50 protein-coding genes and 1 tRNA gene (2 of these 51 cut by a window edge) are annotated in these 57,671 nt (G+C 49.3%); 20 read left to right on the top strand and 31 right to left on the bottom strand.

The genetic code is table 11. From position 1 onward, the window contains the following. The 7 genes from RBH92_RS13090 to RBH92_RS13060 form a co-directional block, all read left to right on the top strand. Positions 1–813: the 3' portion of a sigma-54-dependent transcriptional regulator gene (locus RBH92_RS13090; protein ID WP_307932447.1), read on the top strand. The gene continues 450 nt to the left of window position 1, outside the view; the window shows 813 of its 1,263 coding nt (coding positions 451–1,263); its start codon lies beyond the left edge, outside the window; it ends in the stop codon at positions 811–813. Positions 814–949: 136 nt separating this feature from the next. Further along, complete coding sequence (gene tkt, locus RBH92_RS13085) at positions 950–2,965, top strand: transketolase (RefSeq protein ID WP_307932446.1); 2,016 nt, start codon at positions 950–952, stop codon at positions 2,963–2,965. An 81-nt stretch (positions 2,966–3,046) separates the two neighbouring features. Continuing rightward, a complete protein-coding gene (gene gap / locus RBH92_RS13080) occupies positions 3,047–4,045 on the top strand; it encodes a type I glyceraldehyde-3-phosphate dehydrogenase (protein ID WP_307932445.1) in 999 nt (332 codons plus the stop codon). Positions 4,046–4,177: 132 nt separating this feature from the next. Next, positions 4,178–5,356 (top strand): phosphoglycerate kinase, encoded by a 1,179-nt coding sequence (locus tag RBH92_RS13075; RefSeq protein WP_307932444.1) that lies wholly within the window; start codon positions 4,178–4,180, stop codon positions 5,354–5,356. A gap of 14 nt (positions 5,357–5,370) precedes the next feature. After that, positions 5,371–6,822, top strand: a complete 1,452-nt coding sequence (gene pyk, locus RBH92_RS13070; protein WP_307932443.1) for a pyruvate kinase — start codon at positions 5,371–5,373, stop codon at positions 6,820–6,822. A 127-nt stretch (positions 6,823–6,949) separates the two neighbouring features. Beyond that, positions 6,950–8,014: a class II fructose-bisphosphate aldolase gene (gene fba / locus RBH92_RS13065; RefSeq protein ID WP_292924935.1), complete on the top strand. Its 1,065-nt coding sequence runs from the start codon at positions 6,950–6,952 to the stop codon at positions 8,012–8,014. Positions 8,015–8,203: 189 nt separating this feature from the next. Further along, positions 8,204–9,127: a putative phage abortive infection protein gene (locus RBH92_RS13060; protein WP_307932442.1), complete on the top strand. Its 924-nt coding sequence runs from the start codon at positions 8,204–8,206 to the stop codon at positions 9,125–9,127. Between the two features lie 34 nt (positions 9,128–9,161). Here the strand turns inward: RBH92_RS13060 and RBH92_RS13055 are convergent, their stop codons facing one another. The 3 genes from RBH92_RS13055 to RBH92_RS13045 all read right to left on the bottom strand — a co-directional run bounded on the left by RBH92_RS13055 (position 9,162) and on the right by RBH92_RS13045 (position 11,631). Then, a complete protein-coding gene (locus RBH92_RS13055; RefSeq protein WP_307932441.1) occupies positions 9,162–9,440 on the bottom strand; it encodes an oxidative damage protection protein in 279 nt (92 codons plus the stop codon). Positions 9,441–9,517: 77 nt separating this feature from the next. Continuing rightward, positions 9,518–10,885, bottom strand: a complete 1,368-nt coding sequence (gene argA / locus RBH92_RS13050) for an amino-acid N-acetyltransferase (RefSeq protein WP_307932440.1) — start codon at positions 10,883–10,885, stop codon at positions 9,518–9,520. Beyond that, complete coding sequence (locus RBH92_RS13045) at positions 10,885–11,631, bottom strand: 16S rRNA (uracil(1498)-N(3))-methyltransferase (RefSeq protein WP_307932439.1); 747 nt, start codon at positions 11,629–11,631, stop codon at positions 10,885–10,887. The genes argA and RBH92_RS13045 overlap by 1 nt, the downstream gene beginning before the upstream one ends. Before the next feature lie 158 nt (positions 11,632–11,789). On the opposite strand from RBH92_RS13045, the gene RBH92_RS13040 reads away from it, so the two are divergent. From RBH92_RS13040 to RBH92_RS12995, 10 genes are all read left to right on the top strand, one after another. Then, complete coding sequence (locus tag RBH92_RS13040) at positions 11,790–12,347, top strand: thioredoxin family protein (protein ID WP_307932438.1); 558 nt, start codon at positions 11,790–11,792, stop codon at positions 12,345–12,347. Between the two features lie 2 nt (positions 12,348–12,349). Then, a complete protein-coding gene (locus tag RBH92_RS13035) occupies positions 12,350–13,138 on the top strand; it encodes an inositol monophosphatase family protein (RefSeq protein WP_307932437.1) in 789 nt (262 codons plus the stop codon). A gap of 9 nt (positions 13,139–13,147) precedes the next feature. Then, positions 13,148–14,599: a Trk system potassium transporter TrkA gene (gene trkA / locus RBH92_RS13030; protein ID WP_307932436.1), complete on the top strand. Its 1,452-nt coding sequence runs from the start codon at positions 13,148–13,150 to the stop codon at positions 14,597–14,599. 11 nt (positions 14,600–14,610) lie between these two features. Further along, a complete protein-coding gene (locus tag RBH92_RS13025; protein WP_307932435.1) occupies positions 14,611–16,068 on the top strand; it encodes a TrkH family potassium uptake protein in 1,458 nt (485 codons plus the stop codon). Positions 16,069–16,219: 151 nt separating this feature from the next. Then, complete coding sequence (locus RBH92_RS13020; RefSeq protein ID WP_307932434.1) at positions 16,220–16,615, top strand: response regulator; 396 nt, start codon at positions 16,220–16,222, stop codon at positions 16,613–16,615. 301 nt (positions 16,616–16,916) lie between these two features. Next, positions 16,917–17,726, top strand: coding sequence for a methane monooxygenase/ammonia monooxygenase subunit C (locus tag RBH92_RS13015; RefSeq protein ID WP_307932433.1), 810 nt, complete (start codon positions 16,917–16,919; stop codon positions 17,724–17,726). A gap of 164 nt (positions 17,727–17,890) precedes the next feature. Further along, positions 17,891–18,715, top strand: coding sequence for a methane monooxygenase/ammonia monooxygenase subunit A (locus RBH92_RS13010; RefSeq protein ID WP_307932432.1), 825 nt, complete (start codon positions 17,891–17,893; stop codon positions 18,713–18,715). Continuing rightward, the gene (locus tag RBH92_RS13005) at positions 18,715–19,977 is read left to right on the top strand and encodes a methane monooxygenase/ammonia monooxygenase subunit B (RefSeq protein WP_307932431.1); all 1,263 of its coding nucleotides are present in this window, start codon (positions 18,715–18,717) and stop codon (positions 19,975–19,977) included. The genes RBH92_RS13010 and RBH92_RS13005 overlap by 1 nt, the downstream gene beginning before the upstream one ends. Positions 19,978–20,185: 208 nt before the next feature. Further along, the gene (locus tag RBH92_RS13000) at positions 20,186–20,803 is read left to right on the top strand and encodes a hypothetical protein (RefSeq protein WP_307932430.1); all 618 of its coding nucleotides are present in this window, start codon (positions 20,186–20,188) and stop codon (positions 20,801–20,803) included. Between the two features lie 53 nt (positions 20,804–20,856). After that, a complete protein-coding gene (locus RBH92_RS12995) occupies positions 20,857–21,384 on the top strand; it encodes a hypothetical protein (RefSeq protein WP_374049961.1) in 528 nt (175 codons plus the stop codon). 71 nt (positions 21,385–21,455) lie between these two features. Here the strand turns inward: RBH92_RS12995 and RBH92_RS12990 are convergent, their stop codons facing one another. The 6 genes from RBH92_RS12990 to queA form a co-directional block, all read right to left on the bottom strand. Next, on the bottom strand, positions 21,456–22,058 hold the full coding sequence (locus tag RBH92_RS12990) for a DedA family protein (protein ID WP_307932428.1): 603 nt from the start codon (positions 22,056–22,058) through the stop codon (positions 21,456–21,458). 75 nt (positions 22,059–22,133) lie between these two features. Next, positions 22,134–23,072 carry a protein translocase subunit SecF gene (secF, locus tag RBH92_RS12985; RefSeq protein WP_307932427.1) on the bottom strand — a complete coding sequence of 313 codons (939 nt, stop codon included), beginning with the start codon at positions 23,070–23,072 and terminating at the stop codon, positions 22,134–22,136. 21 nt (positions 23,073–23,093) lie between these two features. Beyond that, positions 23,094–25,151: a protein translocase subunit SecD gene (gene secD / locus RBH92_RS12980; RefSeq protein ID WP_307932426.1), complete on the bottom strand. Its 2,058-nt coding sequence runs from the start codon at positions 25,149–25,151 to the stop codon at positions 23,094–23,096. 81 nt (positions 25,152–25,232) lie between these two features. After that, the gene (gene yajC, locus RBH92_RS12975; protein ID WP_307932425.1) at positions 25,233–25,670 is read right to left on the bottom strand and encodes a preprotein translocase subunit YajC; all 438 of its coding nucleotides are present in this window, start codon (positions 25,668–25,670) and stop codon (positions 25,233–25,235) included. A 43-nt stretch (positions 25,671–25,713) separates the two neighbouring features. Then, positions 25,714–26,799: a tRNA guanosine(34) transglycosylase Tgt gene (tgt, locus tag RBH92_RS12970; protein WP_307932424.1), complete on the bottom strand. Its 1,086-nt coding sequence runs from the start codon at positions 26,797–26,799 to the stop codon at positions 25,714–25,716. Then, positions 26,796–27,830 (bottom strand): tRNA preQ1(34) S-adenosylmethionine ribosyltransferase-isomerase QueA, encoded by a 1,035-nt coding sequence (queA, locus tag RBH92_RS12965; protein ID WP_307932423.1) that lies wholly within the window; start codon positions 27,828–27,830, stop codon positions 26,796–26,798. The genes tgt and queA overlap by 4 nt, the downstream gene beginning before the upstream one ends. Before the next feature lie 112 nt (positions 27,831–27,942). Here queA and RBH92_RS12960 point away from each other — a divergent pair. Further along, a tRNA-Leu gene (locus tag RBH92_RS12960) sits at positions 27,943–28,029 on the top strand. Between the two features lie 500 nt (positions 28,030–28,529). Here the strand turns inward: RBH92_RS12960 and RBH92_RS12955 are convergent. Beyond that, positions 28,530–29,720: a PEP-CTERM sorting domain-containing protein gene (locus RBH92_RS12955; RefSeq protein WP_307932422.1), complete on the bottom strand. Its 1,191-nt coding sequence runs from the start codon at positions 29,718–29,720 to the stop codon at positions 28,530–28,532. A gap of 622 nt (positions 29,721–30,342) precedes the next feature. Between RBH92_RS12955 and RBH92_RS12950 the strand changes: the two genes are divergently transcribed. After that, complete coding sequence (locus tag RBH92_RS12950) at positions 30,343–30,486, top strand: hypothetical protein (RefSeq protein ID WP_307932421.1); 144 nt, start codon at positions 30,343–30,345, stop codon at positions 30,484–30,486. 40 nt (positions 30,487–30,526) lie between these two features. Here RBH92_RS12950 and RBH92_RS12945 read toward each other — a convergent pair whose 3' ends face one another. The 9 genes from RBH92_RS12945 to sbcB form a co-directional block, all read right to left on the bottom strand. Continuing rightward, positions 30,527–31,033: a hypothetical protein gene (locus RBH92_RS12945; RefSeq protein ID WP_307932420.1), complete on the bottom strand. Its 507-nt coding sequence runs from the start codon at positions 31,031–31,033 to the stop codon at positions 30,527–30,529. A gap of 233 nt (positions 31,034–31,266) precedes the next feature. Next, on the bottom strand, positions 31,267–35,832 hold the full coding sequence (locus tag RBH92_RS12940) for an Hpt domain-containing protein (protein ID WP_307932419.1): 4,566 nt from the start codon (positions 35,830–35,832) through the stop codon (positions 31,267–31,269). A gap of 39 nt (positions 35,833–35,871) precedes the next feature. Next, complete coding sequence (locus RBH92_RS12935; RefSeq protein ID WP_307932418.1) at positions 35,872–37,980, bottom strand: methyl-accepting chemotaxis protein; 2,109 nt, start codon at positions 37,978–37,980, stop codon at positions 35,872–35,874. A 274-nt stretch (positions 37,981–38,254) separates the two neighbouring features. Beyond that, complete coding sequence (locus RBH92_RS12930; protein ID WP_307932417.1) at positions 38,255–39,412, bottom strand: PEP-CTERM sorting domain-containing protein; 1,158 nt, start codon at positions 39,410–39,412, stop codon at positions 38,255–38,257. Between the two features lie 77 nt (positions 39,413–39,489). Further along, entirely contained in the window at positions 39,490–39,729 is a 240-nt protein-coding gene (locus RBH92_RS12925) for an FxDxF family PEP-CTERM protein (protein WP_307932416.1), read from the bottom strand. Further along, the gene (locus tag RBH92_RS12920) at positions 39,693–40,286 is read right to left on the bottom strand and encodes a hypothetical protein (protein ID WP_307932415.1); all 594 of its coding nucleotides are present in this window, start codon (positions 40,284–40,286) and stop codon (positions 39,693–39,695) included. The genes RBH92_RS12925 and RBH92_RS12920 overlap by 37 nt, the downstream gene beginning before the upstream one ends. A gap of 360 nt (positions 40,287–40,646) precedes the next feature. Next, positions 40,647–41,531, bottom strand: coding sequence for an XrtB/PEP-CTERM-associated transcriptional regulator EpsA (gene epsA, locus RBH92_RS12915; protein WP_307932414.1), 885 nt, complete (start codon positions 41,529–41,531; stop codon positions 40,647–40,649). A gap of 266 nt (positions 41,532–41,797) precedes the next feature. Further along, positions 41,798–43,309: a threonine ammonia-lyase, biosynthetic gene (ilvA, locus tag RBH92_RS12910; RefSeq protein ID WP_307932413.1), complete on the bottom strand. Its 1,512-nt coding sequence runs from the start codon at positions 43,307–43,309 to the stop codon at positions 41,798–41,800. 144 nt (positions 43,310–43,453) lie between these two features. Then, positions 43,454–44,887: an exodeoxyribonuclease I gene (sbcB, locus tag RBH92_RS12905; protein ID WP_307932412.1), complete on the bottom strand. Its 1,434-nt coding sequence runs from the start codon at positions 44,885–44,887 to the stop codon at positions 43,454–43,456. Positions 44,888–45,003: 116 nt separating this feature from the next. Here sbcB and RBH92_RS12900 point away from each other — a divergent pair, with 116 nt between their 5' ends. Continuing rightward, positions 45,004–45,396: a RidA family protein gene (locus tag RBH92_RS12900; protein ID WP_307932411.1), complete on the top strand. Its 393-nt coding sequence runs from the start codon at positions 45,004–45,006 to the stop codon at positions 45,394–45,396. 78 nt (positions 45,397–45,474) lie between these two features. Here RBH92_RS12900 and RBH92_RS12895 read toward each other — a convergent pair whose 3' ends face one another. The 12 genes from RBH92_RS12895 to RBH92_RS12840 form a co-directional block, all read right to left on the bottom strand. Continuing rightward, positions 45,475–46,032, bottom strand: a complete 558-nt coding sequence (locus tag RBH92_RS12895; protein WP_307932410.1) for an FxDxF family PEP-CTERM protein — start codon at positions 46,030–46,032, stop codon at positions 45,475–45,477. Between the two features lie 329 nt (positions 46,033–46,361). Next, complete coding sequence (locus tag RBH92_RS12890; RefSeq protein WP_307932409.1) at positions 46,362–46,946, bottom strand: PEP-CTERM sorting domain-containing protein; 585 nt, start codon at positions 46,944–46,946, stop codon at positions 46,362–46,364. 452 nt (positions 46,947–47,398) lie between these two features. Then, positions 47,399–49,267, bottom strand: coding sequence for a hypothetical protein (locus tag RBH92_RS12885; RefSeq protein WP_307932408.1), 1,869 nt, complete (start codon positions 49,265–49,267; stop codon positions 47,399–47,401). Positions 49,268–49,782: 515 nt separating this feature from the next. Beyond that, on the bottom strand, positions 49,783–50,484 hold the full coding sequence (locus RBH92_RS12880; protein WP_307932407.1) for a type II secretion system protein: 702 nt from the start codon (positions 50,482–50,484) through the stop codon (positions 49,783–49,785). Positions 50,485–50,525: 41 nt separating this feature from the next. Further along, positions 50,526–50,915: a type II secretion system protein gene (locus RBH92_RS12875; protein WP_307932406.1), complete on the bottom strand. Its 390-nt coding sequence runs from the start codon at positions 50,913–50,915 to the stop codon at positions 50,526–50,528. Continuing rightward, positions 50,915–51,424, bottom strand: coding sequence for a type II secretion system protein (locus tag RBH92_RS12870; RefSeq protein WP_307932405.1), 510 nt, complete (start codon positions 51,422–51,424; stop codon positions 50,915–50,917). Before RBH92_RS12870 ends, RBH92_RS12875 begins: the two co-directional genes overlap by 1 nt. Before the next feature lie 5 nt (positions 51,425–51,429). Continuing rightward, entirely contained in the window at positions 51,430–53,721 is a 2,292-nt protein-coding gene (locus RBH92_RS12865) for a secretin and TonB N-terminal domain-containing protein (protein ID WP_307932404.1), read from the bottom strand. Beyond that, positions 53,718–54,284, bottom strand: coding sequence for a hypothetical protein (locus RBH92_RS12860; RefSeq protein ID WP_307932403.1), 567 nt, complete (start codon positions 54,282–54,284; stop codon positions 53,718–53,720). The genes RBH92_RS12865 and RBH92_RS12860 overlap by 4 nt, the downstream gene beginning before the upstream one ends. Before the next feature lie 4 nt (positions 54,285–54,288). Continuing rightward, positions 54,289–54,894 (bottom strand): hypothetical protein, encoded by a 606-nt coding sequence (locus RBH92_RS12855; RefSeq protein WP_307932402.1) that lies wholly within the window; start codon positions 54,892–54,894, stop codon positions 54,289–54,291. Continuing rightward, the gene (locus RBH92_RS12850) at positions 54,876–55,424 is read right to left on the bottom strand and encodes a PilN domain-containing protein (RefSeq protein ID WP_307932401.1); all 549 of its coding nucleotides are present in this window, start codon (positions 55,422–55,424) and stop codon (positions 54,876–54,878) included. Before RBH92_RS12850 ends, RBH92_RS12855 begins: the two co-directional genes overlap by 19 nt. Continuing rightward, the gene (locus tag RBH92_RS12845) at positions 55,412–56,245 is read right to left on the bottom strand and encodes a hypothetical protein (RefSeq protein ID WP_307932400.1); all 834 of its coding nucleotides are present in this window, start codon (positions 56,243–56,245) and stop codon (positions 55,412–55,414) included. The genes RBH92_RS12850 and RBH92_RS12845 overlap by 13 nt, the downstream gene beginning before the upstream one ends. After that, positions 56,226–57,671, bottom strand: partial view of a GspE/PulE family protein gene (locus RBH92_RS12840; RefSeq protein WP_307932399.1) — the 3' portion only. The gene runs 240 nt beyond the window's last position; only the last 1,446 of its 1,686 coding nucleotides appear in the window; the start codon falls outside the window, past its right edge; its stop codon occupies positions 56,226–56,228. Before RBH92_RS12840 ends, RBH92_RS12845 begins: the two co-directional genes overlap by 20 nt.

Here is a 57,671-nt window from a genome sequence, read left to right as displayed (position 1 = left end):
GAGCAAGTTGCCAATTTGAAAACGCCGGTGCTGCTCATGGGCGAACCCGGCGTGGGAGCCGAGATATGCGCCCGGTTTTTGCACCGACCGAATACGCCATGGGTGGAGCCTGAAAACCTGACATCGCTGGCGGAATCGCCGCTGGATTTACTGGAGCTGGCAAGAGGCGGTTTACTCTTTCTGAAAGATGTCGGCGAAATCAGTAAGCTGGCGCAAAAAGGCCTGTTGTTACTGCTGAGTAAACTTGAGAAGTATAACGTGCGGCTCATTTGCGCAACGTCCCAGCCGCTGGCGGAATTGACCGCGCAAGGTACTTATCATCCCAAGTTATACGAAGTTTTGAGCAGCTTAAGCATCGGTATTCCCGCATTGAGAGCGCATCGCGAGGATATTCCGGAATTGGCCGGTCAAATTTTATCGCGTTTCGCGGAATCGGGTGAGGCGCCCTCCGCGCTGCAGTTTAGTACTGCAGCGCTCAACTGTCTGCGGAATTATGATTGGCCGGGCAATCTGACGCAGCTGACGGGCGTAGTGCATTCGTTAGCGCTGACATGTTCTGGTGATGAGATCTCGGCGGAAGCGGTACAACAAGCGATGGTTTTTCCGGAGTCTTCTTCCACATCGGTTGCGCCCGAAATTCCCTTGGATTTATCACTGCGAGAAGCCCGTGATTTGTTTGAGAAAACTTATTTTGAAAGATTGATTGACCAAGAAAATGGCAATATGACGCGCGTTGCCGAACGTGCCGGGCTGGAAAGAACCCATCTTTACCGGAAAATTAAATTGCTGGGTATCAAATTGCGCGGTAATTGATTCCATCAAGGAATGAGCTTGTTACGCAAATTGCTTTTAAGTGTAATTTGCTTTCCCATGGTTGTGATCTCCCGCTTCTTAAGCGATAATACGCGCTTTTATATCGTTTTTTGAAAATATTAGGGAGTTAGCATCGATGGGGACATTTAAGGATTTTGACGCGCCGGTATTTAGAAACTTAACCAGTGCGATTCGCGCATTGGCGATGGATGCCGTGCAAAAAGCCAATTCCGGTCACCCCGGTATGCCGATGGGTATGGCTGAAATTGCTGAGGTGCTGTGGATTCATCACCTGCGTCATAATCCTGGCAATCCGCAGTGGGCTGATCGCGATCGTTTCATTCTATCGAACGGGCATGGTTCCATGCTGATTTATGCATTACTGCATTTGACCGGCTACGATCTGCCGATGGAAGAAATCAAGAAGTTCCGGCAATTTCATTCTAAAACGCCCGGACACCCGGAATATGGCTATACCCCTGGGGTAGAGACAACCACCGGTCCTCTCGGTCAAGGAATTACCAATGCAGTGGGCATGGCGCTGGCGGAAAAAGTGCTGGCTGCCGAATTTAACCGGCCTGGATACAATATTGTTGATCACTATACTTATGTGTTCCTGGGTGACGGTTGCATGATGGAAGGGGTTTCTCACGAAGCCTGTTCGCTTGCGGGAACATTGGGTCTAGGCAAGTTGATCTGTTTTTACGACGATAATGGCATTTCCATTGACGGCCATGTAGAAGGCTGGTTTACCGATGATACGCCGAAGCGCTTCGAGTCTTACGGATGGCATGTGGTGCCCGATGTTAATGGTCATGATCCGGTAGCGATCGAAGCAGCGATTGAAGCCGCTAAGAAAGTCAACGACAAACCGACGATGATTTGCTGCAAGACAGTCATCGGCATGGGATCGCCGAACATGGCCAATACCCACTCCGTTCACGGCGCGGCTCTGGGCGATGCGGAAATCGCTGCGGCGCGTCCGCATATCGGCTGGCATCATCCGCCTTTTGAAATTCCCCAAGAAGTCTACAGTGCGTGGGATGCCAGAGCGAAAGGGCAAAAGCTGGAAACCGAATGGAATGAGAAATTTGCAGAGTATGCCGGGAAATATCCGGTAGAAGCAGCGGAATTCAATCGCCGCATGGCTGGCGAGCTGCCGGCTAACTGGCAGAGTCATGTCGAAAGTGTCGTTAACCAGATCGACGCCAAAGCAGAAACCATTGCCAGCCGGAAAGCTTCACAAAATGCGATTGAAGCACTTGCGCCGGTATTGCCTGAATTGATCGGCGGTTCCGCCGATCTTGCGGGCTCGAATCTGACATTGTGGTCGGGTTCCAAAGGAATTGGTAAAAATAACGGCGGCAACTATGTGTACTACGGTGTGCGCGAATTCGGCATGAGTGCCATGATGAACGGATTGTCACTGCATGGTGGCTTGATTCCTTACGGCGCGACCTTTCTGATGTTCTCGGAATATGCCCGCAACGCATTGCGTATGGCGGCATTGATGAAGATTCGCAATATTTTTGTCTTTACGCACGATTCCATCGGTTTGGGTGAAGACGGCCCAACGCACCAACCGGTCGAACAAACGGCGACGTTGCGTTACATTCCCAATATGGATGTATGGCGTCCTTGCGATACCGTGGAATCCACGGTTTCGTGGGCGCGCGCGATTGAGCGTAAAAACGGCCCTTCAACCTTGATATTCAGCCGCCAGAACTTACCGTTCCAAAAACGCGATGCGGCAACCGTCAAGCTGATCGATAAGGGCGGTTACGTATTGTCGGAAGCAAGTAACGGCAAGCCGCAAGCGGTATTGATCGCAACCGGCTCCGAAGTCGGTTTGGCGATGAATGCGCAAAAGGCATTGGCTGATGAAGGCGTTTTTGTGCGCGTGGTATCAATGCCGTGTACTAATGTATTCGATCGCCAGGAATCATCGTATAAAGAGAGTGTTTTGCCAAAAGGCGTCAAGCGTGTTGCCATCGAAGCGGGGGTAACCGATTTTTGGCGTAAATACGTCGGCTTGGACGGCGCAGTAGTGGGTATCGATACATTCGGTGAATCGGCGCCGGCGGATGTGCTGTTTAAACATTTTGGTTTCACTGTCGAGAATGTCGTCAAAACGGTTAAGAGCATTCTCTAAATCAATAACATTTTAAGCACAATGGCTCGTTTGACTTGATCTGAGCTGTGGTGCGCAGGTTTTTTATTTAAGGAGCATAGAATGACAATAAAAGTGGGTATCAATGGGTTTGGTCGTATCGGGCGTATGGTTTTCCGCTCGGCAGTACAAAATTTTCCGGACATTGAAATCGTTGCGATCAACGATTTGCTGGAACCGGATTATCTGGCGTATATGTTGAAGCACGATTCGGTGCATGGCCGTTTTAGCGGTGATGTGTCGATCGACGGTAACACGCTGGTGGTCAATGGCAAAAGAATCCGTCTGACAGCCATCAAAGACCCGGCGGAATTGAAGTGGAATGAAGTGGGTGCGGAGGTCGTGATCGAATCGACCGGCTTGTTCCTGACCAAAGAGACTTGTGAAAAGCATCTAGCTGCCGGGGCGAAGAAAGTCATTATGTCGGCACCATCGAAAGATGATACGCCGATGTTTGTTTATGGTGTCAATGATAAATCGTACAAAGGCGAAGCGATTATTTCGAATGCTTCCTGTACCACCAATTGCTTGGCGCCGATTGCCAAAGTGTTGAACGATAAATGGGGCATCAAACGTGGCCTGATGACCACCGTCCATGCAGCGACCGCTACACAAAAAACCGTGGATGGTCCGTCCAATAAAGATTGGCGCGGCGGCCGCGGTATTCTGGAAAATATTATTCCTTCATCGACCGGGGCGGCTAAAGCAGTGGGTGTGGTAATCCCTGAACTGAACAAAAAACTGACCGGTATGGCTTTCCGTGTACCGACATCGGATGTTTCGGTCGTCGATTTGACGTGCGAACTGGAAAAAGAAGCGACCTACGACGAAATTTGTAAAGCGATGAAAGACGCATCGGAAGGTTCTATGAAAGGCGTATTGGGTTATACCGATCAAAAAGTGGTATCGACCGATTTTCGCGGTGAAAGCTGCACGTCGATTTTCGACGCCGAAGCAGGGATGGCATTGGATAAAAGCTTTGTCAAAGTTGTCGCTTGGTATGACAACGAATGGGGCTATTCCACCAAAGTGCTGGAAATGGTTCGTACCGTTGCTAAGTAATTTCGTACCGATAGTGGTGTTATCGTGGTTTGTATCCTGATTGCGCACCGCTTTGAATTTTAATTCATTAAAACATAAAGGATAGCGTTTGCTATCCTTTATACTTTCTCAAAGACAATTCTGGAGTTTGCCGTGTCTGTTATTAAACTAGTTGATCTTGATCTGAAAGGTAAACGCGTATTTATACGCGCCGATCTGAATGTGCCTGTCAAAGATGGCAAAGTAACCTCGGATGCCCGTATTACCGCCTCTATGGCAACGATTAACCATTGTCTCGGGCAAGGCGCTAAAGTGATGGTGACCTCGCACTTGGGGCGGCCCGAAGAAGGCGTGTGGACTGAGGAAAATTCTCTGAAACCGGTTGCCGATAATATTGCTGATCGCCTCGGAAAACCCGTTCGTTTGATTAAGGATTGGGTGGACGGCGGTTTCGATTTGGCTGCCGGAGAATTGGTAGTGTTGGAAAACTGCCGTTTCAACAAGGGCGAGAAGAAAAACGTTGAAGAAACCTCGCAGAAATACGCAAAATTATGCGATGTTTTTGTGATGGATGCATTCGGCACTGCGCACCGCGCGGAAGCTTCGACACATGGCATCGCGAAATATGCGCCGGCTGCTTGCGCAGGCATATTGCTGACCGAAGAGTTGGATGCGTTGACTAAAGCGTTGTTGAGTCCAGCACGGCCAATGGTGGCGATTGTCGGCGGCTCAAAAGTTTCCACCAAACTGACGGTGCTTGAATCGTTATCCGAAAAAGTCGATCAACTGGTGGTTGGCGGCGGTATCGCCAATACCTTCCTGAAGGCGACCGGCAAAAATGTCGGTAAATCGTTGTGCGAAGATGATCTGGTGCCGACCGCCAAAGCGTTGATGGAGAAAATGGCGAAACGCAATGCCTCGATCCCGGTTGCGGTCGATGTTGTCGTCGGCAAAAAATTCGATGCGAACGAACCGGCAGTATTGAAAGACGCGGGTAATGTGGCGGATGACGATATGATTTTCGATATCGGCCCGAAAAGCGCGCAAGAATTGGTGGATATCATCATGAAAGCAGGAACGGTGGTATGGAATGGTCCTGTGGGTGTGTTTGAATTCGATCAATTTGGCGCCGGCACCGAAAAAATAGCCAGAGCTATCGCGGAAACCAAGGCTTTTACGCTAGCTGGCGGCGGTGATACCATCGCGGCGATTCAAAAGTATGATATCTACGACAAAGTTTCTTATATTTCAACCGCAGGCGGCGCTTTTCTGGAATTTCTGGAAGGCAAGAAATTGCCCGCAGTCGAGATATTAGAAATGCGTGCTAAATAATCGTCAGGAAGAACATGATCCGAAGAACGAAAATCGTTGCGACGCTGGGGCCTGCTTGCAGCAATCCTAAAATACTGGAGCGCATGATCCGAGCCGGTGTCGATGTTGTTCGGATCAACTTCTCCCATGGTACCCGGGAACAGCATATAGAATTTGCCGAAATGACACGTTCGATAGCGCGAGCTGCTGGCGTTACAGTGGGTGTATTAGCCGATTTGCAAGGGCCGAAAATCCGGGTCGGCAAGTTTGAACACGGTAAGATCCGCCTGGAAGTGGGCGATCAATTCATTCTGGATGCCACTTGCGAGTTAGGGAATCAAGAAAGAGTCGGTCTCGATTATAAGGAACTGCCGAACGATCTGGAGACCGGCGCCACGCTGATGTTGGATGATGGCCGTATCGTGCTGGGTGTTTCGCACGTGAAAGGTCATCAAGTATTTTGCGTGGTCGAACAAGGCGGAATCTTGTCCAATAATAAAGGTATTAATCGCAAGGGCGGCGGATTGGGCGCACCTGCGTTGACCAGTAAAGACTTCGAAGATATCAAGACCGCCGCCGAATTTGGCGCGGATTATCTGGCGGTGTCGTTCGTACGCTCAGGCGACGATATCCGGCAAGCGCGCTCGTTACTGCTGGAAGCGGGCGGAAAAGGCATGGTTATGGCCAAGATTGAACGTTCGGAAGCGATCTTGGCGCTTGATGATATCCTCGATGCCTCCGATGCGATCATGGTCGCGCGCGGTGATTTGGCGGTGGAAGTGGGAGATGCGGCGGTTCCCGCGCTGCAGAAGCGTATGATCCGCTCGGCGCGGGCAAATAATAAAACCGTCATTACGGCAACGCAAATGATGGAATCCATGATCACCAATCCGATCCCTACCCGTGCGGAAGTGTCCGACGTGGCCAACGCGGTGCTGGATGGCACCGACGCGGTGATGCTGTCGGCAGAATCCGCCGCTGGCGAATATCCGGTTGAAGCGGTTGAAGCGATGGCCAGAGTGTGTCTGGAAGCGGAAAAGGAATACCTGGTGAACGTCGACCGGCGTATGCAAAACATCAATCCGGCTTCGATTGAAGAAGCGATCGCCAGAGCGACCATGTATACCGCTGGCGGCTTGCATGTGCGCGCCATCGCGGCGTTAACGCAGAGTGGCGTGACGGCATTGCTGATGTCGCGCAGAAGTTCCAAAGTACCGATTTTTGCGCTCAGTCCGAATGAAGAAACCCGCCGGCGTGTTACCCTTTTCCGTGGTGTTTATCCGGTGGAATTCGGCGCGGGATTGAATGATTCCGAAGAGATTCTGAATTTAGCCGAACAGGAGTTGCTCAGCCGAGGTGTGGTGCGTAACGGCGATGTCATGGTGATGACCATCGGCGAACCGGTGGGTAAAACCGGCGGCACCAATACGATGAAAATTATCAAAGTCGGTGAATGGAAAACAAGACAAGGTATTGATTCATTGTAAGTTATAAGATTGTCTGGAATCCGAGCCGACGCGCGAGGAATCAAGAATCAAGCAGCAATCATCAAGAATAATCGCTTATACTTATGCAACATAGAATTTTATTAAGATATTTTATAAGGAGATCTAAATGGCACTCGTATCACTCAGACAACTACTAGACCACGCGGCGGAAAACGGCTACGGCTTGCCGGCTTTCAACGTCAACAATCTGGAACAGATTCAAGCGATCATGCAAGCTGCGGATGAATGCAACAGTCCGGTCATCATGCAAGGTTCCGCAGGTGCCAGAAAATATGCCGGTGAAGCGTTTTTGCGTCATTTGATCGCAGCAGCGGTTGAAGCGTATCCGCATATACCGATCGTGATGCACCAGGATCACGGCGCATCGCCTTCCGTATGCGTGAATGCAATCCGCAGCGGTTTCTCGAGTGTCATGATGGACGGTTCCCTGCAAGCCGACGCTAAAACCCCTTCGACCTACGAATACAACGTGAATGTTACGGCGGATGTTGTGAACATTGCGCATTCGGTTGGCGTTTCGGTAGAAGGCGAGCTGGGTTGCCTGGGTTCTCTGGAATCCGGCATGGGCGAAGCCGAGGATGGCCACGGCGCGGAAGGCGTGTTATCGCATGATCAACTGCTGACCGATCCGGAAGAAGCCGCCGATTTCGTGCGTAAAACCGGCGTCGATGCTTTGGCGATCGCGATCGGCACTTCGCACGGCGCGTATAAATTCACCCGTAAACCCACCGGCGATATTCTGGCGATCCAACGCATCAAGGAAATCCACGCACGTATTCCCAACACCCATCTGGTGATGCACGGCTCCAGCTCGGTACCGCAAGAATGGCTGGAAATCATCCGTAAATTTGGCGGCGACATCAAAGAAACCTATGGTGTCCCAGTTGAGGAAATCCAAGAAGGCATCAAATATGGTGTACGCAAAGTCAACATCGACACCGACATCCGTCTGGCGATGACCGGCGCGATCCGCCGCAGCCTGGAAACCGACAAAAGCAACTTCGATCCGCGCAAATTCCTGAAAGAAGCCACCGCTGCCGCCAAAGAAATTTGCAAAGCGCGTTTCGAGGCCTTCGGCTGCGCCGGCCAAGCCAGCAAAATCAAAGCGATTTCATTGGAAGATATGGCGAACCGCTATGCCAAAGGCGAATTGAACGCGGTTATTAAGTAAGTTAAAGCAAGCAGTATTCAATATAAGCATATGAGATTGTGCGGCTTGCACAATCTCATATGCTCCAAAGAAGTGGTTTTCTAGCAAGTATCCATAAGTTTTGTATCCAATCGATAGCACAATGCTGATGTTTCCTATTCCATAGGAAATCAGTAAATTGTATCGCTTAAAATGCACAGGAGAGTTTAAGTGACGTGGATTCGCGAGCATATTTCCGAAATAATCGTTCTAATAGGCGGATTTGTTGTTATGAATCTGATCTTTATAGCTGAGGTATTTCGCGCATCGGACACTGTTGATCCAGAAGGGGCAAGTCAACTAGGAAATTTCGTAGGTGGCTACGTGGGGACGCTCTTTGCACTTGCGAGTTTTATGCTACTTCTTAGAAATTTAAAGAATCAACAGAAATCTTCGGAAATTCTGATGTTTGAAACTAAGTATTTCGAGTTATTGCGATTGCATCGAGATAATGTTGCTGAACTTGAAGTTGAAGGAATATCTGGTCGGAAACTGTTTGTAGTGCTTATCAGAGAGTTTAGGCTAATCCTCGAGATTGTTATCGAAATAGCGCGTGAGTGTAGTCAGAATCTTAATAAAAAGGAGTTATTGCATATCACATATTATTGTCTTTACTATGGTACAGGTCCGAATTCTTCGAGAATCTTAAAGCTATCACTGGCAGAGTTTGACTCGAAATTCATAGGAAGATTGGAAGACGAACTAAATGATCAAGAAAAAAAGAAAATGGTTAAATGTGAAAAAAATTTTCCCTATATACCTTTTGAAGGTCATCAATCTCGTCTAGGGCATTATTATCGCCATCTTTATCAAGCTGTGAAGTATGTGGATCAGCAAGAAATACTGACATTCGATAAAAAATATGAATTTGTAAAGACTATTAGAGCTCAGCTATCTAATCATGAGCAAGCACTTCTTTTGCTGAATAGCATTTCACCAATGGGCAATAGATGGTGGAGTGACGACTACATGCGCAAATATGAAATTGTAAAGAATATTCCTCCAGAGTTCTTCGATTGTAAAAAAGAAATAGATATGTCAGATTATTTTGAGCCGGGATACTTCGAATGGGAAGATGTTAAATCTGGAACATGATTTTTGGAAGTAATCTATTGATACATTTTAGAAATCAGGATTTGTTCTCAGGGGGCACATACCCCGCCGCCTGTTCCGCACCTTCCCCAAAAAAATGCGCTTCCATTTGCTCTGCAAGGTATTTTCGCGCCTTCGGGTCGGATAGGTTCAGACGATTTTCGTTGACCAGCATGGTTTGATGTTTGATCCACTGATTCCAGGCTTCTTTCGATACGTTTTCAAAAATCCGTTTGCCGAGTTCGCCGGGGTAGGTTTGAAAGTCCAGCCCTTCGGCTTCGCGGCCCAATTTGATGCATTTCACCATTCTTGTCATTGCGGGTTCGTCCTTGGAAAAAACGGGCATTATGAAACGTTCGTTTCGTTGCGTAAACCGTTTGCGTGAATTTTTTGCTAATCGCCGAGGTGTTTGATGAGTACTTTCGAGCGGCGCTGATAATTGTACAAATTCTGCTTGGTTTTCGGCAGCTCCGCTGTCGTAGCCGCGTTGAAGCCGTGTTCGATGAACCAATGGGTGGCATGGGTGGTGAGCACGAACAGTTTGTGGATGCCTTGCGCAATCGTTTTGTTTTCGATGTGTTTAAGCAAACGCTCGCCGTGACCCTGGTTGCGGTAATCCGGGTGAATCGCCAGACAGGCGAGTTCACAGGCGCGTTCTTCGGGGAATGGGTACAGTGCTGCGCAGCCGAAAATAATGCCGTCGTGCTCGAAAACGGTAAAACGGTTGATTTCAATTTCCAGCAGTTCACGGCCGCGCCTGACCAGAATGCCTTCGGTTTCGAGCGGTTCGATCAATTGCAAGATGCCGCCGACGTCTTCGATTTTTGCTTTTCTGAGGGCCTGCAACGATTCTTGCGTGATCATGGTGCCGATGCCATGATGGGTGAACAGCTCTTGTAAGATAGCGCCATCGCAATGGCGGCTGACCAAATGCGCGCGGGTGACGCCCATTTCGCAAGCTTTGGTTGCTGATTGTAATGCTGGCAATAAGGTATCCGGTACTCGAGGTGTGGGAGTTGGAATTTTATGTTCCAGCAATAATTTGCTTTCGGCAATTGTCAGTTCGCGCGGCAATTTTCCTGCTTTATTTTCAGCGGACGCAGTGCAATCGACGGTATCCAGCAGCAGAATCAGTTTTTCGGCACGAAGCGCGATGGCGGTTTCAGTCGCGACATTTTCCATCGTCAAGTTAAAGATTTCACCCGTCGGGGAGTAGCCGAGCGGTGAAATCAGCACTACGTCGCCTTGTTCCAGACGGGAATGAATGGCTGGCGCGTTGATCTTGCGCACTTTGCCGGTATGCATCAGGTCGACACCTTGAATGATGCCGTACGGACAGGCTGTGACAAAGTTGCCGCTGGTGACGCGAATGGCGGCATTGGCCATCGGCGAATTCGGCAATCCCATCGATAGCAGCGCGGCAATTTCGTGCTGTACGCGCCCGACTGATTCCTTGACGCACTGTAGCGCGGCGGGATCGGTGACGCGCATGCCCATGACCGTTTGGGTTTCCAGTTGCGATTCGTCCAGGCGCAATTGAATCTGCGGCCGTGCGCCGTGCACGAGCACAAGCCGCACGCCGAGGCTGGCGAGCAGGTTGATGTCATGAATGAAGTTGACGAATTTGGCATCGGTGATCATTTCACCGCTAAAACCGATGACAAAGACCTTGCCGCGAAAGGTATGGATGTAAGGTGCTACGGAACGGAACCAGGCGACAAATTCCGCGGTTGTATCCGGCTTATTATTGACGGCCGTCATCAGTAATCTCCCCAAAGCGCTTGCATCGCCGCAATTGCGGCGAGCGCGGCGCTTTCCGTGCGCAAAATGCGGCTGCCAAGATGCATTGGCGCGAAGCCCGAATGCTCAATCGCGAGTTCTTCTTCCTCGGTGAATCCGCCTTCGGGACCTATAACAAGAGCCACTTTAGCATCGGCTGCCGGTTCGGGTAAATCTTTCAGGCTTTGTGCCGCCGTGGTGGATAACATGATAAGAATATCTTGCGTGGTGCGATGCATTTTTTTCCGGCTCAGCCATTCCGGCAGAGTGATCAGTGGATATATTTGCGGCACTTGATTTCTGCCACATTGTTCGCATGCTGAAATGACGATCTTTTGCCAGTGCTGCAGCCGCTTTCCGGAACGCTCATCCGATAGATGCACAATACTGCGGGCGGTGGATACCGGCTGGATCGAAGATACGCCGAGTTCCACCGATTTTTGTATGATCCAATCCATTTTTTCATTGACGCAGATGGCTTGGGCCAGCTCGATATGCAAGGGCGATTCACGGTTGGTGTCTTGATAGCTGCCGACCAATACCGTGATGCTATCTTTGCGGATGGAATCGATCCGCGCGCAAAACTCGCCGCCGTGACCATTGAATAACGTGACCAGGTCACCATCTCTAAGACGTAATACCCGTGCGGCGTGATGCTTGTTTTCAGCCGATAGGGCAATCATCTGTCCGACGGTGATTTCTTCAGGATGGTAGAAACGAGCGTGCATGATTAATGTCGTTGCCTGGGAGCGGCGATTTCAACAAATAGAGTCATGATAATATAGCATGTTATGCACCCGGCATTGACTTGGTAACATCAATGATTCCGTCATGCATCAAGCCGGGAATAATTTTTCAAATAATTTTTAATCGATGGAGTAAGTATATGGCAAGTTTAGAAACACCAGTCTGTGATTTCGGTTGGAAGGCGGTCGATTTTGATTTGCCGGGTGTCGATGGCAAACGCTATGACCTGGCTTCGGCTAAAGGGGAAAACGGGCTCCTGGTTATGTTCATTTGCAATCACTGTCCGTATGTCAAAGCGGTGCAGGATCGCATTATCCGCGATGTCAATGAATTGAAGCAGCACGGCATCAATGCCATTGCCATCATGTCCAACGATCCGGCGGATTATCCGGAAGACTCGTTTGAGAACATGGCGCTTGTCGCGAAGCAGTTGAATTATCCGTTTCCGTATGTGTGGGATGAAACACAGGAAATCGCGAAGCAATACGGCGCGGTCTGCACGCCGGATTTTTTTGGATTCAATGGCAAGCTGGAATTGCAATATCGCGGGCGTCTCGATGCATCGCGTAAAGAAGCTGCCCCAGCCGATGTGCGCCGGGATTTGTTCGAAGCGATGCTGCAAGTTGCGAAGACCGGCCGCGGCCCGGCCGAACAAATTCCCAGTATCGGTTGCTCAATTAAGTGGCGTTCGGAGTAACTGTGCTAGAAAAAGTCATTGCGACAGTCAGAAACGTCGCTCAGGAAGTGATCATGCCGCGCTATTTGCGCGTAGGCCGGCAAACCAAATCGGATGGCAGTTTTTATACCGAAGCGGACGTGGCGGCACAAAATGCGCTATTGGATCAACTGCAGAAAATCCGTCCAGCGGCGGCCATGGGCGAGGAAATGACCGAAGCGGAACAACAGGCCGAGTGGATCAAAGGGGAATCGGGTTTGTGGAGTGTCGATCCGATCGATGGCACCTCCAATTTTTATAACGGTTTGCCTTACTTTGCCACTTCCGTGGCATACATGGAGCAAGGGCGGAGCGTACTCGGCGTGATCTATAATCCCGTAACGGATGAAATGTTTTATGCGACCAAAGGGAATGGCGCATTTTTAAATGGTATCGCATTACCTCTGAAGAAGCATGCGCCGCCAATGTCGAGTGCAATGGCGAATGTGGATTTGAAGCGGCTGGACCGGAGCTTTGCTGCCAGAGTGGCCGCTGATCCACCGTTTGCGTCGCAGCGGAATTTTGGTGCTTGCGCATTGGAGTTGTGTTATACCGCTGCTGGCTATTTTGATTTGTACCTGCATGGCGGGCAGAAGCCGTGGGATTACGCCGCCGGTTCTCTGATTCTGGCGGAAGCGGGCGGCAACTTGTGCGGCTTTGAGCACGATGATTATTGGACCAGCCCGGCATGGCATCGCTCGGTAATTGCTGCATTAGATCCCGTATTATTTGCGCAATGGCGGGATTGGGTGCGGGAAAATCGCAATAAATAGGTACCTGAATTGAAAATTATTATTTTAGGTGCCGGTCAAGTCGGCACATCCGTGGCTGAGAATCTGGTCAGCGAAGCCAACGATATCACCATGGTGGATGTCGATCCCAAGCGCTTGGCGCTCTTGCAAGATCGTCTGGATTTGCGGACGGTCACCGGCAATGCTTCGCATCCTTCGGTGCTGGTTAGCGCGGGCGCGCATGACGCAGATATGATATTGGCAGTCACCGAACACGATGAAACCAATTTGGTGGCTTGTAAACTCGCCGCTACGCTATTTAATACCCCTACGAAGATCGCCCGCATCCGCTCGACCGAATATCTGGAACATCCGGAAATTTTTTCGACCGAGAATTTTTGTGTGGATTTTGCGATTTGCCCTGAACAGATCCTTACGGAATATATTGAAAAGCTGATCGAGTTTCCGGAAGCGCTGCAGGTGCTCGATTTCGCATTGGGAGAAGTGAGCCTGGTGGCGGTTCGGGCGCTGCAGGGAGGGTTGCTGGTCGGTCAACAGCTACAGGAATTACGCAAACATGTTCCGAATGTCGATACCCGGGTTGCGGCAATTTTCCGCAAAGATCGCCCGATTATCCCTGAGGGGAATACCGTCATCGAAGCGGAAGACGAAGTATTTTTTATTGCGGCGACAGAAGATATTCGCGCGGTCATGCGGGAATTGCGCAAGATGGATAAACCGGTCAAGCATGTGATGATTGCCGGGGGAGGTAAAATCGGCAGACGGCTTGGCGGTACGCTAGAGAAAGATTATCAGGTCAGAATCATCGAACGCAATTATCAAGCCTGCGAGCGATTGGCCGGCGAACTGAGCAATGCGCTGGTGCTGCATGGGGATTCTACCGACGAAACCTTGCTGGAAGATGAGAACATCGCCGAGATGGATATGTTTTGCGCACTGACGAATGATGATGAGAATAACATTATGTCAGCGCTGCTGGCGAAACGCATGGGGGCGCATAAGGTTATCGCACTCATCAATCGCGGTGCTTATGTCGATCTGGTGCAAAGCAGCGGGATTGATATTGCGATTTCACCGGCGCAGGTAACGATCGGTTCTTTACTGGCTTACGTCCGGCATGGTGATGTCGCCGCCGTGCATAGTTTGCGGCGCGGTGCGGCGGAAGCTTTGGAGTTGGTGGCGCATGGCGATGCGAAATCGTCCAATGTGGTCGGGCGCAGGATCGATGAGATCAAATTGCCTAAAGGCGCGACGATCGGCGCTATCGTTCGCGGTTTAGCCAAATCGGATGGATTGTTCGGTGAGAATCTGAGCAATGAATCAGGCCGGGCGGCAAATGCCTCAGGCGGTGCGATCAAGGTTGTTATTGCGCACCACGATACAGTTATTGAGTCGGGAGATCATGTGATTTTGTTTGTGGTCAACCGCAAGATGATCCGGGAAGTGGAGAAGCTGTTTCAGGTTAATGTCGGCTTTCTGTAGAGAAATAGTCCATGTATCGATTGCTTGTGGCTGTTAACGTACTTGGCAAAATGGTGCTGGTATTCGGATTAACGATGCTGGTTCCGCTTTGCCTGGCGCTATGGGGGGATGACGGCGCAGGATTTGTTTTCAAACAATCGATTTTAATTACGCTCGGATGCGGTTTGATGATGTGGTTGTTTACGCGTCCATTTAAACGTGAATTGCAAACCCGGGACGGTTTTTTGCTGGTAGTGCTGGTGTGGTCAGTGCTGCCGGCTTTTGCCATGCTGCCGCTACTTTTGTACTTGCCTCAGCTCAGTATCAGTATGGCTTATTTCGAGGCGGTTTCAGGCTTGACCGCAAGCGGCGGTACTGTTTTGTCCGGATTGGACACGTTGCCGCCATCGATCAATTTATGGCGCGGCGAGATTGTCTGGCTTGGCGGCATGGGGTTAATCGTATTGGCAGTCGCAATTCTGCCATTACTGGGGGTTGGTGGCCGGCAGCTGTTAAATGCCGAGATTCCGGGCCCGATGAAAGAGAATAAGCTGACCCCGCGTATTGCCGAGACGGCTAAGGGCCTATGGTCCATCTATGCCTGTTTGACTTTGATTTGCATCGTTGCTTATAAATGGGCCGGCATGGAATGGTTTGATGCCGTGATGCATGCCTTTACAACGCTGGGCTTGGGAGGATTCTCATCGCACGATGCCAGCTATGGCTACTGGGATTCTCCATTGATTGAAGCGGTTGCGATTTTTTTTATGTTGATTGCCGGAATCAATTTTGCAACGCATTTCCTGGCATGGCGAGCGAAAAGTTTAATTTCTTATCGCCATGACTCCGAAGTTGGCTGGTACATCCTGATTATCTTGATCAGTTGCTGTGGACTGGCTTTTTATCTGTGGTTAGCCGGGGTTTATCCGGAACCCCTGACGGCATTACGTTATGCGGCTTTCAATATTGTTTCGGTGGCGACAACGACCGGTTATAGCAATACCGATTATAGCCTCTGGCCAATATTTATTCCGCTATGGATGTTGTTTTTGTCGAGTTTCTGCACTTCATCCGGATCGACCGGGGGCGGCATCAAAATGATACGGGCGCGAATCTTGTACCAGCAAGTGTATCGAGAAATTATTACGATTATGCATCCAAACGCTGTTATTCCGGCAAAATTGGGCCGGAGCTTGCTGGCAAATCGAGTGATTCTTGCGGTATTGGTATTTTTGTTTGTGTATGCCACCAGCATCGTTGTAATGACACTATTACTGACGTTAAGTGGGTTGGATGTAATTACTGCCTTTTCCGCTGCGGTTGCTTGTCTCAATAATCTGGGTCCGGGTCTAGGTGGCATTGGACCAGCGGCGACTTATGCCTCATTAACCGATTTTCAAATCTGGATATGCAGTTTTGCCATGCTGTTAGGCAGATTGGAATTTTTTACGGTGCTGGCAATTTTTATCCCGGCATTTTGGAGAAAATAAAGTTTATGCCGGCGCTCGAGTAACGTGTCTGCTGCTTTGCGGATCGGGATGCTCATGCGAAAGAAGAGTTATTTCAAAGATCAATCTGAGAGGTGGCGAAGAAAGAGTTATTTATTCTTGAAAAATTTAATATTAGTAATAAGGAGCTTGAGTGGACAATACCGATGTCTTAAAAGGCATTAAGGTTATGGTAATTGACGATAGTAATACAGTTCGGAAAAGCGCCGAGCTTTTTTTGCGTCCTCTGGGATGTGATGTCATTTTGGCTGAAGACGGTTTTGTAGCGATGTCAAAAATTGTAGATAACCAACCCGATATTATTTTTGTTGATATAACAATGCCGAGATTGGATGGGTACCAAGCCTGCATGTTAATTAAGAAGAATCCAAATTATCAATCAATTCCGGTTATTATGCTCTCCAGTAAAGATGGCTTATTTGATAAGGCTCGGGGAAGGCTGGCTGGTTCCGATGGATATCTGACTAAACCATTTACTGCGGAGGGTTTATTAAGCATAATACGTACCCATACTTTGCGGCAAAATTAATCGCGCAGCCTCGGGTTCATACAAACTATCAGAATCAACCTCGGGAATGTGTAATTAATTTTTGTTTTCAAAGTATAAGCAGGCATTAGATTAAAGAAATCCTTGATGATGAGGGGGTAATTTTATGACAAATGACTTGACTTTGGACCCCAAGGTCGACTAGCCTGAGAGGCGTAGCTAAATTAGAGGGGAAGTAGAGTTTAATTTAGCTGCCGAAATTTTAAGCAGTACTAATTAATTAGTATTAGAAGCAGTAGAAGAAAAGAGAAGTAGTTTTGATTAACAGATAGGAGGTAGAAAGATGGCAACAACGTATGGCACAACGAGTAGCGCGTCGAGCGCGAGCTATGACATGTCGCTGTGGTACGACTCGAAGTACTACAAACTGGGCATGGGCACCATGCTGCTGGTAGCGATATTCTGGATCTGGTACCAAAGGACATTTGCGTATTCACACGGAATGGACTCGATGGAACCGGAATTTGACAAAGTATGGATGGGACTGTGGCGGGTACACATGACCCTGATGCCTTTGTTTGCATTGGTAACCTGGGGCTGGATACTGAAGACCCGTGACACCAAAGAGCAATTGGACAACCTGGACACCAAATTGGAAATCAAACGTTATTTCTACTGGATGATGTGGCTGGGTGTTTACTTGTTTGGTGTTTACTGGGGCGGCAGCTTCTTCACCGAACAAGATGCAAGCTGGCACCAAGTAATTATTCGTGACACCAGCTTCACGCCAAGTCACGTGGTAGTGTTCTACGGCTCATTCCCGATGTACATCGTATGTGGTGTAGCATCCTACCTGTACGCGATGACCCGTCTGCCACTGTACAGCCGCGGCACATCATTCCCGCTGGTAATGGCGATTGCAGGCCCATTGATGATTCTGCCGAACGTTGGTTTGAACGAATGGGGTCATGCATTCTGGTTCATGGAAGAACTGTTTAGCGCGCCATTGCACTGGGGCTTTGTAATTCTGGGCTGGGCAGGCTTGTTCTCGGGCGGTATTGCAGCACAAATCGTCACCCGTTACTCAAACCTGACTGACGTAACCTGGAACGGTGCAAGCCGCGAAATTCTGAACAACAGAATTGTTCCTTAATTTCTGAGTAAGAATGTCACACCTGCAAGCCAGGTGTGACAGAAGAAATTAAGTAACGAAGAGAAAAGATGAAAACGGGCTAAGGCAGGCGATGTAAAAGGAAGTAAAGGGAATCGTCGAGTTTTCATATTTAATATCACACGAAATGAAGAAGGGAGGGTCTAGTGAGTAGAACAGACGAAATTTTAGCAGCGGCAAAGATGCCGCCAGAAGCGATCAGGATGTCCAGATATATCGACGCGGTATATTTTCCGATCCTGTGCATCTTGTTGGTAGGAACATTCCACATGCACTTCATGCTGTTGGCAGGTGACTGGGATTTCTGGCTTGACTGGAAAGACCGTCAATGGTGGCCGGTAGTAACACCGATCGTAGGCGTTATGTATTGCGCGGCACTGCAATATTACCTGTGGGTAAACTACCGTTTATCCTACGGTGCGACACTGTGTATCGTATGCCTGTTAGTCGGAGAATGGCTGACCCGTTACTGGGGATTCTACTGGTGGTCACACTACCCGTTGAATTTTGTACTGCCATCAACGATGATACCTGGCGCATTGATGCTGGATACCATATTGCTGCTGACCGGTAACTGGCTGATCACGGCACTGTTGGGTGGTGGATTCTGGGGATTATTCTTCTATCCTGGCAACTGGCCGATTTTTGGACCGACCCACTTACCGCTGGTAGTAGAAGGCGTACTGTTATCAGTAGCTGACTACACAGGCTTCTTATATGTACGTACCGGTACACCGGAATATGTACGCCTGATTGAACAAGGCTCACTGCGTACCTTTGGTGGTCACACCACGGTTATTGCGGCATTCTTCTCAGCGTTTGTATCGATGTTGATGTACTGCGTATGGTGGTACTTTGGCAAGATCTACTGCACCGCATTCTTCTATGTTAAAGGAGAAAGAGGACGCATCTCTATGAAGAACGACGTAACCGCATTTGGTGAAAAAGGCTTTGCACAGGGGATTAGATAATGAATATAAGAAGCATATTTAAGCTGGGCGTATTAGGCCTGTATGGAGCGGCAATAGGAGCGGCCTCACTGGCACTGACACTGACAGTAGATGTTCAGACAGCGGCGGCGCACGGTGAACGTTCGCAAGAACCGTTCCTTCGTATGCGTACGATTCAATGGTACGACCTGAAATGGCAACCGAAAGTCACCAAAGTGAACGACATTGCAACGATTACCGGTAAATTTCACTTGGCGGAAGACTGGCCACGTGCGGTAGGCAAGCCGGAACGCGCATTCTTCAACGTAGGTAGCCCGAGCCCGGTGTTTGTACGTTTAAGCACCAAATTGAATGGCGAACCGACGTTTATTTCTGGACCGTTGCAAATTGGCCGTGACTATGAATTTGAAGTCAGACTGAAAGCAAGGATTCCAGGACGCCATCACATGCATGCGATGGTAAACGTCAAAGAAGCGGGCCCGATCGCAGGACCGGCATCGTGGATGAACATCTCAGGCAACTGGGATGACTTCACCAACCCGGTAACCACTTTGACAGGCAAAACCATTGATCTGGAGACATTTAACTTCAGTAATGGCGTGTTCTGGCACTTGGTATGGTTAGGCTTAGGCTGCTTCTGGATTGGCTACTATGTAGCACGTCCGATGTTCCTGCCGCGTAGCCGTGTACTATTAGCATACGGTGATGAACTGCTGCTGGATCCAATGGATCGCAAAGTAGGCATGGCAGTAGCGATCCTGACCTGTGCACTAGTATGGGGCGGCTATCGTTATACCGAAAGCGTCCATCCATACACAGTACCGATTCAAGCGGGTGAATCGAAAGTAGAACCGATGCCGATTGCACCGAATCCGGTTGCGATCAAGGTAACGCATGCTAACTACGACGTACCTGGACGTGCTCTGCGTGTAACGATGGAAATCACCAACAACGGTGACTCGGCAGTTAACATTGGCGAGTTCACGACAGCGGGTGTCCGTTTTGTAAACGACTTGGGACGCAAATATCTGGATCCTGACTATCCACGCGAACTGGTAGCGACTGGTTTGACGATGGAAGATGAAAGAGGGATTGAACCAGGAGAAACCCGGGAAGTTAAGATGGAAGCCAAAGACGCGTTGTGGGAAGTACAACGTTTGATGGCGCTGTTGGGTGACCCGGAAAGCCGCTTTGGTGGTTTGTTGATGACATGGGATGACGAAGGCAATCGTTATATTAACAGTATTGCTGGCGCAGTAATTCCAGTCTTTACCAAGCTATAAGATAGAGCGAGTCTGAACACCGGTACACCACTGTCGCAAGACAGCCGGTGTACCGGTTTTTTTATATGGGTAGAGAACAAAGAAAATTTAAGGTGCAACAAAGAATGCGGACAAAAGAACTGGCAAAAATAGAGGCACTAACGCGAAAGGAGGATTTGTCGTGGTCAGACAAATAGCACGAGCAGGGATTGCGGCCTTTATGCTTGTTATGACACTTTACACAAGCACAGCCGGCGCCCATGGCAAGGTAGCCATGGAAGATGACAGTTGTATGCGCCGGATAGGCGAAAACATGATCCACCTGAGTATCTATCAACCCCAGGTTGATGAAGAAGGGCACTACTGCACGGATATACCCAAAATGGGAAGCACGATCCTAGTGATAGACTTAGTGGATCCTGCACTGAGAGAGATGCCGATCGGGATGAAGATAATCAGAGGCGATCGGACGGAAGGAGAAACCGTCACGGATCTGCGTCCGGCGGTATATCAGGATGGAGTTATCAGCACGCAAAAAGCGCTGGAACAAGGAAAATATCTCATACAAGTGACTGCCGAAGGCGTGCCGCCCCTGCACTATGAATATCATCTGCGCGTTGAGATGATTAATTATGCGGATGCATTTAGAGCGTCGGTAGGGCCACTGGTCGGTCTATTGCTGACCGCCATACTTGGGTATAAACTCATCCGGTCAAGACGATTCAGGGAATGGATGGCATCACGCAGCTCGAAAGGAACTGAAAAAGTCGATGGCGGAGCAAAATCATCGGCAGTCGACGAAGAAAAGACATCAATCAACAAACAAACTAAAGACGGGGAATCCTAGCGATGTTAGTAGAAAGAAGTGGAACAATAAAACAATTGGTAATAGCGGGAATCATGGCGGTCAGCGTCATGTTCACGACACAAGTGCAAGCGCACGGAGGGTTAGCGCTGGCGGAAGATATGTGTGTATTGACGGTAGGCCCCTACCGGATGCACTTTACCGGCTATCAGCCATTATCGCAAGAAGAAGAATTTTGTGAAGACATACCGGAAGTAGGGAAAACGGTCATAGCGTTGGATTACATACAAGAAGAGCTGCGTCCGTTACTAACGGAAGTGCGGATAATCCGGGATACGGGATCAGAAGCGAATCTCGACGAGATCACGGTCTTTCATTTACCGCCGAAGGTATATCCGACAGCATCCATAACGATTGATCATACCTTCCCGGAAAAAGGCAAGTTTGTAGGATTGGTAACGGTATCGGGCGGGCCGCAAGAGTATGTATCGCGGTTTCCGTTTTCAGTGGGAGAAGGACGGCCGACACCGAAAATAGCCATCATTGCGCCGATCGTGCTGGTGGTTGCCGGTGTAGCTTTCTTGATGATGCGCAAACGTAAATCCGACGGCGCCGCTGCGTAAATAACTTAGACGCCAGCAATGGAAACACAGTAAGCAGTAAAAAGTCGGAAACTGTGTTTCCATAGCATTCATCAGTGGCTATTGCGCCGCTGATAAAACCAGTAAAGCGTGATACCGATTGCACAGCTGAGAACTAACGCAATAATGATGTCTCGTAAATATTCCTTGATCAGCGTTTCATTCTCACCAATGAAATAGCCTAATAAGGAAAGAATGATCACCCAAATACCTGCTCCCAGACTGGTATAGAAACAAAAGACCGGCAAGTTCATTCTGGCCAAGCCAGCCGGAATTGAAATGTATTGACGAATCATGGGTATCAAGCGTCCCGTGAATGTCGATATATGTCCGTGCCGAGCAAAAAAGCTCTCCATTTTTAATAAGTGATGCTCCTTGAACATTACGTATTTGCCATACTCAAGGAGCAAAGGCCGTCCCAACCGGATTGCTAGATAATAATTAATCAAGGCGCCAAACAAACTACCTAAGATTCCGCAGCCAATCACGGCGAGCATGTTCATTTCACCTTTCGAGGCTAAGTAGCCAGCCGGTATCATAATCACTTCACTGGGAAAAGGAATAAAACTGGATTCAATCAACATCAGGATAAAAATTCCTAAGTATCCTAAGCTGCTGATTGTGCCGACAATCCATGTGATGATATCGGTAATCAAGTCTGTCGAGTCTCCTGAGCGTTATTGATCGAACTCCGAATTGCTAACTTGTTTTGAAAAAAACAGAAGTAGTTATTAAACCACTGCACCATCGTTTTCAAGCGGTTTCTTTTCCGGTTTCAGCAAGTCCTCGCGTTTTACACCAAGTAACACCAGTATGGAACTGCCCACCATTATTGAAGAATAAATGCCAAATAAAATGCCAATTGTCAGAGCAAGCGCGAAATAATAGAGAACTTCACCCCCAAACAATAACATTGCGATGACCACCATTTGTGTGCTGCCATGCGTAATGATCGTACGTGACATCGTTAGTGTAATCGCATTATCAATGACTTGTACGAGGTTTGATTTACGCTGTTTTCTGAAATTTTCACGGATACGATCGAAAATAACAACAGATTCATTCACGGAATACCCCAGAATTGCCAAGACAGCCGCCAATACCGTAAGGGAGAACTCCCACTGAAAAAATGCAAAGAAGCCCACAATAATCACGACATCATGTAAGTTAGCGATAATTCCCGCTACACCGAATTTCCATTCGAATCGCATAGCCAGATAGGCAACAATTCCCAATGAAACGAACAAAAGCGCAAGTGCGCCATTTTCGAGTAATTCCTGGCCGACTTGCGGGCCGACAAACTCAACACGCCGCATTTCAACGGTGCTATCCGCTTGTTTAAGCGCAGCCAGAACCGTTTCCGACAACTGCGCACTTGATAGTTCGGCCCGAATCGGCAGGCGTATCAGGACATCGCGGGAAGTACCGAAATTTTGCACACTGGCATCCGGCATTTCAAGCTCCGCAAGCACACTTCTGATTCTTGGGAGATCGGCGGTTTGGGTATAGCCAACTTCAAGAACAGTGCCACCGGTAAAATCGACGCCGAGATTCAGCCCCTTCGTGGAAATAAAAAAAACAGAAAGAATAAATGTTGTGATTGAAATGACAGCCCCTGTTTTCCTCCAACTCATGAAAGGGATATCGCGATTAAACCTAAATAATTCCATTGTGATTTCCTTAAATTCCGATTAACTACGACTTGGTTTGTTGCCTTCCGCAGATTTTCGCTTGCTTTTAGTTTTAGCTGCGGGTTTTTCACCGGATTGAACTACAGCATCGCCGACTTGATTTGATTCACTGGAGGTTACAGGAGCCTGGCCAGCATCTGGCTTTTCTGAAACATCGGCTGAATCTGCAGCTTTTGCCTTATCATTGCTATTTACATCCGGAGCAATGGTCTTCTGGTTCGCTTGATTGTCAGGTATCCAGATTTTTCCAATTGGAACATAATCCAGTTTGCGTTTGCCACCGTACATCAAATTGACCATGCCGCGAGATACAAAAATTGCTGTAAATACAGAGGTCAGAATGCCTAAGCAGAGCACCACCGCGAATCCTTTGACAGGACCGGAACCGAATGCAAACAAAGCGATCCCCGCGATCAGCGTGGTGATGTTGGAGTCAAGAATCGTACCGAAAGCGCGCTCATAACCGGCATGAATGGCAAGTTGCGGCGATAATCCTCCGCGTAATTCATCGCGGATCCGTTCATTGATCAGCACATTCGCATCGATCGCCATGCCGACCGTCAATGCCAGCGCAGCCATGCCCGGAAGTGTTAATGTGGCCTGCATAATGGATAATAAGCCGACCAGCAGCAATAAATTTAAACCGAGCGCAAGTACCGAAATCACGCCGAAAGCCGTGTAGTAAACGGCAATGAAGATCGCTACAGCCAAGAAACCGTAAAGCGTAGAGTTGAATCCCCGCGCGATATTATCCGCTCCCAGGCTTGGACCAACCGTGCGCTCTTCGATAATATCCATCGGTGCTGCAAGCGCGCCGGCACGTAACAGTAATGCGACATCCCGGGCTTCCATGCTGGTCATGCGGCCGCTGATTTGCACGCGTCCGCCGCCGATTTCCTCGCGGATGACCGGTGCCGTGACAACTTCGGCATGATTCTTTTCAATCAAAAGGATCGCCATTCTTCTGCCGACATTATCGCGCGTCAACTGTTTGAAAATACGCGAGCCATTGTTGTCCAGGCTGATATGTACGGCGGGTTGATTATCTTTATCAAACCCAGGTTGTGCATCCGTAATGCGTTCACCCGTCAGCAATACTTGTTTTTTTACGAGTATCGGAATACCGCCGCGTTCCTCGTAGAGCTCGGTGCCGAAAGGCACTCTTCCGCGGATCGCTGAATCCAGATCTTGCTCATCGTCGACCATGCGAACTTCCAGCGTGGCTGTTCGTCCGAGAATCTCCTTGGCTTTAGCGGTATCTTGCACACCTGGTAATTGAACAATGACCCGATCTGAGCCGGCTTTCTGGATAATCGGCTCCGCAACGCCCAATTCGTTTACCCGGTTACGTAATGTCGTGATATTTTGTATCACGGTTGCATCTTGCATGCGAAGTTGTGCATCCGGTTTGATCGCTGCCACTAAATGATAACGGTTACCGGCATCTTCATAGCTAAACCCGAGATCGGTAAAACTGTTTTTGAGTTCGGCTTCGGCTTGGCTGCGCGTTTCAGCATCACGAAACTTGATAATCAGCTTTTTAGCCTGTTTTTCCAATCCGGCGTAGGTAATTTTCTTTTCGCGCAGCGTGCCGCGGATATCCGCGCTGTAGCGATCAAGCGACTTGTCCAGCGCGCCTTCCATATCCACTGCCAGCATGAAATGGACACCGCCGCGAAGATCGAGTCCCAAGTACATGGGGAGCGCGCCCAGGCTTGTCAGCCACTGTGGAGAATTCGGCAATAAATTCAGAGCGATAATGTAATCATTGCCAAGTGCTGTTTCGAGTAAGTCTTTAGCTTTGATTTGCGTATCGGTATCTACAAAGCGTACTTTGACGCTGCCTTCTTCCAGATAAACGCCAGTTGTTTCGAGATTGGCTTGTTTGATCGCGTCTTCTACGCGTTGCATCAACGCCGTATCGGTACTAACGCTAACCCGTAACGGTGAAATTTGAACGGCTGGCGATTCGCCATAAAAATTCGGCAGCGTATAAAGCAGGCCTAGCAGGAGTGAAACCGCAATAATCAGATATTGCCATAGTGCGTAGCGGTTCATGGGTATCAGTCAAAAAATTGAAAAGTAAATTGGTTATGAAGACGGAAACTTAACGATCTTGCAGTTTCTCTCAGATCCGCGTTATTTTTTTTCAGCATCGGAATCTTTGCTTTCCTCGGTATCCGCAGCTGACTCGGTTTTACTGGTATCCGCTTTTGCAGCTTTGGTTTTGGATGATTTGCCCTTAGGCTCAATGCTTCTAAGCGTGCCTTTGGGTAATAGGGTTTGTACCGAAGATTTTAAAACGGTAATTTCGATAGCCGGCGCGATTTCGATAATCACATAGGATTCGCTGACATTGAGAATTTGCCCCAGAATTCCGCCATTGGTAATCACTTCATCGCCTCTTTGCAGCGCTTCCACCATTTGCTTATGTTCTTTCGCCCGTTTTGCTTGGGGACGGATCAACAAGAAGTAAAACAGAACCAATATACCGACCATCGGTAATAATGCCACCCAGCCGGCTTCATTCTGTGTTGTCGAAGCAGCTTGCGCAAATGCGTCACTAATCAGCATCATAATCTCCTTATACCAAAAGCCCACATTTTAGCATGATGACCGCTTATGCCAGGAATTCTTGTGCATATTCTTCAAATTGTTTGTTTTCGATTGCCGCTCGTATCTCCGCCATCAACTGCTGATAATAGAATAAATTGTGAATGGTATTTAAGTGCGCGCCGAGCATTTCGTTAATGCGCTGCAAATGATGCAAATAAGACCGGCTGAAATGCCGGCAGGTATAACAACCGCATTGGTCATCGGGTGGTGATGTATCCAACCGGTATTGGCTATTGCGTAATTTGAGAATGCCTTGGCGCGTGTAGAGCCAGCCATTGCGGGCATTTCGCGTCGGCAACACGCAATCGAACATATCAATTCCTTGCGCCACCGCATGCACGATATCTTGCGGTGTGCCAACGCCCATTAAATACCGTGGCTTTTCGACAGGCAGCAGCGGCGCAGTATGCTTCAGGATGCGCTGCATATCGGTCTTGGGTTCTCCGACCGATAATCCGCCGATGGCATAGCCGTCAAATCCGATATCCACCAAACCGGCGAGCGAGCGATCGCGAAGCTGTTCGTGCATGCCGCCTTGCACAATACCGAATAGCGCGTTGGAATTACCGCTGTGCGCTTGCTTCGAACGCTCAGCCCAGCGCAGACTGAGTTCCATGGATAAGCGCGTGGTTGTCTCATCTGCCGGGTAAGGCGTGCATTCATCGAAGATCATCACAATGTCGGAATTGAGCGTGCGCTGAATCCGCATGGATTCCTCCGGGGACAAAAAGCAACGATCGCCATTCACCGGTGATTGAAAATGCACGCCTTGCTCGGTGATTTTGCGCAGATCGCCCAGGCTGAATACCTGAAAGCCGCCGGAATCGGTCAGAATCGGTCCCTGCCATCCCATGAAACCGTGCAAGCCTTGATGCGCTTCGATAACTTCAAGTCCCGGGCGCAGCCACAAATGAAACGTGTTGCCCAGAATGATCTGCGCGTGGATGGTTTGCAGCGCGGCTGGCGACATGCCTTTAACTGCGCCATAGGTGCCAACCGGCATGAAAACCGGTGTTTCCACAGTGCCGTGGGCGAGTGTCAGCGTACCGCGGCGCGCGCCATGATCGGTGGTGTGCAATTGGAAAATCATAGTTCTCTCTCGATGAGCATCGCGTCTCCATAACTGAAAAACCGATACTGTTCTTTTATTGCGTGTTGATAAGCATCTCGAATATTGTCGATACCGGCAAAAGCGGATACCAGCATCAACAACGTAGAGCGCGGCAAGTGAAAATTGGTGAGCAACCGTTCCACGACTTGAAAGCGATAACCCGGCGTAATAAAAATCCGTGTTTCACCGTGCCCAGCGGCCAAATGCCCCTGATGCGCCGATGCGCAAGCTTCGAGCGCGCGCAGCGACGTGGTGCCGACCGCCAGAACCCGGCCGCCGGCAAACTGAGCTTTTTGAATCGCATCCACCGTGGCTTGCGGAATATGATAAGACTCGCTGTGCATGCTGTGATCGGCGATGTGCGCGACCCGCACCGGCTGAAACGTGCCCGCGCCGACATGCAAAGTCACATAAGCAATCGTGACGCCCAGCGACCGCAAATGATCCATCATGTTTTGATCAAAGTGTAACCCGGCAGTCGGTGCCGCGACAGCTCCGGCGTTCCGGGCGTAAACGGTTTGGTAGCGTGCCTCATCGGAATCGGTTGCGGGCCGGTTGATATACGGAGGCAGCGGTAACTGGCCGTAGCATTGCAGTAATTCCGCCACCGGCAGCGCATGTTCAAACCGCAAAGTATAGAATTCCTCCTCGCGCGCAATCACGGTGACCGGAATCGCGTCCGCTAGCCACAACCGGGAATCCGGCTTGGGAGCATGACTGGCGCGAATTACTGCCAGCACATGACGATCATCCAAAATCCGCTCCACCAGCACTTCCACTTTTCCGCCGCTTTCTTTTTTTCCAAACAGGCGTGCTTTAATGACTTTGGTATCGTTAAATACCATCACATCACCAGCACGCAAGTAATTGGATAAGCTCGAAAATAAAGTATCTTGCCAGCAATGCTGGCGGCTATCCAGATACAGCAACCGGCTGCTGTTACGCTGTCCGGCGGGGAATTGTGCGATCAACTCCGCAGGCAGGTAAAAATCGAAATCCTCAGTTTTCATACTGCCTATTATACCGGCTGCGCCGGGTTTTCCACCGGTGCGGCTTGCTGTAGTTCGGGATTTCAGTGATAATTGCGCCTTCTGTTGATTCAATCAGACAGTTCAACCGCAGGCCGAGATGGCGGAATTGGTAGACGCACGGGACTCAAAATCCCGCGATGGTGACATCATGGGGGTTCGATTCCCCCTCTCGGCACCAACAGCAGTTTCAGAAATATTCAGTAGTAGTTCTTACACACCGCACAAATATAATGAGTGAACCGGGCACGGCTAGTGACTGGAAATTTGTCTTGCTTGACGATGCCGCTAACGATTCCGGATAAAAATCGCATGCCGGCAAAAGTTCCCTTTATGAACTCAGTTATCGCATTATTTCACATAAGATTTTCTTCATTATCCACAAAAACTGTGGATAACTTTGTGAATAAACTGTTTTTTTAATCGATAACCTGCCTAAATTGTAAGGGTTTTTCCTAGATTGATTAAATATTTAACATATAAATTATGTGTTAATAGTCAAATAGTTATTTATTTTATTTCGATCCGGTTATATATTTTGAAAGGGACATGTGTCATTTTCTTGAATTGTGGATGATTCAAAAAGTCAAGGAAAAATCGAAACGGTTACCGGACGAAAAGAGATGAAAAAATGGGAACAAACAAAAACCCGCACCAAGGCGGGTTTTTCAGAATTCAGATTCAAATCAGGTTGCGTTTCTTGCGTCGCTGAGCCATAAAACCCAGCAAACCTAAACCGGCCAGCAGCATGGCGTAGGTTTGAGGTTCTGGAACGGGAAACGGTGAAAGTAAAAAGACTTGAAAGTTGCCATCTAGCTTTCCAGTTCCAACGATTTGGCCGTGGTCATTGATGGCAGTCACTCTTAAATTAGTCCATCCTGCGTTAAGGACAGCCGGAAGCAGCGACAAATCAAGCATTTCACCATCACTGTATAAGAAAGCGTGATAGCTGCCATCGGCGATGGTTGAAGTTCCGATGATTTGGCCGGATTCGTTGATGTCGGATGCTCTTGACCAAGTACCACCTAAAGTTCCTAAATCAGTAATGCCAACCCCGTTAGGGCCGGTAACGAAGGCATGATATTCAGTATTGCCGGGTAGGTAAGAACTGCCCACTACCTGGCCGGAATTGTTGATTCCTTCAACAAGGGAGCCGACTCCACCTAAATCTTCAATAATGTTAATTCCAACTCCGTTTGGACCAGTGATGAAACTGTATTCATCATTTGTAAAAATATCAACATCATATACAGAGCCTATTACTTGACCACTATCATTGATTGCCATTGTGCCGAGATGTCTTGGGACATCCAATTTAACCATTCCAGATCCGTTAGGTCCTGTTATAAAAATCTCTGCATTATGTGCTGCATAGGTCCCTTCACCATCGTATCCAATTATTTGTCCCGATTCATTAATATCAGCTGCCATATTCATTTCCACATACACATCAGCATAACTATGAATAAAACCTTTTAATGCACCTAAATCAGTCATTCCAACGCCATTGGGACCCGTAATGAATGAGTGTGTCAGGAAATTGTTAAGGTTTGAATACCCTGTAACTTGGCCCGAATCATTAATGCCAGTGGCAACACTATACTGGCCGCCCAACGTTCCAAGCGCAGTCATTCCAATCCCATTGGGGCCGGTAATGAAAGCCTGTCTTTCGCCATAGGTGCCACCAGAAAAAAAAGAATAACCGACTACTTGTCCAGAATTGTTGATATCTTCAGGATAACTGGTTCCTCCTCCCAAAGTCCCTAGTCCATGTATTGACCATTCAGCACTTGCATTTGCTGATATCAGAATCGTTGTTACTAAAGTAAAACCAGTGAGATATTGTTTAAATTTTGAAGAATTTTGATTCATTCTTTTCTCCCATGATAAGGATTCAGTTTGTGCGGCTGCTTCGATTTGTTTGAGGAATTATTAAACTGATTAGTCTTGCAGTTCATACAGATTAACAGGATACATACTAAATATAGGTAAAGTAACCCACCGTCTATAAGAATCTTCCTGTTCTATAGTCGTGTTTTTCCTATATTTTCTGAATTTTCAATTAATAAAATCCTGTAACAAGTGGATTTCTACCGGAAAAACATCAAACATTGATTGAAGATAAGGCATCTTTAATGCAGCCGTGTTTGGATAGAGCGAGTTCTTTTATTGATTTCTAGGTATGAGGTACATTTCCGTTCATAAGCTAGAAATGCAAAAACAGAACACGCATAAATTCGTGGTCAGCAAGAAAATGTGATAACTCAGTTATCACATTATTTCACATAAGATTTTTTTCATTATCCACAAAATCTGTGGATAACATTGTGAATAAGCTTTTTATTTGATCGATAACTCAGCGAAATTGTAAGGGTTTTTCTTAGGTTGATTAATTATTTAACATCATAATTATGTGCTAAATATCAGTTTCTTAAGAAATATTTCCAGTTTTTGCTTGAGAGCTCAAAAAGGACATTTATCATGCTCTGACATTGTGGATTATTTTATTTGTCAAGCGGAATTTCTTGGAACTGCCAGGAGTGATGATGCGGCGCAAGCGGATTGCGGTGGAGCGATGCCGGGCAAGGAGGCAGTCAAGGAATGGCAGCTTCGAGCTGCCATTGAGACTGCTGTTTGACGAAAAATGCCGGTTAAGTTTGTGCCGGCATTTAAGACAATTAATCGTCGTGTCTGCGGCCTTTGCCGGGCTTATAAGAATCAAATTCGAAATTCATCGAACTGCCGCGTTGCTTCAGGATAACGGAAATCAGATTAGCGCCGTATTGGAGACAAGGGATCAGTAACCGGTCATCTTCAACCGTGGCGTAGCATGCGCTGAGATCAACGGTGCTGACGATCGGGCAGCTCGTGACATCGACCAATTTAACATCGGTTACCAAGCTGGCATCATTATAAGTCGTCACAACCGCAGTACCGTTTTTGATCAGGATATCGGTTGCGATGGTATTGATGCCCAATTCGAGCAGATTTTGGCCGGCATTGGCTAAACAGGCGTTTAGCTGGCCATTGTTGAGATTCCTGACGACTATTTGAGAACCATCGACGCTGTTATCGATGATAAAAATGCTATTGCCATCGACAGCAACCGATTCTGCCAGTAGTGTTTGCGCGCCTGATAGACCTAACGACGCGGCTAATGCGATTGATAAAAAATGTTTTTTCATAAAATAAATTCCTTGCGTTGATATGAATCGGTTTATGAACCATCATGCAAACTCCGGTTGCTTTGATGGCTGGGATTTTGACAGGAGATTTTAAAGGTTCTTGAGAAACCGGTGTGAGTTAATTTTTCCGGTGGATGCAGCATAGAACGCCCTATCAATCATATGCTGCGTCAATATTTTTTGTGATCGCCTTGTTTTGTTTGCAGCTCTGAATTTTAGAGATGTCCTTAAGATCATCGTGAGACAAAGTCCGCTAAGTGGCCGAGCAATTCCTCTTCCTTGTAAGGCTTGCCGAGGAAGACGTTAACTCCTAAGTCTTTAGCGATTTTTTGATGCTTTTCCGCAGTGCGCGACGAAATGATGATGACCGGAATGGCGGCTGTTCGAGGATTATTCCGGGTATTCTTGATGAGTTCAAAGCCGTTCATTTTAGGCATTTCCAGATCGATCAGCATGACATCCGGGATGCTTTCTTTCAGGATGCTGACAGCTTCCGTGCCATTCTTGGCGATCAAGACATCGCAGCCTTCGCGTTCCAGCAAACGGCAGGTTACTTTCCGGACTGTCAGGGAGTCGTCTACAACCAGCACCGTGGGTGTTTTGACCGGATTCTTATGCGCAACGGCTGAGAATTCCGGAATCGGCGTGCTGAAAACTTGCTGCACATCGTTTCGTTGCATCAGCTTCACCGGGTTCAGCACCAGAATGACTTCACCGTCCGCGGTAATGGTGGCGCCTTCGACGCCGGGCGCTTGCGCAAGCTGATCGCCGATGCTCTTGGCGACAATTTCGCAATCGCCGGCCAGTTCATCGACTTGGATCGCCAGGTGTTGCGTGCCGCTATGCAGAAACAATACCGGGCCGGATTGACTGACGGCAGGACTGGCGCTGGGTTCGCCCAGCAGATGCGCCAGGTGCGCGAACTGGTATTTCTTGCCATTGAATTCGATCGAATGACTCTGATAGAGTCTGTTCAAAGTTTCCGGATCGAATTCGCGATAATGCTCGACGATGAAGGCCGGAATGGCATAGTTTTGTTTACCGCTTCTGACCATAAAGGTTTGCGTGACTGACAACGACAGCGGTAAGTGGATGGTGAAAGTTGTGCCTTGACCGGGAGAGGAATTGACGCTGATCCGTCCGCCGAGCAGCGAAATCTCATTTTTGACAACGTCCAGACCGATGCCGCGGCCGGCAATATCGCTGATCGTATCGGTGGTTGAAAGTCCCTGTTTAAAAATCAGCGAGATGATTTTGTCTTCATCGAGGGCTTCATCGGGTTGAATTAACCCAAGCCGTTGCGCTTCGGCGCGGATACGCGGTAAATCAAGGCCGCGGCCATCGTCGCTGACGGTGATGACGACTTCGTTGCTTTCCTGATGCAGTTGAATCGACACCTGTCCGGCTTCCGGTTTTCCGGCTTGTATCCGCTCCGCCGGCGCTTCGATACCGTGCGCGATGGCGTTGCGCAGCATGTGTTCCAGCGGCGGGTTGATTTTCTCCAGGATATTGCGGTCAATCTCCACATCCAGGCCTTGGATATCCAATTGCGCTTTCTTATCCATGTCGTCCGCGACTTGCCGGGCGATCCGATAGTACCGTTCGGCGTAATTACTGAACGGGATCGTGCGGATCTGCAACAGCGATTGCTGTAACTGACGATTGACCGCCGCTTGTTGCGCGACCGCTTCTTCGGCGATGGTATGGTTGGTCCGCAAGCTTTTTTGCGCGGTAATAATGTCGTCGACGCTTTCAGCCATCATTCGCGTCAATTCCTGGAAACGGGTGAAACGATCGAATTCGAGCGGATCAAACGAAGATGGTTCGCTGTCCTGCTGTTGCGCAAGATGCGTTTGCATCTGTGTTTCCGCCTGAATCTCGACTTCGCGCAATTGATCGTGCAACCGGTGGGTGCTCTCAGCCAGATCTTGCAGTGATTGTTTGAAGTTGTTCAATTGCGCTTCGATTTTTGAGCGCAAAATGCTGGCTTCGCCGGAGTCATTAACCAGCCGGTCAATGAGTCCGGAATTGATGCGCACGATGGTTTTGGCATGCAACGCCTCGGTTTTCCCGGCAGGCGGTTGCACGGGTCCGGAAATCACTACCGGCGCCGGTTGCTGAGCGGCGGTCATGGCATTCGTGCCGCGGCTCTGGAGTTGTTCGATCAGATCGCAGATCGCGTCAAATTCGTTTTCTAACTGATCTAACGCGGCATCCGCAATATCGCGTTCGCGGAAAGCCGATTCGACATGGCTTTCCATGGCGTGGAGCAATTCACCAAGATGCAGAGCGCCAGCCATGCGGGCGCTGCCTTTCAGGGTATGCAACAATCGCAGCATGGCCCGGTGGATATCCTCGTCTTGCGGTAACATGCGCCAAGCGCGCAGCTTGCCGCCGATTTGAGGAATCAGCTCATGCGTTTCTTCAAGGAATGTTTGAATCAATTCCGGATTGAGCGAATCGACAGCCAGCGGCGGTGTTTCGACAGCGGCTGGAACCGGCGATGCCGATGCTTGCGACGTTTCCGGATGAGCCTCAATTGCATCGCTAACGTAAGTTTGAGCGGCTGCGGCGCGGGAATCCGGCGTTCGGGTTTCCGTCTGCGATGGCTGCGGTGTTGTCAACTCAGTTAACAGTGCTTGCGCTTCGAGCAATAACGCGCCGGCATCAACCTCGGCGGCACTCTGCTGGCGCAGGTTACGGCACCAGCCGGAATAGGCCTGATGCGCATCGCCGATGAAATCAATGAATCGCTGAGGAGCCGGTTTTTTTGCATGCAGCCAGTCATTCAATACCTGTTCCACTTTCCAGGCGGCGTCGCTCATTGCTTCGAGCTGGACCATGCGGCCACTGCCTTTGAGCGTATGAAATCCGCGCCGCAAATTGCGCAATGCATCGGCATCGGTTGCGTTGACACGGCACTGTTGCAGCGCATCGGCGATTTCAGCCAGCACTTCCTCCGCTTCTTCGAGGAAAATTTCGAGTAACTCCGGATCACGCCGCGTTTCTGGCGGCTGAACCGTTGCCGGTTGCGTTTCCGCGGTATTGACGGGGGCGTCTGCCATGGTTTTCGCGGGTGGCATTGAACCGGTCAGCACCGGTTTGATGCGGAATAATGCCAGCGCTTCCTCGATGATTTGACCGCTGTCGGGTTGACCGCTTTTGCTCGCTTCGATAAAAAAGCTGAGACTGCTTAAACCATCGACCAGCAAAATTTGCTCGGCTTCGATGATTTGATATTGCGGGCTAAGCAACTTATTGACCAAACTCTGGCAGTGGTTCAATAAGGTATTGGCGCGTTCCAGATTGAGCATGATCAGCGCGCCGGATATTTGCTTGAAGAATTCAGGCAGCAAGGACAATTCCGAGCGCTTGGACGGTTCGAAAAAGAATTTATCCAGAATGCTTTCGATTTGATTCAGATTCGCCAGAATTTCTTGCGCGACCTGGGTTTGAATATCGGTTTCCTGAGTTTTGCTGGCGATCGTATTGAATGTCGGCGCCGCAGGTAACTCGTGGATGCCGATATCGCCGGCGGTGATTCCGATCAGACGTGACGTCAGCACGTCTACCTGACGCGGCAAGTCGGGCGACAATTTGTCGAAATCGTCGATGATGCTCTCGATCAGCAGCAGCGCGGTGGCCATTTCCATCGCCAATTCTTCGTTCATATCCTGCGGTTGCGCGTGCAGATAAGCGACAGTATTGCCGATGGCGTCGATCAATTTGACCAATGGCGCGCAGTTTGTTTGCTTGGCTTGGTGCCCCAGCCAGTCGATATATTCCAGCAGCGGCGGTAAGCTGCTTTCTTGTCCGGCGCAGAATTCACGCCAGATATCGTTGGTTTGCATCAGCGTGCTGCGCAGCCTTTCGAGAATCGGATTTAAAGTTTCCGTTTCTTCAAAAGTCCGCGCGCTATCGCCATTTTGGCCGGGCCAGGTATAGCATTGCTTGATGTCGCTGGCACGCTGTCCGGCCGATTCGCTTTGGGAGATGAAATACAACAATTCACGCAACAACACGGGAGTATCGCTAATCGTGTCTGCCGCCAAATGGCGGATCGTCTGTTCGATTTTGCCGCACAAGCGGCGCACCGGTAAATCGATCCGGCTGGCTTCGAGCGGCATCAAGCTTTCCAGAAAACCGCCGGCAACCCACCAAAATGAACGCTGCTCGGCTGTTCCCGGAAATTCTTCGATGGCACCAACGGCGGCAATCATTTGCTGCAAACCGTTTTGATTGGAGGGGCCGCGCAGCCATTTCAGCAAACCTGCCTGAAAATCAGCCGCCAATTTTTTAGCCAGAACCCTGGCGGCCGTAGCGTCTAACTGCGCTGCTTCGGGCTTTAAAGCCGGATTTCCAGTTAGTCTTGGAAAAAATAAATCGCTTCCGGGCGCATTTTGATAACCGTAAACCTGCATTAATTCACGGTAGACCGGAAACAGCCGCAAGGCATTTTCTTCGGCGCCGTCGATCAGCTCGTTCAGATAGAATAACAATGCCTTGGTGGCTTGTTTCAACGCATCGAAAATTGCCGGACTGGGTTCGATTTTCTTGAAAATAAGCGCATCGACCAGTTGTTCCATTTTCTCGGTGACGACGGCGGTGCTTGTTAAATTCAGCATTTCCAGTAACCCGTCCAACTGATGGATATAGTTGCGGCAATCCTTGATGAATTTATCGTTCTCGGGATGTTTGCTATACACGTCCAGATTCTGATCCATCAAAGCGAAGACTTGATAGATCCCATCCTTGATGCCGATGATTGAAGCAATATTCAGTTTCGGTTGAGCACTCATTATTCAGTACCGTCAATTCTTGTTGAGATCACAATAGCATCACACCTTAAAGTTGGAGACCGACGCTTTCAGCTCGGATGCGAAGCCGGTTATTTGCTTGATGGATCCGGTGGTTTTCAAGGTTCCTTCGGTGTTTTGCCGGGTAATATGAAGAATTTCTTCCATGTTGGCAACCACCTTGTGCGCAGCCCGTGTTTGCGTGCTGGTGACCTCAAAAATGCTGGTCACGAGTTGCGCGAGTTGCGTTGAGACCTTCTCGATTTCTTCCAGAGCACGGCCGGCAGCGTCGGAACGTTTTGTGCCTTTGGCCACGCCCAGCGTACTTCTCTCCATCGCGGTAATGGCATCTTGAGTATCGCCCTGAATCGTGGCGATCAGTTCGCTGATTTGCTTGCTGGCTTCCGCGGATCGTTCGGCCAGGCGCTGGACTTCTTGCGCGATGACGGTGAATCCTTGCCCGGCTTCACCCGCAGCGGTTGCCTGCAACGCGGCGTTCAATGCCAGCACATTGGTCTGATCAGTGATATCGGTGATTAGTGCAACGATTTCGCCAATCTCCTGCGAACTTTCGCCTAAGCGTTTGATACGTTTGGAGGTATCCTGAATATAACTGCGGATTTCATTCATGCCGGCGATCGATTCGCGCACGGCCAAAGTTCCCTTTTCCGCGGCAGCCAAAGACTGTTTGGCGACTTTGGCGGATTCCGTCGCCATGTCCGAGATCTCGCCGATTGAGTCGGTCATGCCTAAAACCGCGATGGTGGTTTGCTCGATTTTAGCCGTTTGTTGCTGTGCTGCCGCCAATAGCCCTGAAGAAACCTGCTGCGCCTGGCCGGATGATTTCACCACCAGCCTGCTGGCCTGGTTGACTTGTTCCACCAGCGTGTGCAGTTCTTCAATCGTGCAATTGATGGCATCCGCGATAGCGCCGGTTGTCGGGTTGGTGATATCGGTGCGGACGGTCAGATCGCCGTCTGCGATTTTTTTCATATCGTCGAGCAGTTTTACCATGGCTTTTTGTGTTTTCGCCACTTCATTTCTGCTCGAGAGATCTTGGTGCTGCGCATTGCGGCGCATGGCGCGGATAAAAAAGATCAATGCCAGACCGATGCATGCGGCCAAGAGCAGCATCAGCCAGTTGAACAGTGACGCCGAGCGCGTCACTTGCGCGCGTATATCGTTTTCCAGCGCGGTTGTCGTGTCCAGCATGCTATCGCTATGGCTGGAAATTTCGCCGATTGCAGACTGAATCGATACCGCTGCCGGGATTTCTTGCTGGATGATACGCAAATGATCGTCAAATTTACGCAGCGATGCATACAAATGCGACAACAGATCCTGGATCGCTTCATCTTTGCTGGAAGCAGCGCCTAAGCCGTTAGCGCCCAGGCTTAACACTTGCATGAGCGCTGAAATCTGCGCTTGATCCCGGTTCAATTGCGTCGACAGTTCCGTCACTGTCAATTCGACCGGCAGCATCGCTTTCACATTCCTGGCGACGTCACGCGCATGCATCCGGATGGCTTCGATCGCCCGGATTTCTTGCGGCATATTGCCGATTTGCAACAAGCGGCTGATGATTTCTTCAGTACGCCGGCGTAACTGGCTGTTGGTGATTTGTATTGCTTTGGTGCTGTGATGGAGTTTCAGCAGCGATTCTTTCCGGTTCAGGATCGCTTGTATTCTTTGATCATCCTGTTGCCAGTTTTTCAGAAATGCATCTAAACCCGGCGATAATGGATCGTCTGCAGCGGCAATCACATTGCCGTTCCGGGATACGCCGCCTGCGATCAGCAAGTTGACAACCTGATTGAATTGCTGCTGCTGGTCTTGCAGTTGCGAAAAAGCGGAGTCGTTGCCTGTCAGCACCTGCTGCGCGGTTTTGACCAGTTGTAAATGCTGAACTTTTAGTTGCGAAACGAGCTCGGGTTGGGCACCGGAATGTCGGGCTTGCTGCAAGCCGATAATAAGCGTGACGATCAACAGTAAAGTCAGAATAATCACAGAGCCGCCCAGCATCCAATAATGATTGAGCGGCAAAAGCTGCTTTGGAATGTATTTTTTCGTAGGGATGGTAATCGCAGGTAGTTTTTTGCTGATCGCCACCAATCCGGTTGTGAGCCCAAATTTAGAAAAATTGCTTTCCATCGCTTCCTCCAGTGTACCGCTTGTCTTGCTTAATTCAGATTGCTAATCAATGACATTCGACGCCCGTTTTTACCGGGTACGACGATAGCTTAACTGTTGGAAGGGATGATTAAAGACAGGATAAGACCGGTAAAACAAGGTCTTTTTGGATCAGGGTGTGTGGCTTGGCTCAATCCCGATGAGGAGAAACAGTGACGATGGATGGAACGTTGTTTTGAACTGTGGAACGGATAACTATCCGCTCCACAGTTCAGGAAGATTAACAGCAATTTTGTCAGGTCAGTTTGCGTCGATACATAGTGCCTAATAACAGTAATCCGGCCAACAACATGGCGTAGGTTTCCGGTTCCGGTACCGGGGATAGCAAGAAAGCGTGGCCGTCGTTGATTCCCAAGAGTGGATTGATGACGGTGCCCACAATCGCGCCATGATCGTTAATACCGGCCGCTTCTTTCAACACCCAACCGGCGCTGACCAATGCTGGATCGAGAAAGCTGTTTAAGTCGATCAGCGTCGTACCGTCCCACAGTGTTGCATGCTGAGAACCATCGGCCAATTCACTCCAGCCGACAACGTGCCCCGAGATGTTAAGCGCCAGCGCTTGGCTGTTGGTGCCACCCAAAGTGCCCAAGTCAATCATCGTGGAACCATCCCAGAATGTCGCATGCTGTTCGAGATCGCCTGGGAGATAACTCCAGCCGGCAATTTGCCCGGCTTGGTTGATCGCCAATGCATTGCTGTCGATGCCGCCCAATGTGCCCAGATCGGTGACTGTGCCGCTGTTGATGTCCCAGAGCGTTGCATGGCTTTCGGTATCACCGCTGGTGAAGCTATTTCCCACGGCGAATCCGGCATTGTTGATCCCAAGGGCTTCACCGGTTTGTCCACCGAGCGTGTCCAGTACCGTAGGTGTCGTACTGTTATCCCAGAGCAATGGCTTGTAGGAGTTCGCATCAGCGGCCACCGCGGCGCCGACGATTTGCCCGAGATCGTTGATGCTTTGCCCCACGCTCCAGAAGTCATCTTTACGCCCTGCTAAATCTTCCAGATCGGTCCGGACGCCACTGGCATCCCAGGTCGAAGCAAAAAACCAGAAACCCCGGTCAGCAAAAGCACCGGCAATCTCTCCCGAAGCGTTGATACTCCAGCCGCGGCTGTCCATGCCATAGGTGGTGTTGGTTGTCATGGTGGTGCCATGCCAGATCGTCAGGATTTCCCCATCGTCCCGGGTCGGGGTTCCGCGGCTGTTGCCGCCAGTGATTTGTCCGGCATTATTGATAGCCAGAGCAAATGACCAAGATCCGCCTGCGGTGCCGAGATCATGGAAGGCATAACTGGTCGCGTTGGCCTGGCTGGCAGCCAGAAATAGGATACCCACTGCCGCTAAACCGGCCAGCTTCACGTTTAAATATTGAATAGTCTTAGATTTCATATCGTTCTCTGTATAAAATTAGAGCGGATGGTGTCATCTGTTTTTACGTTAAGTGAAAAGGAAAAAGCGGGAGTGGTTTAACCGTTAACCGCGTTAGCCATTTTTCTCCGGCGAGTCATCGCGCCAACCAAACCCAAGCCTGCAAGCAGCATGGCGTAGGTTTCCGGTTCGGGAACCGCAGAAATGACCGTGATGGTGCCGCTGACCCCATAGTCCCTTAGGGCTACGAGTTGATTGGCATAATTACTTCCACCGACGAAAGCGGTGTAATCGCCCGCTGCTAGATGAAAACTTTGCGTGACCCTATTGTCCAGCAAGTTATCCCCCCGGGAATGACCCCTGTGCCATAGTCCTGAACGCCATCGTAAGCATGGCCGATGTAGGTGAAAAAGCTCGGTGAGAGTTCATGAAGCGGCGCTTCGTTAGTGACCCGCCAGTCGGTCAATGCTCTAAATGAACCCTCAGTGAAGGCGCCGCCGCTATCGATGTTACGCAGCGTGGTAGAACTATCCGAGAAGTCGTGATCCGGACCGCCAGGGGTCGTGAACGGATCGTGCACATGGCCCCCGTGGAGCGAAAATCCGGGGGTCAGTCCATTGCGCCCGCCAAAGGCGACTGCTTGCTGGAATGAAAGCTGAACTTCTGCGGCATTGGTCAATGTGAATTGATAAGCGACCACTCTATGCGTATCGCCCCAATCGCCATCGGTACCGTCGATCCAGCCGTAATTACCCCGGACACTGGCCGTGAGCGTTGCCGTTGCACCCGATGTTCCATCAAATGTGCCTAGAATCTTCGGGAAGAAGTGGGCCATGGCGGGTGCCGAGGCGATCCCCGTTCCCAGGATCAATACCGTCAATACGTTCTTAATCAATTGTTTCATTGTTATTTCCCTTTGTTTGTTGTTGATTGGAATTAAATCTTTTTTCTTGACAGAAAATCAGAATGGCAGATCCACTCGCGGCATAGCATGCGCGAGGCGCCCGGAACCGGACAATAGTCCGATGTGACTATTGACGATTGAGTGATTTTGGATAATCCCTTGATATTAGGTATTTTTGAATGATGATCTGCGACGGTTCGGTGCAAAGCAATACAACACAAAGCGACGTGCGGCTTACATAAAATATCCGCTCAAACCTTGGAATGAAGCGAAGAACTGTGTTTTGGATTCAAAGAATTACCGGGCGTTGTACCGGATTTTCTGGTGTGAAAGTTTTCAAGATGTATGGTTTTAAGTCTCATTCAGAATGAGCGGCATTGTTTTGGATACTGTGCGATAGGGATTAGTTGATTGACCTGATGTTCCTTCTAGCAGTAACTGGGAGCGAAGTCGGGTTTGATCTTTGATTGCTGTCATCTGTCCGATTTTTGCGATTGCTTGCATGCGGTTAAACACATCGAGTTTTTTAAAGATGTTTTGCAAGTGATTTTTCACGGTGGAGATACTGATTCCGAGAATGTCAGCGATTTCAGAGTTGGTTTTTCCGAATCTCACCCAATCGAGAATTTCAGCTTCACGTTTGCTCAGTCCGGATGGATTGCAGTTGTGCGGTGATTCAAAGCGAGTCAACGATAAGTCCTGCGCATGCAACATCGGCATGACCCGGCGCAAGGCGTTGTCAAGATACGGCAAAAATTCTTCCAGAAAGATCAACTCGGCATCATCGAAATAACGCTGCGAATGGAACATTAGATAGAGGCAGTCTTGATTCGTGCGCTTATCCCTGAAACCATGTATCAACAATGATCGCATGCCTTGAAAAATTTTGCAGACAGTCGGCGGTAGTCGCTCACTCTGAGCGCTGGTTTGCGATCTGTCCAACTGCTGCCGGGTGGGTGCGCCGCCGGAAGTGAGCCATAAGCCGTAAAGCTCGCGTTGCAGCGATAAAAGCGTTTCTGCTGTCAGAAAACCGGTTCTGATTCCGGGTAAGACAGAGATCACATCGTACTCGGCTTGATTTGCATTCGGACCGATCCAAAGAGCCAGCATGATGTGATGCGGTAAAAAGCACTGGACATCGCCCTGCAGCCATTTGAGCAGGTCGTAATGGCTACGTACCGCGAATCCTTCCTGAATGATCCGGAAGTAAAGTCCTAAACTTCCATTAAGTGCCAAGGGTAATAACTCAAAGAAAAGTAAGTTGGGAACGATTCAACACCCAGACAAACTGGAACCATTGTTCGCTACGTTACCGGCAATTTGTAGCGCTGGTGCAAGTTGTGCCGGTTCGATCTTGTATCAATTATTGTGCGGGTTTACAAGGAGCGTCAATGCGGCAAATTGTCACGGGTATCTTGAGGCACTGGATGATTTCGGATGATAAAACCGCCGAAATGGCGGTTCCGTTGGCGATGTATCAATTACAGTTTGGCGGGATGTCGTTACCCAAGAAACAATTTGTACGCGGGATTCTTGGTTTCATCCCAGTAGCGGTAGCCCAACTGGTTGAGAAAGGCTTTGAAGTCGTTTTTCTCTTCCGGAGGAACCTGAATACCGATCAGGACGCGACCATAATCGGCGCCGTGGTTGCGGTAGTGGAACAGGCTGATGTTCCAGTTGTGGCTCATGTTGTTGAGGAAATTCATCAACGCGCCGGGGCGGTCGGGAAATTCAAAACGGTAAACAATTTCATTTTTGACCGCGTGCGTCCGTCCGCCGACCAAGTGGCGCACATGCAATTTGGCCATTTCGTTGTTGCTCATGTCCTCGGTGGCCAAGCCGCTGTGTTTGAGTTCCTTGATTAATTGCTGTGTTTCTTCCTGATTGCGCACCGATACGCCGACAAAGACATGCGCCACTTTCGGATCGGAATAGCGGTAATTGAATTCGGTGATGCTTTTGGCGCCGAGCAGATTGCAGAATTTCTTGAAACTGCCGGGTTGCTCCGGAATGGTCACGGAGATCACTGCTTCGCGTTGCTCGCCGATTTCGGCGCGTTCGGATATATGGCGCAGCCGGTCGAAATTCATGTTGGCGCCGGAAGCGATTCCCACCAGAGTTTTATGTTGAATTTTTTCACGCGCGACGTAGGCTTTAATACCGGCGATCGACAGCGCGCCGGACGGTTCCAGAATGGTGCGGGTGTCTTCGAACACATCCTTGATCGCCGCGCAAATCGCGTCGGTATCGACCAGCATTACCTCGTCGACCAATTCGCGGCACAAGCGGAACGTTTCCTTGCCGACATGCCGCACTGCCACACCGTCGGCGAACAAACCGACTTGCGCCAGTTTGATACGGCGGCCGCTTTGCAGCGAGCGGTACATGGCGTCGGCATCGACCGGCTCAACGCCGATAATTTTGATTTTCGGATACAACCGCTTGACATACGCCGCAATTCCGGCAATCAATCCGCCGCCGCCGATCGGCACGAAGATCGCATGAATCGGGCCGGTATGCTGCCGCAAAATTTCCATGCCGATGGTTCCTTGCCCGGCGATGACGTCCGGATCATCGTACGGATGCACGAACGTCACTTGTTCTTCCTTGGCCAGTTGAATCGCATGCTCGTAGGCATCGTTATACGAATCGCCGTGCAACGCAACCGTAGCGCCATGTCCCATGACCGCCTGCACCTTGATTTGCGGGGTAGTTACCGGCATCACAATGGTGGCGGAGCAATCCAGTTTTTTCGCGGCCAACGCCACGCCTTGCGCGTGGTTACCCGCCGACGCGGCGATGATGCCGCGATTGCGCACGGCAGGCGGTAACTTGATCATCTTGTTATACGCACCGCGCAACTTGAATGAAAACACCTGCTGCAAGTCTTCCCGTTTCAACAATACCTGATTGTGGATGCGCCCGGACAAATTGGCGACGAGTTCCAGCGGACTCTCGATCGCGACATCGTAAACCTGCGCGGTCAAAATTCTTTCAAGGTAATTGTTTTTCATGATGGAAAGCGGGTACAGCCAGGCAAAAGCCAGTTTGGATCTAAAAAACAGAATTTTATCATGATCATGGATGGCATGCGTTTTGTTATGGCTATCTGGATTAACGGTTTTGCTGATAACGGAATACCTGTCAATAGAAGAAACTCATGCGTTTAGCAGGTTTTTGCTCCAAGTTTCCAATTCATTGAGGATTGTTATTGCATTCTCATCGGTTTTATAGCGGTCACGCAATTGCGTAATTTGCGTGATGTATGCATTCGTCATCAGATTTCCATCATTGTTTGCTTGCATCAACTGCTGCAAGCGGAAGCGTTCCCATCGTTCACTTTCTTCCGGCGTCAAAGTTTCCGGCCAGTTACGCGCGCGGTAGCGAAATAACAGTTCAGGCAATCGCCGGTCGTGAAAATCGAAACGCATGCTGGCCAGTTGCTGCGGCGTGGCGTGGCGTATCTGCGTAAGCAGATAGGCATCGGCATTGTCAAAAAAACCGTCGTATAACGCCACGTCGACATCGCCGCACGGTTCGAAAGATTGGCTGGTATAGGCCGCGGCAACGCGTTGAAAGAAACCGGGGTGATTGCACAGTGTTTGCCAGTGGCGGTAGCACCGGTCCTTATCCAAGGCGATGCGCTCGGCGGCCTCATCATCGAGCGTATTGCGCGGCGCCAGTGCCGGGCATTTGTTGATTTTTACTGATTTGACCGGCAGCCGCTGCATGCCTTCCGGCAATTCATCGCTGCGGGTAAATAGCAATTGCGTCAGTTCCTCCGTGCTCAACGGCAAAAACATATCCGGATCGTGGCGCAGGTCGTAAACCAGCACGCTGTTGTTGTTGCCCGGTTCGGCGATGAGCGGCATGACCAGCGATGTACAGCCAACTTTGGCTGGATACATGCGCGTGGTGTGCAACACCGGATTACGTGTGGTGAGATCAAGTTGCGCCGCCGCCTTGCGCTTGTCGCGAAGTTGCAGTAACCAATCGTATAAGCGCGGCTGTTGCGTGCGCAGCAAGCGCGCCAAGGCGATGGTGGCGCGTACGTCGGACAGGGCATCATGCGCGGATTCATGAACAATACCGTTGGCGGCGACCAGATCTTCCAGTTTGAAACTCGGTTGCCCGTCTTCATGTTGCGGCCAGATGATCCCGGCGGGACGCAATGCATATGTCATGCGCACCAGATCGATGATGTCCCAGCGTGAATTGCCTTGCTGCCACTCGCGCGCATACGGATCGAAGAAATTGCGGTAGAGTGTGAAGCGCGTGACTTCATCGTCGAAGCGCAGCGAATTGTAACCAACGCCGCAGGTGCCGGGCTGGGAAAGCGCGGCATGAATGCGTGCGATAAACTCGGGTTCCGGCAATCCTTGCGCATCGGCGAGCTGCGGGGTGATACCGGTGAGCAGGCATGCTTCCGGGTGTGGCAGATAATCGCGCGGCGGTTTGCAATAAATTACCAGCGGCTCGCCGATCTCGTTCAGCGCTTCATCGGTGCGCACGCCGGCAAATTGCGACGGCCGGTCGCGCCTGGGATCAGCGCCGAACGTTTCATAGTCATGCCAATAAAAAGTAAAGGTCATTGCGATTGCCGGGTTTGGCCGTATGGCTGGGAAAACATGCTTTTTATCACTTCTGTGCTTCGCATTATAGTAGTATCTTGACCAATAATTTTTAACCCGAATAAGGAAAATACAGTATGGCACGAAAACTCATCAGTTCAGGTTCGACCTTCGAAAAGGAAATCGGTTATTCGCGCGCGGTGGTCGTGGATAATTGGGTATTGGTATCCGGCACGACCGGCTTCGATTACAGCAAAATGACCATTTCCGATGATTTATTGGAGCAAGCGGAACAATGCTTCAAAAATATTGAAATGGCGTTGCAGCAAGCCGGATCGAGCATGAAAGATGTGGTGCGGGTTACTTACGTATTTCCCGAAACCGGGGATTTCGAAAAATGCTGGCCGGTAATGCGAAAATATCTGGGCGATGTTAGACCGTCGGCGATGATGCTGACAGCCGGATTATCGGACCCGCGCATGAAGATTGAGATTCAGGTGACGGCGTATTGCAATGCAGGAACTGAATGAAATCCGGTAGCGATAAGCTGTAGAGATAATAAAAAAAGCACCCGGAAATGGGTGCTTTTTTTTTGAAGTTGATTCCGATTAAACGTTTTGTTGTCTGCGGCGAGCAGCGAAACCCAGCAATCCCAAACCGGCCAGTAACATGGCATAGGTTTCAGGTTCCGGAACTGCAGAAATGGTCAGCGTAGAGATTTGCGAGTATCCGGTATCGCCTGTCCATTCAATTGACGCAACGGCACCCAAGAAAGAGTGTGTACCTAATACATCGCCGGAGCTTGCATCAACAGCGAGGCTTCCCAGCGAAACGTGAGCGGAGTCAAACGCTTCATAAACACTGCGATGTCCGCCGATTACCCAGTAATCGATAGTTGCGCCGTTAGAGACGGATGACAAGGTGATGATCCCTGGAGTAGGAGATACCGATAAACCCATGGTATCGAAGGTATCGCGACCGTCGATGTACCAATAAGCATTGCTTACCGATATGCCAAAAGAATTCCATTCATTGCCGACAACATTCGATCCGCTTGAGCAAGTAGGGCACTCGGTGTCATTAAAATAGATGGTCGTTGCGCTTGCGGCGCCGGTAAATCCGGCAAATGATAATGCCAATAAAGACATCAGAATTTTTGATTTCATAATAATTAATCTCCGTTTTTGTTTATGAATAAAACTGCACGAAATTTTGGACAGTTTGTAAATGAGGAAATAATATCTTCCTTCTTTTTATTTATTGCATTAGTAAAATAGAGTAAAAGTTCCTCAAGGGAAATAGTCAAATGCAACTCTTTTTACCGGGACAAGTGTACTACTTTTTATCTGGAATCGTGATACTTCATTAATTCTATTTGTGATCGTATAGCAACAAATAAGAAGCATCTCGAGAGTGTTCTAATCGATAAAATTAGAAACATAAAAAAAGAGCACCCGGATACGAGTGCCCTTTTTTGAGGTCGATTCAAATTATATTATGCGATCTGTTGTCTGCGGCGAGCAGCAAAACCCAGCAATCCCAAACCGGCCAGTAACATGGCATAGGTTTCAGGTTCCGGAACAGCGGCGATGGCGAGGTCTTGGCTCACATTCCAATCTTGTTCCAGTAACTCTGCTGTGCCGAACGAACCGTCGCTGAAATACACGCTAACGCTTGCATTCGCTAAACTTGGGCCTCCTGGTACAGGAATAGTGCCGCTGTCAACAACCGGTGGTGCTACGGTTGTGATCAAGTCGATATCCAGTCCGCTGAAATTGAAAGTATTGCCGCTAAGGACGCTCAATCCGTCCCAGGTTTCGGTCGAGTAATGGCTACCGGTCAGGAAGTTCGAGTGGATACCGGTGCTGCCGAAGATTTCCCAAATAGCAATGCCGTCTGCTTGGGTACCGAGATCGTATACCACTTTCACGATGTCAACGCCCGGCGCCGATGTGTTGGTCACCGATCCAGATTGGATATAGTTTCCGCCGTTCAGGTGGATGGTTGCAGTACCTGCTAACGCGGTACTTGAGAAAATCGCTGCTGACGCAGCAATGGTAACGAGGTAACGTAATTTCATTTCTTCTATCTCCAAAAAAATTATGAATCCAACTGCGTTTCAAAAAACCTCTGACAAGGGACCTGAAATTTATCAAAAAATTGATGCGTATTTAAGATGAATACACGGGTAAACATTGACCTGTCAACCCCTCAGCAATGACGTTAGGGCATTGATCGAAAATAAATATGATGACAGCGACAACTTTATTCATCCGAGCAGCCTAAAAATTGCTTTAGGAATGGTAACTTAATAGTCTTGTTTAAAAAATAGTCAATCGCAACTTAAATCTGCAGTGCAAATGTCCCGCTTTTGAATAGGGAAAGCAGTACATCTATCCTGATAATCGTTGGCGCTATGTTAGTTTCCGAATGGTGTGCTTGATGATCAATTCGCTTCAAGAAATCCCTCCACTATTCTTTTATCGAACTAAAAATTTCTTTTAGTGGCGAATTGGCTGGCTCTCCAATTAACTATTGACCAGCAGTTTTAGATCTGCCCCTGAAAGCGCCAATCGTTGCGTTGCTGCTAACATAGGGACTGCCATCGTAATAAGCGGTGCCAATATCCGTTAACGTTTTTAACCCCAGTGCCGCTGCCGCAAACGGTGTAAAAGCGTTGGCTGGTTCATAACGGTGATCGCCAGCAACCGGCATGATAGTCGGTGAGATAAAACCGAGAGCAGATCCGGTTAGTGTTCCTCCTATGATGCGGCTTGAGCAGATACTGTTTTGATCAAGCGCGTAAGGTGCCAATTCATTTTTGTAGATCAAGAAATTAGATTGCCCCCGATTGTTGTTATACATGAAATTGGACTCCCGGCTTCCCTCGGCGTCGTAAAAATAAATATTACTATCGCCGGTGGGAATAGAGTTTTCATTACCCAGTTTTCCACCCATCATTGCCAGCATGGTAATTCTTCTTTTATTGATTTCCGGCGCTTTCCAATAAAACAGGTTATTGGAGATATTCGCAAAACCTGCCGCCGCATTGCCAGTTGTTCTCCAGCCAAGGGGTTGATTGGAACTGTCAGCGGGATCCGGCGCGGTGGCATCCATATCCGCGAAGAAGGTATTATGCTGTATGAGGTGCCCTGAGCCGCCGTTGAGCCAAATGCCATACCACTTGAAACGCGTTGCCAGGTTGAATACAAACTTGCAATCAGTATTCAATGTATTGGTCGGGTCCCCTCTGTCGTTAAAATTGAAATTATTGAGCCAGATTCCTCCGCCTGCTTTGTGATTTTGAGTTCCGTTGACTCCCGACAAATCGCCCCAGTTATAACGGACCGTGCAATTGTCAGTGCTCTTCCATAGCTCAATGACTGAATGTCCCGAACAGTTATAAGACATATTTTTTTCAATCAGCGCCCCGCTGGTGCCGGCTATTTCGTATGCATTATTCAGGTTATTCTCGGAATAGCAACCGGCGACATACAATTCCTTAACCCTTATCGCATCAGACACACCGTAGACGACCATGCCGCCGCGTCCGAGATTTTCCATATTATCAACACCAGCGCCTGAGAAGTTGCATCCAACAATATGAATATTATGAATATCTGAGATAACCCCCGGGGTTCGCGCTACGCACAAGAACGCATTGTTGCGCGCGCTTTGGATATCCAATCCACACACGATCAGATTACCGGTATCAGCCACGGTGTGATCGGGGTTAAGTAAAAACGTGTATCTAGACACAGTAACTTCGGTGAAGCCATCGTTTGCAGATTCGCCGGAATCCAATCTTATATACATGGTTCCGTTGTTGAATGCTGACCAGCCAGGAAGAAGCATTAGAGCGCCTTGTCCGGTAGTGCTGAATTCAGCTTTAGGCAGTCTTGCTCCGTGCCGCCAGACTACTTGCTCGTTTGCGCCGACATAATAACTCCAGATGTTTTCATTACGATTATGGAGTGTCCAATTGACCACTGCAGCACTTGTAATGACCGGAAGTTCTTCCGCATCGCCGTAAGGGCACATCAAAAATGGATTGGTTGCAACGCCATGAACGACAAGATTCAATCCCAGATTTCCGGTCACTCTGAGCTTGGTGCCACGTTTGAATCCGAGTACTTCGCCCGACATGTTTCCGCGCACGACGTTTTCAATCTCGGATTGTGTTTTGTAGGGAAACTCAAATGTGCCAAGGGATTTTGTTGCCGTTGAGCTTGGATCGAAAAATATTGTCGGTTCTCTGACATAATCCCGGTAAATATCAATTCCATTTCGAGTGCTGTTCAGCCAGTCAAGTCCTGCGCTTACAATGTTTGGGAAAGCCAGTGTTGCTGCTGCTGAAGATACAACTGCTCCACCTTGTAATAAGAAAGTGCGACGGTCCATAAGCTAACTATCTCCTCTATCTATGTTTGAGATGCATTTCTACTGCTTAATTAAACTCGAATATCTCCGCATGGATCTTGCAATTTTTTGCGGAATTACGTTTGTTTGGTTAGCAGGCTTTTCCAGTCTTGCAGCCTGATTTCTAAACTACTTTGGGAAATTAGAAACAATAGCGCTGTAGTGCGTATTTATATTATATGTAGGTAATGATTGAAGATTATACAAGTTTTTCTCAGAAAGGTAACATTAGAAAAATTGATATTATATTCCCGGCATGAGTTTCTCGAAGGGGAGATTTTATGTCAAGCTCGCGTCTTTTTAATGTGTAATCGTCCTTTTAAGATCAATAAATTAAGCGCATGATGCGCGATGCAAATTTATTACTCGATCAAGAATAAGATATTTTGTTGCTGCGCCGTTTAAGGTATGGTAGCAGCGTCTGCTGCTTTTGTAGTGCAAATGTACCATTTTATAAGTGGAAGAAGTAGTACGTTTGTCCTGCCAGAATCGAGATGTCAGTCATCGAACGGCGAACTGGGCGCGCTGCTGCCAGTTTGGGGTGCGGTTGAGGGTTGTTGTGAAAACGGGGAAGCGCCACCGGTCGTTGAAGGTCTGGAAGGTGACGATCCGCCCGTTGCGGATGGGGATTGCGGCGCAAAGGGTGAGGGGGTACCGGGGGTATTGGTTTTCTGTTGCTGGGAGGCGGGATTGGTTGAACTGGAGGGATCGCCCGGTTTATAAACGAACTTCCAATCACGGTAAGTCATCGCTTCGGAGAATTTTTTGTAGTGTTCCGGGAATTTTTCTTTTTTGATTGGTTTTTTCTCGGAAAGACTATGCACGCCGGTGATCCGGACATTAACGTTGGACGTTGCTACGGTGCCGGTATTGGGCGGCGCTTCTTCGACCAATCCCCATTCGGCGGTGTTCGTGATCGGATCGATGTAAATTTTTCTCAAATGCCGTCTGGTGGCGGGTAAGCGTTTGTCCTCGATCAAGTCCTCCAGTGATTTTGGATATTCCTTGGTGCCGCCCGGACTGTTATAGTAGGACATCACCGCTTTGCGGAATTGCTCCCCGATAAACAGCAACTCGGCTTCTTTCTCTTGCTGTAACTTGATTTGCCAGACTTGCCCGGTTCCCGCCATGACAATTCCCGTAACGGCGACTGCGAACAACGCCCAGAGATACACAAAACCCTGCGCGCGTTGCATCATGTTTTTCGCTGATGGAATGCTGGACCGATGGGGGGCCGCTGTCACCATTCTTCGTAATACGAGCCATCGAGCGCCCGCCCGTTGTAACCGCTATGGACATCGTATACGCCCGATTCGGACTCGTTTTTGGGAGGAACGGCAATCCAAGTTTGATCGCTCTCGGTGAAAGGGTCCACGGGAACCTTGCGCATATAGCCTTTATCGACGAGTTCCATGAGGTCGATCGGGTATTTGCCGGTGTCCGAGTAAAATTGATCAATGGCATTGCGCATGATGCCGAGATCCTGACGCAGAACGGTTTCCTTGGTTTTGTCGATGGCGCCGAAATAGCGGGGTGCTACGATGCTAAGTAGCGTGGCGATGATTGCCATGACCACCAGCAACTCTATCAGAGTAAAGCCTAAAACTTTTCGATGAGAGGGGGTGCTCATTACCATTCGCGGTAGGGGATGCCGTTCAGGCCGATGGCTTCCGAACGAGAATATACATCAAAGACATCGTCACCTTCTTTCGGGCTGTCCCATGGACTTTCGTAGCTGCGTTTACCCCAGGTATCGGCAGCCGGAGTGACTTCGATGCCGGTCACGTCCAATTCGGTGAACATAGGGTCACGGGGCAAGCGGCGTAGAAAATAGATGACTTTTTTATCAGGGCTCTTGATATCTTGCACACCCATAAATAACTCTTCGAGCCGGGGGGGGTAGCCGGATTCGTCAGCTTTTTTTGCGATTTTTCCTTCATCGACCGCCTGTTTGTAAGCGTCAATCGCTGTTCGAATTTGGCGTAAGGCAACGCGTAACTCTTGTTCTTTTTCGCGTTTGACCATGAGTTCGCGTAACGGTAGCGCGGCGGTTGCAAGAATTGCCATGATTACTATCACGATCATTAGTTCGATTAAGGTAAAGCCTTGATGTCTTTTAGAGATTTTTAAAAAGAACATCCGCGTTATTTCAAATTGATAGTCACTGGTGGCGGTAACGTTACTTCTACAGATTCGCCATTTTCCTTATCTTCCGCGACTGCATTCTGGAGATTTATTTCTGTCGTACCGGGATTGGCGGCGATGACTTTGAAACGTATCTGCGTCGCCATGCCGGCAGGCTGATCCTTGCCCAGCCTGATGGTGCGTGAGCCGGATTTGTCGCCTTCATCGAGTGCCTCCAGCGCACTGGCCTCATAGTTAAGCTGAACCTCGGAACTGACCGTCACTTTAGCGCCCACCAACCGGATATTGACGGAAAACTCTTTATCCATACCGACATTGGTCGGTGCTTGCAGTGTAAACGTTGGCGACGAAGCGGCAATGCTGGCAAACGGATTGGGCATCTCGGGAGGAAGTTCGTCCACGGCTGCAACGGCGAACGGGTTCGGCGGCATGCCTCGCGCAGCTCCCGGACCCGAGCCTGCCGGAGCGATGGCTAAGGATTGCGGTTCGGTCCTTTTGATCGCTACCGGCAATTTACCCGCTTCACTGGCGGTACCGAAATGGTATTCTCTTTCTAGGTTACTGAGTTTGGGTAGATTCCTAATAATCTTAGGTGTAATTAACAATACAATTTCAGATTTTGTGCGATTGACTTTCTGGTTTGTCAATAGTCTGTCAAGACCGGGGATATTAAGAATTCCTGCAAGACCAGTCATAGTCCTTAATTCGCGATTATCAATTAACCCAGCCAACACCTGTGTTTCACCATCCTTCAACGTCAAAATTGTCTCTGCATTGCGAGTTCCAACAAGCGGGGCTGTCGCGCCACTCGGGCCGGGTACATCCCTGACAAAATTACTAACTTCCAGTGTGGTTTTCATCGTGACGTCATCGTGTAATCCAATCCGAGGTTCTACATCCAGTTTTACACCAAGGTCAATAAATGTCGGAGTCGAAGTCACAACAGCAGTGACACCGGGTTGCACATTCGCAGTAAAAAAGGGGCGTTTCTCACCAATATGGATCTTGGCTTTTTCGCGATTTGTCACCCTGATTCTGGGATTAGCAAGTATGTCTCCTGTTGTTAGGTTGTGCATGAAATCAATCCTAGCTTGATTGGTGATTGTAAAGCTCTTCAGACCTAAACCATTTGAACCAATCTGATTAAGAATCGCTGTTGCCGGAGGAGCTGCTGCTCCTACGCCTGTTAAGCCACTGAAGGTAACAGATTGAGGCATATTAGGGCCTAGTAGAAAATCATTTCCACGAGCGATTTCAAGAATTGCAACATCCAACATTACCTCCGGCTCGGCTAAATCGTTTAACGATATTAATCGTTCCGTAAGACGAATCGCCTCAAGCGTGTCGCGCATTATGAACAAATTAAGTTGTTCATTGACATAGATATCTTTTGCTTTAACGATACCCCTAACCATTGCTACCATTTGTTTAACATCGGTGTGTGCGACTTGAAAACTGCGCACAACCAATTCCTGATAATCTTTAAGTTTCGCGGGCGTATTAGGGTAAATCAGTAATGAGTTGTTATTAAGCACCTTATAAGTAAGCTGATTCGTGGTCAGAATTAATTTCAGAATATCTTCAATGGTATTGTTTCGAACGAAAATTGAAATTTTACTGTCTTGTCTGATGTCCTTATCAAAAACAAAATTTATTCCGGCAGTGCGAGACATTATTTCAAATATCGATTTTAAATCAGTATCTTTAAATTCCATTGAGATGGCTTTTTTAAATGCTGATTCAAGCGCCAGATTAGTTACTTCGGGACGAGAAAGTTTTGAATTGATTTGCGTAATCAATTGACGAGCGTGTGGTTGCTGCGAATTTTCTTGTAATACAGCGCGGACTATTGTTTCTGCTCCGATAATATCGTCTTTATCCAGTAATATTCTTGCCGCCTCAATTGATACGATATGTCGGCGTTCGATATTGACAGCCGTGACCCCATCCTTTGCCCGTTCATTGAATGGATACATTTCTAAAACGCGCTGATACCCCTGTTCAGCCAGATCGAGATTTCCGGCGTTGAACTGAGCATCCGCATCATACAAAAGCTTACTGAGTATTTCATCGCGTAATCTTAACAGCATCGCACGAATCTCTTTGTTTTCAGGTTCTTCGCGTGCCGCTTGCTCAAGTTTTAGAAGTCCGCTTTCAAGCTTGCCTTCCGATACTAGTTTTTGTGCTTCTGAGAATGCGATGTTTCTGAGTAGGAATGTCTTGTTATCAATCGCGCATCCCGCTTGAACCAGAAATACCATGATCAAAACGATTATTTTCCAGCTTCTCATCGGAAGTTTCCTGCCAGTTTTTGATTGATCGTGAGGGTCTGTTTTACATTGAGCGGTAAATACGTGACGGTTACGGTATCGTCGTTGATCGCATCTAACCGGTATTGATCGTTAATTTTTCCGCCAATTTTAGTAATGAGATTTTCTCCTGAATGAGAAAGAAAAACCCAAGTTTCATTGTCCGTAATGGTTTTGCCTGTATATTTAAATTGCAGAGGGGGGGCCGTTGGCACTGGCGGTGCGATTTTGACCGGCTGCACGATTTTGAATTCGTGTTCTTCAGGATCGTTGCGCATCACTTGTTTCGGCATCCAGGTGGTCGACGCGAATAATTCACCCGCCTGAGAGTTAAATTTCCGTTGCCCCAGTTTGCTGACATCCAGCTGTACGGTATTGGTCTCCGGTTTCCGGTTTTTTTCCTGCGTTGTTCTGAATGGCTGCAACGGCGCTTCCGCCATTTGGAATGCGAGTTCTTCCTCGTCTTCCACCAGTAGCGCAGCGATTAAGGTTGCGATCAATGCACCCCCAATGATGATTTTCCGTTTTCTTTCAGCGGCATCCATGTCGTTATTTGTTCAAATAAAGGTTGATTTCCAGCCGCACATCCAGCTTGTCAGCAGCCGTGCTTTCACGCTTGATGGCGATTGCCGATATGGCCATTGCCGGAATGGTTTCCAAGGCATCGGCGATAAAAGCGCGGATTTGCGGATAACTGCCTTTAACCGGCAGAATCATTTCGTAGCGCGCTAAACGGGCGTCACTTTCATTGATTAACCGGTACTCGCTGCTTGCCAGTTCGATGCCTTGTTTCTGAGCTAATCCGGTCAGTTCGCGGATCCAGAAAGGCGATGAATCGATGCGCGGGAAGAAATCATAAAATACTTGTAATGCCTGATCGCTGCTCATTTTTTTCCCCGCTTCAAGATCAGTGCCATCGGTGGCGGATTTTTTCGATATGGCTTGCGCTTGCAGGGTAACCGCCCGGTCTTTGAGTTTCTGCAGTTCCGTTTCTTGCGGTAGCACCGCGAGAACAAAATAAATACCGGCTGCGATCATCAAGCCGAAGCCGATCTTGCCGGTATTGCCCAAGCGCCCCAGTTGCCACCGCACCAGCAGCAAGATCCGGTTCCACGGGATGGACGGTAGTTCTTTTTTCAGGAAACTTGTATCCATGCGGCATGTAACAGAAAAATGATCGGACGGTGCGGATTATCCTGTTTGATTTTGTAATTCAACAAGTGCACATTTTCAAATACCGGTTCACGCTCCAGCGCTTCAACAAAATCCAATAATTCCGCCATGCTTTTGGCTTCGCCGTTCAACCGCAATGTCCGGTTGGCGAAATTGGGTTGCAGCGATAGCAGTGCGATATCGTCGGTTGCCGCATGTTCGATCGAGTCGAACAATGCTTCCCAGGGCAAATTAAGCTGGTCGAGAACAGCGTTGGCTTGCGCGACTTCCTTGCCGATTTCCTGGCTGAATTCGCGGATGCGCGATGTCGCGCGCGCGCGCGGCGCGGCTTTTTGCTGTTGCTGCTTTTCCATCCGCTCGACCCGGTTGCTCCAGAAATTGATTTCTTCGGCTTGATAGCGGAACTGCAGAAACACGCCCGCGACGACTGCCAAACCCAGCACTAACAGGAACATGTCGAGTTGCGGCGCTGCTTGTTCGCGATAAGGAAATCTTAATCTTAAGCGGGACATTGATTTTGATTGGATTGTTGAACAGTAACGGTGGGGTAATAAGCCGGCACCGGCAGGTTTTTCTGCGGCAGGGTAACGACCTGCCAGCCGCTTTGCGATGGCAATGTCAGGCCCGGGTATTCGGGGGCGAATAAATGCACGAATTCCAGCGCTTCTTTGGTGCCGGACCAAATAACCTCTTGATCCAAAGCGGCGAGTAAATCATCGGCGGCGTTATGCAGAATCCGCTGGTTGCGGATGCTTTGCCATTTGCCATGATGGGATATGGCGATACAAATGCGGCCGGTTTCTATCACTGCCAAATAAATTTTCTCATTTTGCAATTGCGCGCACCAGCGATCGTAGACCGACGCCAAATACGGTTCGACGTGTTGCAGCTTGCATTTGTGAGTAACCATCAGCTGTTCCAATCGCGCCAGCAAATCCCGCGGAATCGCGGCGCAAACTGCGCCATCCACCGGATTCCAGTCACTCACGCTGAGCGCCCAGGATTCCACCCGCTCACCATAGACTTCCTGCATGCGGAATTGCGCATAGGATTTTACTTCTTCCGGCGTGTTGATTTCACTTTGCGGCGGAAGCGCGGCATAACGCACAAAATGATTGGATAGCACGATGGATATCTGAGTCCCGGATCCTTCGGACAGCACGTGGTCCAGTTGCCGTAATGCCGGCTCCCAGTCCGGCGCGTTCCCGTCCGGTTCAAAAAATACCGTGGCTTTGTCAAGCTGAACCGGCTTAAAGCCGCGTTTCAAGCGCACCCAATCCAGTCGCGCGGGCGCCAGAAATACCTGAATCCGGTCACGCCACAATGGTAACACGATTGGCTTCCTCCAAGCTGGTTAATCCTTGTTTGACCATATCCAATGCGGCTTCGCGCAAGAAGCGGGTGCCGTTGTCGCGAGCCGCTTCTTTAATGCGCCGGATCGGTTCTTGCGCCACGATCAGTTCGCGAATTGCATCGTTCAATAACAGTATCTCGGCGATCGCATTTCTGCCGCGATAGCCGCTGCCGCGGCACTGCCCGCATCCCTTGCCGCTGCGGAAATGGTAGAGATGCGCTTGATCCAATGGAATGCCCGATTCTTCAATCAAATCATCATCGGGCCGTTCGTCGACAGCGCAGTGCGAACAGAGCAGCCGCACCAAACGTTGCGCCACAATGCCGTTCAAAGCCGATACGAAACTGTAGGGATCCACACCCATATGCGAGAACCGGCCGATCACGTCAAATACGTTATTGGCATGCACGGTGGTAAACACCAAGTGACCGGTGAGCGCCGCTTGTATGGCGATCTGCGCGGTTTCCGCATCGCGGATTTCGCCGACCATGATCTTGTCCGGATCGTGCCGCAGAATAGAGCGCAAGCCACGGGCGAACGTCAAGCCTTTTTTTTCATTGACCGGTATTTGTAAAACGCCGGGAAGCTGATATTCGATCGGATCCTCGATGGTGATGATCTTGTCGTTGCCTTTGTTGACTTCCGAAATAGCGGCGTAGAGCGAAGTGGTTTTGCCACTGCCGGTCGGTCCGGTAACCAGCAGCATACCGTAGGGTTCCGAACTTAAACGGCGGATACTGGCGATGGCTGCCTGGCTGAATCCCAGTTGATTGAGCGTTAAGCCTTCCAGTTGATCCGACAGCGCTTGCCGGTCGAGTATCCGCAATACCGCATCTTCACCGAAAATGCTCGGCATGATGGAGACGCGGAAATCGATCTCCCGCCCTTGAATGGAGATCTTGAACCGTCCATCCTGCGGCACCCGGCGTTCCGCGATATCCAATTCAGACATTACTTTGATTCTGGAGATGACTTGCTCGGCCAAATCGCCCCCCTGGATGACGCCGATATGCGTCAATACCCCATCGATCCGGTATTTGATCGACAATGCGCCGATGGTCATTTCCAGGTGTATATCGCTGGCTTGCGATTTATGCGCGTCGTACAGGGTTGAATGTACCAGGCGGACGACCTGGCTGGTGCCTTCATTGATGCTCTTTAACGATAAATCCTCGACACCGCTTTGAATATTGCTCAATTCTGTGGATGGCAGGACTTGATCCATCGCACGCATGGTTTTTTCCTGCTGGGTGAAGAAAGCGCTCAAGTCCGCCGGATGAACCAAGTGCCATTCAACTGCCCGGTCGAATCGTTCCTCGGCCCAGGAGCGCAGCTTGCCGGAGAAAGGATTGCTGATCGCGAATACCAGCTGTTGGTCACGGTGAAAGAGTATGCATTCATGCGC

Origin of the sequence: Nitrosomonas sp. sh817, assembly GCF_030908545.1 — a bacterium.
In the GTDB taxonomy this organism is placed as follows: Bacteria; Pseudomonadota; Gammaproteobacteria; order Burkholderiales; family Nitrosomonadaceae; genus Nitrosomonas.
This window is presented reverse-complemented; position numbering and strand designations above follow the sequence as displayed.

Bases quoted from the DNA above. Each gene is read 5' to 3' on its own strand.
- sbcB (WP_307932412.1), bottom strand. From the start codon at position 44,887: ATGACCTTTACTTTTTATTGGCATGACTATGAAACGTTCGGCGCTGAT.
- RBH92_RS12850 (WP_307932401.1), bottom strand. From the start codon at position 55,424: ATGTCCCGCTTAAGATTAAGATTTCCTTATCGCGAACAAGCAGCGCCG.
- RBH92_RS12995 (WP_374049961.1), top strand. From the start codon at position 20,857: ATGGCGGTCAGCGTCATGTTCACGACACAAGTGCAAGCGCACGGAGGG.
- RBH92_RS13045 (WP_307932439.1), bottom strand. From the start codon at position 11,631: ATGCACGCTCGTTTCTACCATCCTGAAGAAATCACCGTCGGACAGATG.
- RBH92_RS13025 (WP_307932435.1), top strand. From the start codon at position 14,611: ATGTATCGATTGCTTGTGGCTGTTAACGTACTTGGCAAAATGGTGCTG.
- RBH92_RS12870 (WP_307932405.1), bottom strand. From the start codon at position 51,424: ATGTTCTTTTTAAAAATCTCTAAAAGACATCAAGGCTTTACCTTAATC.
- RBH92_RS13000 (WP_307932430.1), top strand. From the start codon at position 20,186: ATGACACTTTACACAAGCACAGCCGGCGCCCATGGCAAGGTAGCCATG.
- RBH92_RS12945 (WP_307932420.1), bottom strand. From the start codon at position 31,033: ATGAAAAAACATTTTTTATCAATCGCATTAGCCGCGTCGTTAGGTCTA.
- gap (WP_307932445.1), top strand. From the start codon at position 3,047: ATGACAATAAAAGTGGGTATCAATGGGTTTGGTCGTATCGGGCGTATG.
- tkt (WP_307932446.1), top strand. From the start codon at position 950: ATGGGGACATTTAAGGATTTTGACGCGCCGGTATTTAGAAACTTAACC.
- RBH92_RS12935 (WP_307932418.1), bottom strand. From the start codon at position 37,980: ATGGAAAGCAATTTTTCTAAATTTGGGCTCACAACCGGATTGGTGGCG.
- queA (WP_307932423.1), bottom strand. From the start codon at position 27,830: ATGAAAACTGAGGATTTCGATTTTTACCTGCCTGCGGAGTTGATCGCA.
- secF (WP_307932427.1), bottom strand. From the start codon at position 23,072: ATGGAATTATTTAGGTTTAATCGCGATATCCCTTTCATGAGTTGGAGG.
- secD (WP_307932426.1), bottom strand. From the start codon at position 25,151: ATGAACCGCTACGCACTATGGCAATATCTGATTATTGCGGTTTCACTC.
- fba (WP_292924935.1), top strand. From the start codon at position 6,950: ATGGCACTCGTATCACTCAGACAACTACTAGACCACGCGGCGGAAAAC.
- RBH92_RS13015 (WP_307932433.1), top strand. From the start codon at position 16,917: ATGGCAACAACGTATGGCACAACGAGTAGCGCGTCGAGCGCGAGCTAT.
- tgt (WP_307932424.1), bottom strand. From the start codon at position 26,799: ATGATTTTCCAATTGCACACCACCGATCATGGCGCGCGCCGCGGTACG.
- RBH92_RS12855 (WP_307932402.1), bottom strand. From the start codon at position 54,894: ATGGATACAAGTTTCCTGAAAAAAGAACTACCGTCCATCCCGTGGAAC.
- RBH92_RS12930 (WP_307932417.1), bottom strand. From the start codon at position 39,412: ATGAAATCTAAGACTATTCAATATTTAAACGTGAAGCTGGCCGGTTTA.
- RBH92_RS12865 (WP_307932404.1), bottom strand. From the start codon at position 53,721: ATGAGAAGCTGGAAAATAATCGTTTTGATCATGGTATTTCTGGTTCAA.
- pyk (WP_307932443.1), top strand. From the start codon at position 5,371: ATGATCCGAAGAACGAAAATCGTTGCGACGCTGGGGCCTGCTTGCAGC.
- RBH92_RS12860 (WP_307932403.1), bottom strand. From the start codon at position 54,284: ATGGATGCCGCTGAAAGAAAACGGAAAATCATCATTGGGGGTGCATTG.
- argA (WP_307932440.1), bottom strand. From the start codon at position 10,885: ATGACGGCCGTCAATAATAAGCCGGATACAACCGCGGAATTTGTCGCC.
- RBH92_RS12885 (WP_307932408.1), bottom strand. From the start codon at position 49,267: ATGGACCGTCGCACTTTCTTATTACAAGGTGGAGCAGTTGTATCTTCA.
- RBH92_RS12890 (WP_307932409.1), bottom strand. From the start codon at position 46,946: ATGAAATTACGTTACCTCGTTACCATTGCTGCGTCAGCAGCGATTTTC.
- RBH92_RS12940 (WP_307932419.1), bottom strand. From the start codon at position 35,832: ATGAGTGCTCAACCGAAACTGAATATTGCTTCAATCATCGGCATCAAG.
- RBH92_RS12900 (WP_307932411.1), top strand. From the start codon at position 45,004: ATGGCACGAAAACTCATCAGTTCAGGTTCGACCTTCGAAAAGGAAATC.
- ilvA (WP_307932413.1), bottom strand. From the start codon at position 43,309: ATGAAAAACAATTACCTTGAAAGAATTTTGACCGCGCAGGTTTACGAT.
- RBH92_RS12895 (WP_307932410.1), bottom strand. From the start codon at position 46,032: ATGAAATCAAAAATTCTGATGTCTTTATTGGCATTATCATTTGCCGGA.
- RBH92_RS12875 (WP_307932406.1), bottom strand. From the start codon at position 50,915: ATGAGCACCCCCTCTCATCGAAAAGTTTTAGGCTTTACTCTGATAGAG.
- RBH92_RS13055 (WP_307932441.1), bottom strand. From the start codon at position 9,440: ATGACAAGAATGGTGAAATGCATCAAATTGGGCCGCGAAGCCGAAGGG.
- RBH92_RS12955 (WP_307932422.1), bottom strand. From the start codon at position 29,720: ATGAATCAAAATTCTTCAAAATTTAAACAATATCTCACTGGTTTTACT.
- RBH92_RS12880 (WP_307932407.1), bottom strand. From the start codon at position 50,484: ATGATGCAACGCGCGCAGGGTTTTGTGTATCTCTGGGCGTTGTTCGCA.
- yajC (WP_307932425.1), bottom strand. From the start codon at position 25,670: ATGATGCTGATTAGTGACGCATTTGCGCAAGCTGCTTCGACAACACAG.
- RBH92_RS13040 (WP_307932438.1), top strand. From the start codon at position 11,790: ATGGCAAGTTTAGAAACACCAGTCTGTGATTTCGGTTGGAAGGCGGTC.
- RBH92_RS13005 (WP_307932431.1), top strand. From the start codon at position 18,715: ATGAATATAAGAAGCATATTTAAGCTGGGCGTATTAGGCCTGTATGGA.